39 protein-coding genes and 1 pseudogene (1 of these 40 running past the window's edge) are annotated in these 52472 nt (G+C 70.4%); 28 read left to right on the top strand and 12 right to left on the bottom strand.

Going from position 1 to position 52472, the window contains the following annotated elements:
* Window positions 1-387: 387 nt before the first annotated feature.
* The 9 genes and pseudogenes from AB0K35_RS16965 to AB0K35_RS16925 form a co-directional block, all read left to right on the top strand.
* Window positions 388-1092 (top strand): UdgX family uracil-DNA binding protein, encoded by a 705-nt coding sequence (locus tag AB0K35_RS16965; RefSeq protein WP_363886082.1) that lies wholly within the window; start codon window positions 388-390, stop codon window positions 1090-1092.
* A gap of 132 nt (window positions 1093-1224) precedes the next feature.
* Window positions 1225-1818, top strand: coding sequence for a hypothetical protein (locus AB0K35_RS16960; protein WP_363886079.1), 594 nt, complete (start codon window positions 1225-1227; stop codon window positions 1816-1818).
* Between the two features lie 166 nt (window positions 1819-1984).
* Window positions 1985-3376, top strand: a complete 1392-nt coding sequence (locus AB0K35_RS16955; RefSeq protein WP_363886076.1) for an MFS transporter — start codon at window positions 1985-1987, stop codon at window positions 3374-3376.
* A 5-nt stretch (window positions 3377-3381) separates the two neighbouring features.
* Entirely contained in the window at window positions 3382-3582 is a 201-nt protein-coding gene (locus AB0K35_RS16950; RefSeq protein ID WP_030489422.1) for a DUF3046 domain-containing protein, read from the top strand.
* 184 nt (window positions 3583-3766) lie between these two features.
* Entirely contained in the window at window positions 3767-4813 is a 1047-nt protein-coding gene (gene recA / locus AB0K35_RS16945; RefSeq protein ID WP_007456801.1) for a recombinase RecA, read from the top strand.
* Window positions 4814-4827: 14 nt separating this feature from the next.
* On the top strand, window positions 4828-5526 hold the full coding sequence (locus AB0K35_RS16940) for a regulatory protein RecX (RefSeq protein WP_238671801.1): 699 nt from the start codon (window positions 4828-4830) through the stop codon (window positions 5524-5526).
* Window positions 5527-5563: 37 nt separating this feature from the next.
* Window positions 5564-6268 (top strand): 3-keto-5-aminohexanoate cleavage protein, encoded by a 705-nt coding sequence (locus tag AB0K35_RS16935; RefSeq protein ID WP_363886073.1) that lies wholly within the window; start codon window positions 5564-5566, stop codon window positions 6266-6268.
* A gap of 554 nt (window positions 6269-6822) precedes the next feature.
* Window positions 6823-8589: a ribonuclease Y gene (gene rny, locus AB0K35_RS16930; protein WP_357362532.1), complete on the top strand. Its 1767-nt coding sequence runs from the start codon at window positions 6823-6825 to the stop codon at window positions 8587-8589.
* Between the two features lie 925 nt (window positions 8590-9514).
* A pseudogene (locus tag AB0K35_RS16925) lies at window positions 9515-9986 on the top strand (hypothetical protein); the annotation flags it as partial.
* Between the two features lie 494 nt (window positions 9987-10480).
* Here the strand turns inward: AB0K35_RS16925 and AB0K35_RS16920 are convergent.
* The 4 genes from AB0K35_RS16920 to AB0K35_RS16905 form a co-directional block, all read right to left on the bottom strand.
* Window positions 10481-11362 (bottom strand): amino acid ABC transporter permease, encoded by an 882-nt coding sequence (locus tag AB0K35_RS16920; protein ID WP_363886071.1) that lies wholly within the window; start codon window positions 11360-11362, stop codon window positions 10481-10483.
* Between the two features lie 34 nt (window positions 11363-11396).
* Window positions 11397-12053, bottom strand: coding sequence for an amino acid ABC transporter permease (locus tag AB0K35_RS16915; protein ID WP_363886069.1), 657 nt, complete (start codon window positions 12051-12053; stop codon window positions 11397-11399).
* Between the two features lie 79 nt (window positions 12054-12132).
* Complete coding sequence (locus tag AB0K35_RS16910) at window positions 12133-13068, bottom strand: glutamate ABC transporter substrate-binding protein (RefSeq protein WP_238671806.1); 936 nt, start codon at window positions 13066-13068, stop codon at window positions 12133-12135.
* Window positions 13069-13125: 57 nt separating this feature from the next.
* Window positions 13126-13881 (bottom strand): amino acid ABC transporter ATP-binding protein, encoded by a 756-nt coding sequence (locus tag AB0K35_RS16905; protein WP_238671807.1) that lies wholly within the window; start codon window positions 13879-13881, stop codon window positions 13126-13128.
* 195 nt (window positions 13882-14076) lie between these two features.
* Here AB0K35_RS16905 and selD point away from each other — a divergent pair, with 195 nt between their 5' ends.
* Window positions 14077-15066 (top strand): selenide, water dikinase SelD, encoded by a 990-nt coding sequence (selD, locus tag AB0K35_RS16900; RefSeq protein WP_112586665.1) that lies wholly within the window; start codon window positions 14077-14079, stop codon window positions 15064-15066.
* A gap of 230 nt (window positions 15067-15296) precedes the next feature.
* On the top strand, window positions 15297-15776 hold the full coding sequence (locus AB0K35_RS16895; protein ID WP_238671809.1) for a hypothetical protein: 480 nt from the start codon (window positions 15297-15299) through the stop codon (window positions 15774-15776).
* A 48-nt stretch (window positions 15777-15824) separates the two neighbouring features.
* Here the strand turns inward: AB0K35_RS16895 and AB0K35_RS16890 are convergent, their stop codons facing one another.
* Window positions 15825-16073, bottom strand: coding sequence for a DUF2277 family protein (locus AB0K35_RS16890; protein ID WP_112676127.1), 249 nt, complete (start codon window positions 16071-16073; stop codon window positions 15825-15827).
* 139 nt (window positions 16074-16212) lie between these two features.
* On the opposite strand from AB0K35_RS16890, the gene AB0K35_RS16885 reads away from it, so the two are divergent.
* From AB0K35_RS16885 to miaB, 8 genes are all read left to right on the top strand, one after another.
* Window positions 16213-16401 carry a hypothetical protein gene (locus AB0K35_RS16885; protein WP_238671810.1) on the top strand — a complete coding sequence of 63 codons (189 nt, stop codon included), beginning with the start codon at window positions 16213-16215 and terminating at the stop codon, window positions 16399-16401.
* A gap of 63 nt (window positions 16402-16464) precedes the next feature.
* The gene (locus tag AB0K35_RS16880) at window positions 16465-18741 is read left to right on the top strand and encodes an FxsB family cyclophane-forming radical SAM/SPASM peptide maturase (protein ID WP_363886064.1); all 2277 of its coding nucleotides are present in this window, start codon (window positions 16465-16467) and stop codon (window positions 18739-18741) included.
* Entirely contained in the window at window positions 18725-19549 is an 825-nt protein-coding gene (locus AB0K35_RS16875; protein WP_363886062.1) for an AAC(3) family N-acetyltransferase, read from the top strand. Before AB0K35_RS16880 ends, AB0K35_RS16875 begins: the two co-directional genes overlap by 17 nt.
* Window positions 19550-19860: 311 nt before the next feature.
* The gene (locus AB0K35_RS16870) at window positions 19861-20478 is read left to right on the top strand and encodes a TIR-like protein FxsC (RefSeq protein ID WP_363886060.1); all 618 of its coding nucleotides are present in this window, start codon (window positions 19861-19863) and stop codon (window positions 20476-20478) included.
* A complete protein-coding gene (locus AB0K35_RS16865; RefSeq protein ID WP_238671814.1) occupies window positions 20475-21719 on the top strand; it encodes a TIR-like protein FxsC in 1245 nt (414 codons plus the stop codon). The genes AB0K35_RS16870 and AB0K35_RS16865 overlap by 4 nt, the downstream gene beginning before the upstream one ends.
* Window positions 21709-25569: an FxSxx-COOH system tetratricopeptide repeat protein gene (gene fxsT, locus AB0K35_RS16860; protein WP_238671815.1), complete on the top strand. Its 3861-nt coding sequence runs from the start codon at window positions 21709-21711 to the stop codon at window positions 25567-25569. The genes AB0K35_RS16865 and fxsT (AB0K35_RS16860) overlap by 11 nt, the downstream gene beginning before the upstream one ends.
* A gap of 49 nt (window positions 25570-25618) precedes the next feature.
* Window positions 25619-29479: an FxSxx-COOH system tetratricopeptide repeat protein gene (gene fxsT / locus AB0K35_RS16855; protein WP_363886057.1), complete on the top strand. Its 3861-nt coding sequence runs from the start codon at window positions 25619-25621 to the stop codon at window positions 29477-29479.
* Window positions 29480-29643: 164 nt separating this feature from the next.
* Window positions 29644-31137 carry a tRNA (N6-isopentenyl adenosine(37)-C2)-methylthiotransferase MiaB gene (gene miaB / locus AB0K35_RS16850; RefSeq protein WP_308193577.1) on the top strand — a complete coding sequence of 498 codons (1494 nt, stop codon included), beginning with the start codon at window positions 29644-29646 and terminating at the stop codon, window positions 31135-31137.
* Between the two features lie 40 nt (window positions 31138-31177).
* Here the strand turns inward: miaB and AB0K35_RS16845 are convergent, their stop codons facing one another.
* The 3 genes from AB0K35_RS16845 to AB0K35_RS16835 all read right to left on the bottom strand — a co-directional run bounded on the left by AB0K35_RS16845 (window position 31178) and on the right by AB0K35_RS16835 (window position 36255).
* Window positions 31178-32527, bottom strand: coding sequence for a cellulose binding domain-containing protein (locus tag AB0K35_RS16845; protein WP_363886055.1), 1350 nt, complete (start codon window positions 32525-32527; stop codon window positions 31178-31180).
* Window positions 32528-32786: 259 nt separating this feature from the next.
* Window positions 32787-34382 (bottom strand): cellulase family glycosylhydrolase, encoded by a 1596-nt coding sequence (locus AB0K35_RS16840; RefSeq protein ID WP_238671974.1) that lies wholly within the window; start codon window positions 34380-34382, stop codon window positions 32787-32789.
* A gap of 664 nt (window positions 34383-35046) precedes the next feature.
* Entirely contained in the window at window positions 35047-36255 is a 1209-nt protein-coding gene (locus tag AB0K35_RS16835) for a DUF349 domain-containing protein (protein WP_238671818.1), read from the bottom strand.
* A 150-nt stretch (window positions 36256-36405) separates the two neighbouring features.
* Here AB0K35_RS16835 and AB0K35_RS16830 point away from each other — a divergent pair, with 150 nt between their 5' ends.
* From AB0K35_RS16830 to dapF, 3 genes are read left to right on the top strand one after another with little or no spacing between them, the layout of a single operon-like run.
* On the top strand, window positions 36406-37173 hold the full coding sequence (locus AB0K35_RS16830; protein WP_363886053.1) for a hypothetical protein: 768 nt from the start codon (window positions 36406-36408) through the stop codon (window positions 37171-37173).
* Entirely contained in the window at window positions 37170-38081 is a 912-nt protein-coding gene (miaA, locus tag AB0K35_RS16825) for a tRNA (adenosine(37)-N6)-dimethylallyltransferase MiaA (protein WP_363886051.1), read from the top strand. The genes AB0K35_RS16830 and miaA overlap by 4 nt, the downstream gene beginning before the upstream one ends.
* A gap of 7 nt (window positions 38082-38088) precedes the next feature.
* On the top strand, window positions 38089-38934 hold the full coding sequence (dapF, locus tag AB0K35_RS16820) for a diaminopimelate epimerase (RefSeq protein WP_363886048.1): 846 nt from the start codon (window positions 38089-38091) through the stop codon (window positions 38932-38934).
* A 141-nt stretch (window positions 38935-39075) separates the two neighbouring features.
* On the opposite strand, the gene AB0K35_RS16815 is transcribed toward dapF, so the two are convergent.
* A complete protein-coding gene (locus AB0K35_RS16815; protein ID WP_238671822.1) occupies window positions 39076-40542 on the bottom strand; it encodes an NAD-dependent malic enzyme in 1467 nt (488 codons plus the stop codon).
* Between the two features lie 183 nt (window positions 40543-40725).
* Between AB0K35_RS16815 and hflX the strand changes: the two genes are divergently transcribed.
* Window positions 40726-42180: a GTPase HflX gene (hflX, locus tag AB0K35_RS16810; RefSeq protein WP_238671823.1), complete on the top strand. Its 1455-nt coding sequence runs from the start codon at window positions 40726-40728 to the stop codon at window positions 42178-42180.
* A gap of 50 nt (window positions 42181-42230) precedes the next feature.
* Window positions 42231-44051, top strand: coding sequence for a hypothetical protein (locus AB0K35_RS16805; RefSeq protein ID WP_238671824.1), 1821 nt, complete (start codon window positions 42231-42233; stop codon window positions 44049-44051).
* 73 nt (window positions 44052-44124) lie between these two features.
* On the opposite strand, the gene lexA is transcribed toward AB0K35_RS16805, so the two are convergent.
* On the bottom strand, window positions 44125-44910 hold the full coding sequence (gene lexA / locus AB0K35_RS16800) for a transcriptional repressor LexA (RefSeq protein ID WP_121654997.1): 786 nt from the start codon (window positions 44908-44910) through the stop codon (window positions 44125-44127).
* Window positions 44911-45449: 539 nt separating this feature from the next.
* Between lexA and nrdR the strand changes: the two genes are divergently transcribed.
* On the top strand, window positions 45450-45950 hold the full coding sequence (gene nrdR, locus AB0K35_RS16795; protein WP_238671825.1) for a transcriptional regulator NrdR: 501 nt from the start codon (window positions 45450-45452) through the stop codon (window positions 45948-45950).
* A 34-nt stretch (window positions 45951-45984) separates the two neighbouring features.
* Window positions 45985-48882, top strand: coding sequence for a vitamin B12-dependent ribonucleotide reductase (locus tag AB0K35_RS16790; RefSeq protein WP_363886044.1), 2898 nt, complete (start codon window positions 45985-45987; stop codon window positions 48880-48882).
* A gap of 350 nt (window positions 48883-49232) precedes the next feature.
* Here AB0K35_RS16790 and AB0K35_RS16785 read toward each other — a convergent pair whose 3' ends face one another.
* Window positions 49233-50132, bottom strand: a complete 900-nt coding sequence (locus AB0K35_RS16785; RefSeq protein ID WP_363886042.1) for a bifunctional 5,10-methylenetetrahydrofolate dehydrogenase/5,10-methenyltetrahydrofolate cyclohydrolase — start codon at window positions 50130-50132, stop codon at window positions 49233-49235.
* Window positions 50133-50359: 227 nt separating this feature from the next.
* On the opposite strand from AB0K35_RS16785, the gene AB0K35_RS16780 reads away from it, so the two are divergent.
* Both AB0K35_RS16780 and AB0K35_RS16775 read left to right on the top strand, forming a co-directional pair.
* Window positions 50360-50929 carry a sigma-70 family RNA polymerase sigma factor gene (locus tag AB0K35_RS16780; protein WP_238671828.1) on the top strand — a complete coding sequence of 190 codons (570 nt, stop codon included), beginning with the start codon at window positions 50360-50362 and terminating at the stop codon, window positions 50927-50929.
* 18 nt (window positions 50930-50947) lie between these two features.
* Window positions 50948-51910 (top strand): CU044_5270 family protein, encoded by a 963-nt coding sequence (locus AB0K35_RS16775; RefSeq protein WP_238671829.1) that lies wholly within the window; start codon window positions 50948-50950, stop codon window positions 51908-51910.
* 49 nt (window positions 51911-51959) lie between these two features.
* Here AB0K35_RS16775 and AB0K35_RS16770 read toward each other — a convergent pair whose 3' ends face one another.
* Window positions 51960-52472, bottom strand: the final stretch of a protein-coding gene (locus tag AB0K35_RS16770) for an FAD-dependent monooxygenase (RefSeq protein WP_238671830.1). 600 nt of this gene lie beyond the right edge of the window; only the last 513 of its 1113 coding nucleotides appear in the window; its start codon lies off the right edge, out of view; it ends in the stop codon at window positions 51960-51962.

Below are 52472 nucleotides of genomic sequence, written 5' to 3'. Positions count from 1 at the left end.
GCGGGCCTGGCCGCCGGAGCTGCGCAGTTCCAACACACGACCGGACTGGCATCCCCCGCCCCCCGCCCCTCGCCCCCCGCGATCTTGCAGTTTGTGTTGGCCGAATGTCGGACCTGTGCATATTGGTCCGGGCAGAAAGTGCAAGATCGCGGGGATTCGGGGCGGCGGGGACGGGTATGCGGGCGCCCGGAGGTGGGGGACATGGCTTCTGGTGGGGCTCGTAAGGGGATCTGGATCGCGGTGGCGGTGGCGATCATCATCGTCATCATCGTGCTGATCGCGATCGCGTCCGGCGGCGACGGAGGCGGAAACGGGTACTGACGCGTCGTGGCCGGGGTGCCGGGGCGTATCCGGCGGCGAGCATCGAACGGGTATATAACAGTCGGCATGGCCGAGCAGACCGGGAGTGCTCCGGGCGCCCAGCGGTTCATCCCGCCCGACGCCGACACCATCGACGACCTGCGTACCGCCGCCGGCGCCTGCCGGGGCTGCGAGCTGTACCGGGACGCCTCGCAGACGGTCTTCGGCCGGGGTGACGAGAGCGCCCGCGTGGTGCTGGTCGGCGAGCAGCCCGGCGACATGGAGGACCAGAAGGGGCTGCCCTTCGTCGGCCCGGCCGGACGCCTGCTGCGCCGCGCGGTCGACGACGCCGGGCTGGACCCGGGTCACCTATACCTCACCAATGCCGTAAAACACTTCCGCTTTGAGCTGCGTGGCAAGCGGCGGATCCACCAGACCCCGGACCAGGTGCACATCACCGCCTGCCGTCCCTGGTTGGTCGCCGAGTTCGCCCGGCTGCGTCCGGAGATCGTGGTGGTGCTCGGCGCTACCGCCGCCAAGGCGCTGCTCGGCCCGTCCTTCCGGGTCACCCGGCAGCGGGGCGAGCTGCTGCCCTGGCCGGAGTCGGCCCAACACCCCGCGGACTTCGAGCAGGTGCCGGTGGACAACGCCGGAAAGCGGGCCGACGCGCCGCAGGCTCGGCTGCTGGCCACCATCCACCCGTCCGCCGTCCTGCGGGCCGACGACCAGGACAAGGCGTACGAGGGCCTGGTCGCCGACCTCACCGTCGTCACCCGCGCCCTGCCCGGCTGACCGGCGACCCGCGAGCGGCAGTGCGCGCCGCAGTGACCTGTTCAGATCTTGGACACTTTCCGTCAGCCGATGACGGAAACTGTCCAAGATTGACAGTGCGTCGCGGATCGCGTGCGTGGGTAACGGGGGTCGATGGACGTAGACAATGTGGAGCGTCGTGCGGATGCGCCGGCAGTGGCCGCCGGGCGTCGCGGGGGAGTGAGGCGGTTCTTCGAGCGGGCGACCGGTTTGCAGCTCATGGCCGTGTACTGGGTGCCGATGACGGTGCTCATCGGGCTGCCGCTGCGCTGGCTCTTCGACCGACAGGAGTCACTTGTCGAGGCCGTACTGGGCGCCGCTCTGAACACCGTCTGGATCGGCCCCTCGATCTATCTGGGGCAGCGCGCGGTGGGCGAGGCCCGGCAGGATCCCGAGGGGTACCCGTTGCGCCAGGCAGTGCGCACCGGCGCCGTGCCCGAGGACGACACGGTACGGGCCGACCTGCCCGGCTATCTCGCCGGGCAGCGGCGGGCCACCTGGGCGGCGCTGCTGTCCGTCCTGGGCATCTCCCTCGGGCTGATCCTGCTGGCTCTGCTCGCCGCCGACAACGAGGGCTTCGCGGTGATCTTCGGCGTGGTCGCCGCCGTCAGTGCGGCCGTCGCCGCGCTCACACTGACTCGGATCGGTCGGCTGGCATCCCTGCTGGACGCTCCCAACCCACCGGAAACACCAGGATCGCCTGGATAGAACGGCTCAGCCGCCCGCCGTGATCCCGCTGAACACGTCCTTGACGGTGGTCAACAGCGCCGCTCACCCGGCACATGGGTGTGGGCGACCCCGTTCCGGCGAAACCCACTGCCGCTGGTCGGTGCGGGTGCGCGAGGATGAGGCACCCCTTCCGACAGGAGCGCCGATGGCGACCGACCTGACCGCGCCGCGTACCGCAGCCCGACCCGACGTCGCGTCGATCCAGCGGCGTACCCTGCGGCTGCTCTTCACCACCCAGATCATCGGCGGGGTCGGTGTGACCATCGGCATCGCCGTGGGCGCGCTGCTCGCGGCCCGGATCGCCGGGACCGCGGTGGCCGGTGTCGCGCAGAGCGCCGGGGTGGTCGGCGCCGCGCTGCTCGCCGTCCCGGTCACCCGCATCATGGCGCGGCACGGCCGCCGGCCGGGTCTGGTGCTGGCGTACGCGGTAGGCGCCGTCGGTGGCCTGCTGGTGGTGCTGGCCGCTGCCACCCGCTGGGTGCCGCTGCTCTTCCTCGGCATGCTGCTCTTCGGCGGGGGCACCGCAGCGAATCTCCAGGCCCGTTACACGGCGGTGGATCTCGCCGAGCCGGCCCGCCGGGGGCGGCAGCTCTCCCTGATCGTCTGGGCCACCACCATCGGTGCGGTGGCCGCGCCGAACTTCGCCGCGCTGGCCGACCGGGTCACCACCGGCTGGGGGTTGCCCCCGCTGGCCGGCCCGTTCGCGTTCAGCGCGGCAGCGTTCGTGCTGGCTGCCGTCGTACTCCTCGGGTTGCTCCGGCCCGACCCGCTGCTCACGGCGCGGCGGCTCGCGGCGGCCGACGCACCGGCCGCCGATGTGCCGCCGGCCGCCGACGCGACGGCGACAGCGGTGGCGGCCGAGGCGCCGGCGGCAGGTGGCGGCGCGACCTCGGCCGCCGTGCCGGTCGCGCGCCGCGCGCCGCGCGGCGCCGGGATGCGTGCGGCCTGGTCGGTGGTACGCGGACAGCCCGCCGCCCGACTCGGCATCGCCGCCGTGGCGGTGGGTCACCTGGTGATGGTGGCGGTGATGGCGATGACTCCGGTCCGGCTCGGTGAGTCGCACGCCGACGCCGACGTGTTGCGGCTGGTCGGCATCGTGCTGAGCCTGCACATCGCCGGCATGTACGCGTTCTCCCCGGTGGTCGGGTGGCTCACCGACCGGTTCGGTCGACGGGCGGTGATCCTCGGTGGGGTCGGGCTGCTGCTGGCCGCCTGCGCTGTCGCCGGCACCGCCGGGCATCACACGCCTCGACTCTCGGTCGGTCTGGTTCTGCTCGGGTTGGGCTGGTCGGGGACGATGGTGGCCGGCTCGACCCTGCTGTCCGAGTCGGTGGCGGCGGAGGTGCGGCCGAGCGTCCAGGGGCTGTCCGACCTGATCATGGGGTTGGCCGGGGCCGGCGCCGCAGTGGTCAGCGGGTTTGTCATGCAGTTCGCCGGATATCCCGTGCTCACCCTGCTCGCGGCGGTCGCGGCGGTGCCCCTGGTGGCGCTAGCGTTGCGCCCGGTGCCGACCGGGGCACCGGACGAGGAGGGCTGATCACTGTGCGGCTGACCGATTTCTGGACGCGGCTGGACGAGGCGTTCGGGCCCGGCTATGCGGCCAGCATCGCCCGCGATCAGGTGCTGTCCCAGCTCGGCGGGCGGACCATCGAGCAGGCCCTGGCATCGGGGGAGCAGACGCACGTGGTGTGGCGGGCGGTGTGTGCCGCGTACCCCGACCGGGTGCCCGCTCGACTACGCTGAGCAGCCTTTTCGCCGGTTCCGCGTGTCGCTTGTCTAGTCGTACACCTGTTCGGCTATTGTCCACAGCGGGGTGCTCGTCCACAGCTCGCGGCCCGTCGGCTGGTTTTCTGTCGGACCTAGCGCCTAGCGTGTCCGCGTGACGCGAAGCTCAGCAAAGACGCCGGCGAAGGCAGGGGTGGCAACCATGGCAGCAGGGCCTGACCGGGAGAAGGCACTCGACCTTGCTCTCGCTCAGATTGACAAGCAATTCGGCAAGGGCTCGGTGATGCGGCTGGGTGACCGGCCGGTCGTCCAGACCGCAATCATTCCGACCGGCTCCATCGCGCTCGACGTGGCCCTCGGCATTGGCGGCCTGCCCCGTGGCCGGGTGGTCGAGATCTACGGCCCCGAGTCCAGCGGTAAGACCACCGTGGCACTGCACGCGGTGGCCAACGCCCAGCGCAACGGCGGCATCGCCGCCTTCATCGACGCCGAGCACGCGCTCGACCCGGAGTACGCGAAGGCCCTCGGCGTCGACACCGACGCGATGCTGGTCTCCCAGCCGGACACCGGCGAGCAGGCGCTGGAGATCGCGGACATGCTGATCCGCTCCGGCGCTCTGGACATCATCGTGATCGACTCGGTGGCGGCCCTGGTGCCACGCGCCGAGATCGAGGGCGAGATGGGCGACAGCCACGTGGGCCTCCAGGCCCGGCTGATGAGCCAGGCGCTTCGGAAGATCACCGGTGTGCTCAGCAACACCGGCACCACGGCGATCTTCATCAACCAGCTGCGGGAAAAGATCGGCGTCATGTTCGGCAGCCCGGAGACCACCACCGGTGGTCGGGCGCTGAAGTTCTACGCCTCGGTCCGGCTCGACGTGCGACGCATCGAGAGCCTCAAGGACGGCACCGACGTGGTCGGTAACCGCACCCGGGTCAAGGTCGTGAAGAACAAGGTCGCCGCGCCGTTCAAGCAGGCCGAGTTCGACATCATGTACGGCAAGGGCATCTCGCGTGAGGGCTCGCTGATCGACGTCGGCGTGGAGCAGGCGATCATCCGCAAGTCCGGAGCGTGGTACACGTACGACGGCGACCAGCTCGGCCAGGGCAAGGAGAAGGCCCGGGAGTTCCTGAAGGAAAACCCGGACGTGGCCGCCGAGATCGAGAAGAAGATCCTGGAGAAGCTCGGCGTCGGGGTCGGCGCGGGTGACGCCGCCGGTGGCCCGGAGCTGCCGCCGGTCGACTTCTGACCGGTCGCTGACCCATGGCAGGACGACGCGCTCGTACGGGGCGGGGCTGGGATGCCAGTCCGCCTCGTACGGGCGACGCCACCGATGCGCCCCGCCCTCGACGAGGCCGCCGGGGTCGGTCCGAGGAGGCCGACACCGTCGAGTCTCCGGCCCCTCCGCGCGACGAGTCCGAGTTGGCCCGCGAGATCTGCCTGCGCCAGCTTGCCGTCCGGCCCCGCACCCGGGCCGAGCTGGCCGGGGCGTTGGCCAAGCGGGGCATCTCCGAGGAGGTCTCGGCCGAGGTGCTCGACCGGTATGACGAGGTCGGCATCATCGACGACGCCGCGTTCGCCCGGGCCTGGGTGTCCAGTCGGCACGCCGGGCGCGGCCTCGCTCGCCGGGCGCTCGCCAACGAGCTGCGCCGCAAGGGCGTGGACGGCGAGGTGGCCACCGAGGCGTTGGATGAGCTGGACGAGGAGACCGAGGCGGACACCGCCCGTGGCCTGGTGGAGCGCAAGCTGCGCACGGCCCGGGGCGAGCCGGACGCGGTCTTCCGCCGGCTGGTGGGCATGCTGGCCCGCAAGGGCTACCCGCCTGGTGTGGCCATCCGGGCGGTGAAGGACGCGCTCGCCGCGCAGAGCGCCGAGGCGGCCGAGTTCGCCGAGCAGATCGACGCCGATGCGCTCGCCGACGCCGAGGGCGAGTTGGAGCGCGACAACCGTCTGGTCGAGTGAGCGGTCCGCTGCGACTCCCGATGGAGGTGCGGGCCCGATGTTGAAGGCATGTCTGAACGGTGGGCGCGGCCGGGAGGCCCATCCGGCAGTGCCGCTCACGGCGGCGGAGTTGGCCGCCGATGCGGCCCGCTGCGCGACGCTCGGCGTCGCGGCCGTGCACGTCCATCCCCGGGACGAGGCCGGCGCCGAGTCGCTGCGGCCGGCGGTGATCGCCGACGCGCTGACCGCGATCCGTGCCGCTCGGCCGGGGCTGCCGGTCGGGGTGAGCACCGGCGCCTGGATCACGCCGGATCCGGCTGCCCGCGTGGCCGCCGTCCGGGCCTGGCCGGTGCTGCCCGACTTCGCTTCGGTCAACGTGCACGAGCCCGGTGCCGAGGCGGTCGCGGCCGCCCTGCACGGGCGCGGTGTGCTCGTCGAGGCGGGGCTGTGGACGCTCGACGCGGTAGCGGCGTACCGGCGGTGGCGGGTGCCGGCCGGGCGGGTTCTGGTCGAGTGCATGGCCGAGGACGTGGCTGTCGCGTTGGCGGACGCCTCCCGGATTCTCGCCGCGCTGCCGGCGGGCGCGCCGTCGGTGCTGTTGCACGGCGAGGGTCCGGCGACCTGGCCGGTCCTCGCCGAGGCGGTACGCCGGGGTCTGGGCACCCGAATCGGGCTTGAGGACACTCTGTGTCTGCCGGACGGCTCACCCGCCGCGGACAACGCGGCGCTGGTCGCGGCGGCGGTGGCGGTCGGAGCCAGCTGACCTCTGGTGAGACGGATCAGTCACACCTTGCTCGGTCGTCGCAGTGGCTGACAGCCACCTGAACGGCGCTGAGCAGGCCCGACACGTCCAGGGGGCGGCACACCTCGCGGAGTTTGTCCCTTCCTGTCCGGCGTGATATCAGCACGCGGTGACGGTTCAACTTCTCTCCGTTCGGGGGGTTTGATCATGAGTCCTTGACCAGAGCACCCCCGGCGACCTAGCCTCGCCATACAGGCTCACATTGCCCGACCAGCGCAGGCTAAGCGCACAACATAGATCGCGTAACAGAACAGCATCACTTTGGCCGACTCCGCGGCCTTTGGCGGCAGATCCGGACTGGCCGGTCCGGAACGCTGCGACAACTGCACCCGGTCGCCGACGCTGCCCACGGGCACCGCCGGCGGAGAAAGCTACCCACGGCCAGCCGCTCCGGTCGGGCGTCCACAGCCGCAGGAGTGTGCCCCCGGCACGGTCGCTGCGGTCTCGACGTTAGGGGAGGCGGCCATGGCGGGGCGGCGGCACAGGTTCATCGGTAGACCCGACGGGGTCCCGGCATGAACGCGTTCGACGTCGTGCTCCTCGCGGCCGTCCTCGTCCTCGCGGTGGTGGTGATCGGGGCCGTGCTGGTCGGCATCCGGACACTGCGCCGGGTGGGCGCCGCGCCGGCTCCGGAGGATCCCGCCTTCATCGCCGAGAAGGACCGCCAGGAGCAGTCCCTCGCCGCCCTGCGGACCGCGGCCGACGAGGCGAACAGCACCATCGACGTGGCGAAGTCAGCGGCCGCAGCGGCCCGTACCGAGGCGGCGGCGGCGAAGGCCGAGGCGAAGGCAGCCCGCGCCGAGGCACGTCGGGTCCTCGACGACGCCCGGGCCGAGGCGGACACCGTTCTGGAACGCGCCCACAAGCAGGCCGAGGCGGACGCCGAACAGTTGCGGACGGCAGCCCGGCGCAGCGGCGAGCGGGAGGTCGCGGTGCTCGCCGCCACCACCCGGGAGCAGGCCGCCGAGGTGGAACGTCGGGCCGCTCGGATGGACGAGCGGGAGCGGATGCACACCGAGGAGGTGGAGCGGTTCGCCGAGCGGGAGCGGCAGCTCACCGCCGCGAAGGCCGCCCTCGCCGGCCGGGAGGCCGCGCTCGCCCAGCGGGAGGCCGAGCTGACCGAGTCGGAGGAGCTGCGCCGCCGGGAGCTGGAGCGGGTCGCCGGGCTCACCGCCGACTCCGCCCGACTGGAGCTGGTCGAGGCCATCGAGACGTCTGCCAAGCGGGAAGCGGCGCTGCTCGTGCGGGACATCGAGTCCGACGCGCGCAACACCGCCGAGCAGCGGGCCCGGCACATAGTGGTGGACGCGATCCAGCGGGTCGCCAGCGAACAGACCGCGGAGAGCGTGGTCAGCGTCCTGCACCTGCCCGGTGACGAGATGAAGGGGCGGATCATCGGCCGGGAGGGACGCAACATCCGCGCCTTCGAGTCGGTGACCGGCGTCAACCTGATCATCGACGACACCCCCGAGGCGGTGCTGCTCTCCTGCTTCGACCCGGTCCGTCGCGAGGTGGGCCGGGTGACCCTGGAGAAGCTGGTCCTGGACGGGCGCATCCACCCGCACCGGATCGAGGAGGTCTACGACCTGGCTCGGCAGGAGGTGGAGCAGCTCTGCCTCCGCGCCGCCGAGGACGCCCTGGTCGAGGTCGGGATCACCGAGATCCACCCGGAGCTGGTGACCCTGCTCGGCCGGCTGCGCTACCGCACCTCGTACGGGCAGAACGTGCTCAAGCACCTGGTCGAGACCGCCCACATCGCCGGCATCATGGCCGCCGAGCTGCGGTTGGACGTGCCCATCATCAAACGGTCGGCGTTCCTGCACGACATCGGCAAGGCGCTCACCCACGAGGTGGAGGGCAGCCACGCCATCATCGGCGCGGACCTGGCCCGCAAGTACGGCGAGCACGAGGACGTGGTGCACGCCATCGAGGCGCACCACAACGAGGTGCCCCCGCAGACCATCGAGGCCGTGCTCACCCAGGCTTCCGACGCCTGCTCGGGTGGGCGGCCGGGCGCGCGCCGGGAGAGCCTGGAGGCGTACGTCAAGCGGCTGGAGCGGATCGAGGAGATCGCCGCCGGCAAGCTCGGCGTGGACAAGGTCTTCGCCATGCAGGCCGGCCGCGAGATCCGGGTGATGGTCAAGCCGGACGACGTCGACGACATCGGGGCGGCAGTGCTGGCCCGCGACGTGGCCAAGCAGATCGAGGAGGAGCTGACCTACCCGGGTCAGATCCGGGTCACAGTGGTCCGCGAGTCCCGGGTCACCGAGATCGCCCGCTGACCGCTTCGCTGTGTCGACGACGGTTCACCGGGCGCATCTGAGACTGCGCGGTTTCTACGGCGCGTGGCGATTGTCGGATGTGGTGCAGGACGAGGATCTCCCGCACTTGCGGGGTGCGGCATGGGCGGCGGTGCAGCCTGAGCAGAATCGTGGAGGGGGAAACAGAATAGGTCGGTCTCCTGGTCGACGCATTGGGCCTTGGTTAAATGCTGTCGCACCTCAGGCCCCGGCCTCATCGATTTTCAAGACTCGTGAAACTCGCCTGACCTGCAAGGAGTCGGCTCGGCAAGCTTTTCACCGAGACAGTCACATCGTCGCTGCCCTTGACGGCAATAAATATTGCACATAGGGTTGCAGGATGAAAATTCACAAGAGCAATTTTCGGCGCCTCCGTCCGCTGCTCTCGGCAATTTTCGCGGCTACTGTTCTAATGATGGTCCCGGCTTCCCCCGCGCTGGCGGCCGGGGCGGCCGCCGACCCAGATTATCGCGTTCAAGCTTCCTCGAACTTCTCGGTGGAGGTTTCACCGCTCGATACCGGTAAATGCGCCGGCTGGGCCTGGATCGGCCAAACGTGGAACGGCTACATCGAGGCCTCTACTAGGGTCACATGTTCGGGTGAGCAACTTGGCTACACCAGTCGCGCCAGAATCGCGACCGCCCAGGTCGGCGGAATTGTGACAACGCATGAGACTGGATGCGGAAGAGGCAAGTCGTGCATTTCGAGTGTAAGCACTGCTGGCTCTAATGGTCGGAAGTACTGCAACCAGGCATTCGCTGCGACCCTCGGAATGACTACCAGGGAAGGTTTCGCGACTCCCTGTATCAACACGTAGTCATCACCTTTCTTGGAGTGGCCGACGTGGTTGGCGGTCCAGACGCGGCCGGATCTGTCGCGGTGCAATGAAAAGACGCAGAACCTCGCTATGAAGGTAGTCCTTCCCGGGATCACCGTCATCGAGGTTCTGCGTCGCTGCGAATTCATATACACCGCCATCCTGCCCGTACGCGAGGCGACCGTCTCGTTCCTGTCCGGCCTTCCGCACGTCGAAGGGCAGCGGCTGGCCACCCGCGCCGGGACCCGGTCGTTGGGCTGTTTCAAGCAGGCTGCCCTGGTGATCCGGTGGATGGTCGACGGCACCCGCATCTCGCAACTGGCCAAGGACAACACGATCAGCCGGCCGACCGGGTGCGCGTACCTGCTTGAGGGCCTCACCGTGCTCGCCGCCCAGGCGCCCGGTCTGCACTCGGTGTTGCTGGCCGCGAAGATGGCTGGCTACGCCCACGTCAGCATCGACGGCCACACTGATCGAGACCGATCGGCGCCGCGCCACCGGGCCGACGCCAGGGGTGGATCTGTGGCAGTCGGGCAAGCACGACAACCACGGGGGGAACGTGTAGAACAGCACTGCTCCGGACGGGTGGCCGTGTCCCTGGAGCATCGGCCGGATCACCGCCGCAGCCCTGGTCCTGCTCCACATCGACCACGGCCGCACGACGTGATCACACAACGCCACCAACCGTTACTCGGGAAGGCTCAGTGGCCGTGACAAGTCTTCGGATGCACGGGAAGTATTCATCGTGGACGTCGTAATGCGGGCCGCCCGGAAGATCCGGGTGTCCGACGTGGACGACATCGGGGCGGCCGTGCTCTCCCGCGACCTGACCAAGTAGATCGAATAGGAAGTGACCTCCCCGGGGTCCCGAGGTCCCGGGGTCCCGGGGTCCCGAGGTCCCGAGGTCCCGAGGTCCCGAGGTCCCGAGGTCCCGAGGTCACCGGGATCGCCAGCTGACCAGCCTGATCACCACGAATCAGCAATATCGGGGTGCCCCCAAGGACGGAGCACCCCGATATTGAGAACCTCGAGTCGATCACGCGTACGGTGGGCCGGTCAGATCATCCGGGCGGCGTCCTCGCCGGCGTTCTGGGCGGGCAGCACCTTCGCCGCCGTCCGCCGGCTGCGGCCCATCCGCTTCTGCAACCACCAGGCCAGGGCCGACAGCGCGCCGCAGATGGCGATGTAGATCGCCGCCACGATCAGGTACGTCGGCACGTACGGCAGCCCGAACGGCAACCGGCCGCCGATCTGCTTACCCACGAAGAGCAGCTCGGGGTACGTGATGATGAAGCCGAGCGCGGTGTCCTTGAGTAGCACGACGAGCTGACTGACAATCGCCGGGAGCATCGAGCGGACGGCCTGCGGCAGCAGGATCAGCCGCAGCACCTGGTTCTTCCGCATACCGATCGCGTACGCGCCCTCGGTCTGCCCGTACGGCACCGCGTTGATGCCGGCCCGGAAGATCTCCGCGAGCACCGAGCCGTTGTAGAGCATCAGCCCGATGACCAGCGCCCACAGCTTGTCGATCGACCAGCCGTACTGCAACGGAACGTAGTACCCGAAGAAGATCAGGATGAGCAGCGGGATCGCCCGGAACAGCTCGACCACGAAGGTCGCCGGGCTACGCAGGTACCACTTGTCGCTCAGTCGGGCACTGGCGAAGAACGCGCCGAAGATCAGCGCCAGGACTGCGGCGATGCCGGCCGCCTTGAGCGTTGCCCCCAGGCCCCCGAGCAGTTCGCGTTGCACCGAGGCGTACTGGAACTGCTCCCACTTGCGGGCCTCGAACTGACCGGTGTCGGCGAACTTGTAGCCGATGAAGGCGATGAGAGCGATGATGCCGACCGTGGAGGCGACGCCCAGGATCGCGTTACGCCGCTTGGCCCGAGGGCCGGGCAGGTCGTAGAGGATCGACGCCTGGCTCAACTCAGCCACCTTCCGTTCGCGACCGTGGGGTTCCCATGCTCGTTCATCGGGCGACCCTCCACTTGCGCTCCAGGAACCGCTGCAACGCCACCAGCGGCAGGATCAAGATCAGGAAGCCGATGGTGATCCAGAGCAGGACGGCGAACTGCGGCTCGCCTCGTTCGGCCATGTACGCGGGGATCGCGCCGGCCTCCAGCACCGAGAAGCCGGCGGCGATCGTGGTGTTCTTCAGCATCGCGATGAACACGCTCATCATCGGCGGGACCATCGCCCGCAGCGCCTGTGGCAGCACGATGAGGGTGAGCACCTGACCGAAGGTCATGCCCAGCGCGCGGGCCGCCTCGGCCTGCCCCGCGGCGACGGTGTTCACGCCGGAGCGGATCACCTCGCACACGAAGGCGGAGGTGTAGACGGTCAGCGCGACGGCAGCGCTGGAGAAGTACTCGATGTTGACGTCGAGCTTCGGCACCGCGAACACGAGGAACGCGAAGACCAGCGTCAGAGGGGTGTTGCGCACCAGGTTGACGTACGTGGCGCCGAACGCGCGCAGCGCTGGCACGGGGGAGACCCGCATCGCGCCGAGCAGCGTGCCGAGGACGAGGCTGCCGACCGCGGCGATCAGGAAAAGTTTGACGGTGTTGGTGAATCCGTCAACGAACAGTTGCCCGTTGTCCGTCAGTACGCGGAAGAACTCGCCCATGCCTCGCTCTCAGTCCTCGGACGGGCGCCGGACGGGGACGAGCCCCGCCCGGCGCCGCAACTCGTTTCGAGCCGGTCGGTCAGTACCGCTCGAGGGCGGGCGGGGTGCCCGCCGAGCCGGACAGGCCGAGCGTGCCGTCGTAGATCTTCTGCCAGGTGCCGTTGCTGAACGACGCCTCGATCTGGTTGTTGACGTAGTCGCGCAGCGCCTTGTCGTCCTTGGGCAGGCCGATGCCGTACTTCTCGGTGCTGAACGGCTGGCCGACCACCTTCAGCTCGGTCGGACTCTGCGCCGCGTAGCCCTTGAGGATGGCGTCGTCGGTGGTGACGGCGTCGACCTTCTTGTCGAGCAACTGCGAGACGCACTCGGAGTAGGTCTTGAACTCGACGATGTTGTCCGGCTCGGTCAGACCCTCGTCGCGGATCTTCTGGATCGGGGTCGAGCCGGTGGCCGAGCAGACCTTCTTGCCCTTGAGGGTGTCCTTGCCGGTGATCGACGACTCGTCCTTACGGACCAGCAGGTCCTGGCCGGCAACGAAGTACGGGCCAGCGAACGAGATGTCGTTCTTGCGCTTGTCGGTGATCGAGTAGGTGCCGACGTAGTAGTCGACCTCACCACCCTTGATCGCGGTCTCCCGGTTGGCCGACGCGATCTCCTTGTACTCGATCTTCGCCGGGTCGATGCCCAGCGTGCTCGCCACGTACTGGGCGATCTCGATGTCGAAGCCGCACCGCTTGCCCTGGGCGTCCTTGTAGCCGAGGTTCGGCTGGTCGAACTTGACGCCGATGGAGACCTTGCCGGCCGCCTTGATCTTCTCGAAGGTCGGGCTGCCAGCGACGGCGGCGTCCGTCTTCGGGGTGAAGGTCGCGCCGGAGCTCTTGCAGTTGTCCCCTTGGGCGGCACCGGAGGCACTGCCGCCCGCGCTCGGGGTCGGCTCACCCTCCTTGCCGCACGCGGCGGCCGACAGGGCGAGGGAGGCCATCATGGCGACCGCCGCCACGCTCTTCATACGCATACTCTTCTCCTTCTTCAACGGAGCCCACCGAGGTGCGGCACGCTCCACTACGGACGCCTAGTGCGTGAGGATCTTGGAGAGGAAGTCCTTCGCCCGATCGCTGCGTGGGTTGTCGAAGAACTCCGCCGGGGAGGCGTCCTCGACGAGCTTGCCGTCGGCCATGAAGATGACCCGGTTGGCCGCGTGCCGGGCGAAGCCCATCTCGTGGGTCACCACGACCATCGTCATGCCGTCGCTGGCCAGCGACGTCATCACGTCGAGCACCTCGCCGACCATCTCCGGGTCCAGCGCGCTGGTCGGCTCGTCGAAGAGCATCGCCTTGGGCTGCATGGCCAGCGCCCGGGCGATGGCCGCCCGCTGCTGCTGGCCGCCGGAGAGCTGGGCCGGGAACTTGTCCGCCTGGTTGGCGATGCCGACCCGGTCGAGCAGGGCCAGGCCGCGCTCGCGGGCGGCGGCCGGCTTCTCCTTGCGGACCTTGATCGGGCCGAGGGTGACGTTCTCCAGGATGGTCTTGTGCGCGAAGAGGTTGAAGGACTGGAACACCATGCCCACCTCGCTGCGCAGCTTCGCGAGGGGCTTGCCCTCGGCCGGCAGCGGCTGACCGTCGAAGGTGATGGTGCCCGAGTTGATCGGTTCCAGTCGGTTGATCGCGCGGCACAGCGTCGACTTGCCGGAGCCGGACGGGCCGATCACCACGACCACCTCGCCCCGACCCACCGACAGTGAGACGTCGTCCAGCACGTGCAGCGGCCCGAACCACTTGTTGACCGCGTCCAGCACGATGAGCGGTTCGCCCGTCGTCACGTCGTCCACCGTCCCCTGTCGTCTCCCGGATCGGGGTCGGTTGACCCCCGGTGCGGCCACTGTAGGCGGCCTGATGTGGCAGAACGCAACCCAGCGGGTCACGGAGCGGTAACACCGGTCACGATCGTTCGGGTGCGTCCGATTTTGGTCACCGGATGGGTCGTGACGGTGGTGATCGTGGCGCGTTGTCGCGATCATGGGTGGATGACCGAACCCGTACGGTTGACCAAGTACGCCCGCGGCGGTGGCTGCGCCTGCAAGATTCCCCCGGGCGAGCTGGAGATCATGGTTGCCGGTCTCGGCCCGGCGACCGGCACTGCCGAGTTGCTGGTCGGGCTGGACCACGGCGACGACGCGGCGGTGGTGCGCCTTGACGAGCGCACCGGCCTGGTCAGCACCGCCGACTTCTTCACCCCGGTGGTCGACGACGCCTATGACTGGGGTCGGATCGCCGCGGCCAACGCGCTCTCCGACGTGTACGCGATGGGCGGCACCCCGCTGGTGGCGCTCAACCTGCTCTGCTGGCCTCGGGACGTGCTGCCGCTGGAGCTGGCCCGTGAGGTGCTGCGCGGCGGCCAGGACGTGGCGCGGGAGGCCGGCTGTCACCTGGCCGGCGGGCACAGCGTGGACGACGACGGCCCGAAGTACGGTCTCGCGGTCACCGGCACGGTCCGGCCGGAGGAGCTGATCACTCTCGACGCCGGACGGGCCGGGGTGCCGTTGTCGCTGACCAAACCGCTCGGGGTGGGTGTGCTGAACACCCGGCACAAGGCGACCGGGGAGAGCTTCCCGGAGGCGGTGGCCACGATGAGCGCGCTCAATCGGGAGGCCGCCCACGCGGCGGTCGCCGCCGGCATTCGGTGCGGCACCGACGTGACCGGGTTCGGGCTGCTCGGGCACGCCTCGAAGCTGGCCCGGGCCAGCCAGGTCACTGTGGCCATCGACACCGCCCGGGTGCCCTATCTGGCCGGCGCCCGGGAGGCGCTGCGCGACGGGTTCGTCAGCGGTGGCAGCCGACGCAACCTGGAGTGGGTGACCCCGTGGACAGACTTCGGCGCGGCGGACGAGGCGGAGCGGCTGCTGCTGGCCGACGCGCAGACCTCCGGTGGCCTGCTGGTCGCCGGCGAGGTGCCCGGCGCTCCGGTGGTGGGCGAGCTGCTGCCCCGCGGGGAGCACCTGGTCGTCCTGCGCTGACCGGGGGCGGCCGACAGGCGGCGGGACACGCGGTGGCGGTGGTGGGGATGGCGCACGGTACCCGATAAACTGTCACCTTCCCGCTACTCCGAGCAATGCCGCTCAGGGAAATTTTGCCCGGAATGGTCACAGACCGGTAACTTGCGCCCGGCTGGGGTCAAATGCCCCCCACCATCGTGTGTAAGGCCCGATCCGGAGGCCGGTGGGGACGAACGCAGCGAGGAGGCGGAATGACCGAGCTGTGGAACTGGAGAATCGACGGGGCTCAACCCGTGGAGGTCTACCCGGCGCTGGCGGAGGCGCTTGGTCGGGTGGTGATGCCGCTGGCGGTGGCCGACCCGGCGCGGCTGCCGGCGTACGCGGTGGTGTGTGACGTCTGGCAGGCGCCGGGCGAATTCGCGACGGTGGTGGACTGCTACGGAGTGCCCGAGGAGCTTTCCGAGCACGCGAGCATCGCCGCACTGGCCCGATTGCTGGGCCGCAACTGCCTGTTGCGCGACGACACGCTCGACGCGGGCCGGCACCTGCTCGTCGCTCCGGACGGCACGGTCCGTCCGGTGCACTTCGACGTGCGGGACACCGAGGACGGTGAGGTGTTCAGCAGGCTGCGGCTCTGCTCGCTGGGTGACCCGGGTTGCCGGGGCTGGTCGCAGTGCCACCGCTCACGCTGGGCACCCGACACTGTCGCTCCGGCGCTCGCCGCGGCCTGACCCTCTCCAGGGTCAGGCCCGGCCGGGTGCCGTGCCGGTCAGCGACGATCAGCTGGCGGCGGTGGCCGACCGGTCGGTGGTGCCCGATCCGGCGCCCCGCACCACCAGTTGGTCGAGCAGGGTGCGCGTCGCCTCGGCCACTGCTGCCACTGCGGCGTCGAACGCGGCAGCGTTGTGCGCGGCGGGCGCCCGGAAACCAGAGATCTTCCGGACGTACTGCAACGCTGCCGCCTCGACGTCCGCGTCGGTCACCTGCGGGGTGAACGGCTCACGCAGTGTCTTGATGCTCCGGCACATGTGAGTTCCTCCTCGGTTGGTGCGCTACTTGACCAACGATGACATCGTTGGGGCTGTTGCCTATTCTGGTGGCGCGTCAGGGCCCTCGGGCCGTCCATCACACCTCCCGTGGCGTGTCCGCGGGACCCGGAGAATCATTGTGGACAACGCATCCACCCGCCCATCCCGTCCGGGCCTGGCCGACTTCACACGGAGCCTGGACACCCCGCTGGACCTGCTCGCCGTCACGCACGCTGATCTGGTCGAGGCGGTCCGGCGGCATGTCGTCGCGGATGAGCTGGTGCCCTCCGGCACGGTGCCCGTGGCCGCCTTCAACTCGGCCATCTGAATGGCGGGCTGTCGGTGCGGTCCCTCCGCAGCGGGCGGGTCATGCCGACGGATCAGCCAGTTCGTGCTGAAGGTTCACAGCCGGTGCGACCTCAGCTGCGACCACTGCTACGTCTACCAGCACGCCGACCAGACCTGGCGTGGTCGACCGGTGCGGATGCCGCTGGCCACGGTTCGGGCGGTCGCACAGCGGATCGCCGAGCATGCCCGCGAGCACGAGTTGCCGGTCGTGCACGTGGTGCTGCACGGAGGTGAGCCGTTGCTGCTGGGGGCCGCGGGATTACGGGAGGTGATGGCCGAACTGCGCGCGGCGATCACCCAGTGGACGCGACTCGACCTGCGCATGCAGACCAACGGCGTGCTGCTCGACGAGGAACTGTGCCGGTTGTTCGTCGAGTTCGACGTGCGGGTCGGTGTGTCCTTCGACGGCGACCGGGCCGCAAATGACCGCCACCGGGTCTTCGCCCACGGCGGGAGCAGCCACGACCACGTCCGGCGGGCGCTGGCCCTGCTCCGTCGGCCGGAGCACCGCGCCAGCTACGCCGGCATCCTCTGCACGATCGACGTCCGCAACGATCCCGACCTGGTGTACGAGGCGCTGCTGGCCGAGAGCCCGCCCCGCGTCGACCTGTTGCTGCCCCACGCCACCTGGGACCATCCGCCGGAGCGTCCAGGCCCCGAGCCCACCCCGTACGCGGACTGGCTGGGGCGGATTCACCGGCGGTGGGTGGACGACGGTCGGCCGATGTCGATCCGGATGTTCGAGGCGCTGCGCCCGGGTGGCAGCGGCACCGAGGCGTTCGGCCTCGCACCAGCCGATGTCCTGGTCGTCGAGGCGGACGGGACCTGGGAGCAGGTCGACTCACTGAAGACCGCGTACCACGGCGCGGCCGGCACCGGTTTCGACGTGTTCGACCACTCGGTGGACGAGGTCACGCGGCACCCCGGGGTCGCGGTACGGCAGGACGGCGTGGCCGGGCTCTGCGCGACCTGTCGGGCCTGCCGGGTGGTCGACAGGTGCGGCGGTGGCCTGTACGCGCACCGGTGGCGGACCGGCTCCGGCTTCGACAACCCCTCGGTGTACTGCGCCGACCTGCTGCGCCTGATCGACACGGTGGACGCCTACCCGCCGCCCACCCCAACGGTCCCGGCCGACGGGTCGACCACCTCGCCCGTCGACGAGTTGCTGGACGACCTGGCGACCGGGCACGGGTCTGCGTCGACGCTCGCGCTGCTCGCCGCCACCCAGCTCTCCATCACCCGGGCGCTGCTGGCGGCCTCCCGGGACGGATCCGGCAGCACGCCCGCCTGGGAACTGCTCGTGCACCTCGACCAGTCGGCGTCGGAGGCGGTCCGCGCGATCCTGGCGCACCCCTTCGTCCGGCCGGGGCTGGTGCGTCGCCTTCACTCGCCGGCCCCGCCCGGCCTCGGCGCGGCAGTCGACCCACTGCCGGCGCTGGCCATCGCCGCGGCGCTGCGGGCCGGCGTCCCGGCCGCGTTGCACGTCCCGGTACAGGCCGACACGATCACGTTTCCCGCGCTCGGCAGCCTGGTGCTGCCCGGTCTGGGGGAGAGCGCCGAGGTGACCGTCCGACCCGGCGAGTTCCGGGTCCGGGGTGGGTCGGTCGAGCAGACGGTGCTCCTCGATCCGATGGCGCCGCCGTCGACCGGATGGTTTCCGACCCGCGACGTGCCGGTGCCCGGTGGCCGGCTGCTCCTTGAGGACGGTGACCCGTACCGCGACTGCTACGGCCAGCCGGTCCAGTCCCGCATGGACGGTCCGGCGGCACGCGCGTTGGGCCGTACCCTGGCCGAGGCCTGGCGGGTCGTGCACCGGGACGTGCCGGCGCACGCGGCGGCGCTCGACGGCGGCCTGCGTGCCGTCGTTCCACTGGCGCCCGACCCGGCGCGACCCCTGCGAAGTGCCACCGCCCGGCACGCGTTCGGCGCTGTCGCCGTCACCCCCCACTCCGACCCGGAGACGATGGCGGTGCTGCTCGTGCACGAGTGGCAGCACGCGAAGCTGGGGGCGGTTCTCGACCTGTACGACCTTGTCGAACCGGGCCAGGGCGCCCAGATCCGGGTGCCGTGGCGCCCCGACCCGCGGCCACCGGAGGGCGTCCTGCAGGGCGTCTACGCCCACCTCGCCATCACCCAGGTCTGGCAGTCCCGGGCGGCCGCCGACCCTGGCGACGCGTCGGCGAACGCGGCCCAGTTCCTGGCGTGGACCCGGGACGGTGCGGACGCGCTGCTGGCCAGCCGGTCGCTCACCGCGGCCGGTGAGCGGTTCGTCGGCCAGCTGCGCCACGCACTGGAGGAAACCCGTGCAGGGTCCGGCTGAGCGCGAGCCGTCCACACTGGGCCGTCTCCGCCTCGCCGATGATCTGCGGGCATTGGGCGTCCGCCCTGGTGCGTGCCTGCTGGTGCACTGTGCCCTGCGCCGGGTAGGCCCGTTGACGCACGGCCCGGCGACCCTCGCCGGTGCCCTGCGGGACGTCCTCGGCCCGGCTGGCACGCTCCTGGTGCCCACCCAGACCGACGGCAACTCGACCACCTCCCGGGCCCACCTGGCGGCAACCGCCAGGATGGACCGTGCGCAGCGCGAGCGGTACGAGGCGGCGCTGCCGGGCTGGGACCGCCGGACCACCCCGTCGCAGCGGATGGGGGCGCTCGCCGAGTACGTCCGGTGTGCCCCCGGTGCCGTGCGTAGCGACCACCCCCAGACTTCGTTCGCCGCGCTCGGCCCGCAGGCCCGGCAGCTCACCGACAACCATGACCTCACCTGCCACCTGGGAGAACGCTCACCGATGGGCGAGCTCTACGCGGCGGACGGGCAGATCCTGCTGCTCGGCCTCGGCTACGAGGCGTGCACTGCCCTGCACCTGGCTGAGTACCGGCTTCCGGTGCCGCCGCCCCTGCGCGACTACCAGTGCTTCCGGCTTGTCGACGGGCGGCGGGTCCGCCTCGACTTCCGGGCTCTCGACCTGGACGACCGGGACTTCCCGGCGGTGGGTGCCACGCTCGACGAGACGCCGTTGGTGCGGCACGGTCGGGTGGGGCGGGCGAGCGCGCGCCTGCTGCCAGTGCGTGCCACCGTGGACTTCGCGATCGACTGGTTCAACGTGCACCGTCTTGCGGTGCGCCGGTGAACCAGGAGGGCGGCACCGCTGAGCGCCGCAGAGCCTGCCCTGGACCCTTACCTGGGCGCACAGCCGCCAATTGGTCGGATGTACGACACCAGCGGTCTCGTCCGATTCCTCGGACTCGGCAGAGACCCGTGCGGCGTGCTGCCGATACCCGCCACAGTGGCCTTCGTCGTAGAGTGACGAGGCGGCAACCGGCTCTGCCCTCGGCATTGACGAACGCCTTAGGCTGAAACTCCGGTCGCTTTCCGGACGGCGGAGGAACGACGGTGAGCGAAGCGGTAGTAGTCGCTGATACGCGAACCCCGCTGTTCTTCGTGAGCTATTCACGTCCGCAGATCCGGCGCGCCGGTAACACCCCCCAGGAATACCTCTCGCGGTTCTTCGACGACCTCTCCACCCATGTCAGCGAGCTGGTCGGCCTGCCGACCGGGGTCGACCCCGGATTCATGGACAGCTCACTGGGCGGCGGTGAGCGTTGGACCCCCGAGTTGTTGCGCGCCGCCGGGACCTGCCAGGTGTTCATTCCGTTGGTGTCCAGCTCGTTCATCAGCAGCACCTGGTGTGCCATGGAATGGCATGCCTTCGCGCGGCGTCAGATCGAACCACGCGTCCCGGGCAGCTCCGCGCACGAGACGGCGATCGTGCCCGTCAACTGGTCACCGACCACCGAGGCGTCGCTGCCGCCGAGCATTCGTGCCATCCAACGGTTCTCGCCGACCGCGTTACCTGATGACAACACCGTCGCGCGCCAGTACGAGCAGGAAGGGGTCTACGGCTTGCTGACCATGCAACGGGAGCAGGCGTACCGCGCGGTGGTGTGGCGTCTCGCCCAGCGGGTGGTGGCGATCCATCGGGCCTATCACGTCCACCCGCTGGTGCCCGCGGGCATCGATGAGCTGCGCACGCTCTTCACCGAGGAGGCAGCCGCATGACGCCGCTCACCGCCGAGGGGCGGGCGCCGACTCGCCAGACCTACTTCTTCCTGAGTTACGCGCATTCGGCGCCGCTGCTGGGTGCCCGCACCGACACCGACGTCTGGGTCGACCGGTTCTTTGCGGATCTGTCGGCGGAGGTGGGTCGGCTGGTGTCCCCGCGGCCGGGCGTGGAGATCGGTTTCATCGACCAGTCCATCCCACCGGGCGCCGACGTGAAGGCGGCCCTGGCGGACGCCATCGGCGCAGCCCAGGTGTTCGTGCCGCTCTACTCGCCGGGCTACTTCAGCAGATCATGGGCGCTGGGCGAGCAGGAGTCCTTCCTGACTCGGCTGCTCCGCGCGGCCGGGGAGTCGGCGTCCCAGGTCGTGCCGGCCGACCACGTGGTGCCGGTCCTCTGGATCCCGGTGCCCAGTTGGGAGGAGCATCCCGAACTCGACGCGGCGCTGGATCTGGGTCGGGACGTGCCCGAGTACGCCGAGAACGGCATGCGTGCGCTCTGCATGCTCGGCGCGTACCAGCAGCCGTACCAGATCCTGCTCGGGCGGCTGGCCCGGCGGATCGTGGAGCCCACCCAACGCGTCTGGCTGCGTCCGTCCCGGGCGCCGACGCTCGACGTGTCGCGGCGGATCGCGGCCAACCCGGACTTCGTGGTGACGGTGCTGGCACCCACCCGGGACCGGCCGCCCGAGGGTCGGGAGGCGTCCTGGTACGCGGAGCGCAGCCGGCTCTGGCGTCCCTTCGGGGCCCGGCAGGAGCTTCCGGTGGCCGAGTACGCCGCGAGCATCGCCGAGCGGCTCGGACTGTCGGTGCACACGAGTGACTTCGCCGACGCCGGGGACCTGCTCGAGATCCGCCCCGGCGCCCTTCTGATCGACCCGTGGTTCACCGAGCTTTCCGGCGGTGTACCCGCTCTGCGCGCCGCCGCGCGGGCACTGCCGCCGTGGGTGGTACCGCTCGTGGTGACCGACGCCGACGACCCGCGCGACGCGCACCGCGGCGCCGACCTGGCGCGGCTGGTCCTGGGCGTGCTGCAGGACGCGGGCGCGACGCGAGCGCGGTGGGTCGGGCGGACGGACGAGTTCGCGGGTCTGATGCCGACAGTGGTGACCGAGGCCCGGCGGCTCTACCTGAAGCACGGCGCGGTGTTCCCGGCACCGGGGCCTGTTACCCGGCCGCCCAGCCTTCGCAACCCGACCCCGTCATCGTTCGAAGCCCCGGAGATGCCCGATGAGCACTGAGCGCGACGGTCAGATAGTCACCTTCTACTCGTTCAAGGGCGGAACGGGCCGGACGATGGCGCTGGCCAACGTCGCGTGGATCCTCGCTGCCAACGGCAAGCGGGTGCTGGTCACCGACTGGGACCTGGAATCGCCAGGGCTGCACCGCTTCTTCCACCCCTTCCTGGACGTGTCGACGATCGGCGGCACGGCCGGGGTCGTCGACCTGATCCGGGACTACGAGTCGGAGACCATCCGCGAGGCGGTACGGCCGGAGGGCTGGGTGGAGCAGTTCGCCCGGGTCAACCGGTACGCCTTCTCCCTGGCCTGGGAGTTTCCCGGCGGCGGCGGGTTGAACTTCCTCTCCGCTGGCCGGCAGAACGACGATTACGCCGTTTCGGTGAACGGGCTGGACTGGGACACCTTCTACCACCGGTTGGGCGGTGCGCAGTTCTTCGAGGCCCTCCGCGAGGACATGAAGCGCGAGTACGACTACACCTTGATCGACAGCCGGACGGGGCTCAGCGACGTCGCCGACATCTGCACCCTGCACCTACCGGACACCCTTGTCGACTGCTTCACCCTCAGCGACCAGGGCATCGAGGGTGCCGCTCAGGTCGCCAGAACCGTCGCCGTGCACCCCTCGCGCCGCGGCATTCGGATCCTGCCGGTGCCGATGCGGGTCGACCAGGCGGAGAAGGAGAAAGCCGACGCCGGGCGTGCCCTCGCGATGCACCGCTTCGCCGGTCTGCCCACCGGGATGACGGAGGAGGATCGGCGCCGCTACTGGGCGGCGGTGGAGGTGCCGTACCGGCCCTTCTACGCGTACGAGGAGACGTTGGCGACCTTCGGCGACACGCCGGGCTCGCCCACATCGCTGCTGGCGGCGTTCGAGACGCTGACCGCGCAGTTGACCAACGGCGAGGTGCACGCGATGCCGCCGATGGACGAGTCGGTGCGCGAGCGGGAGAAGGCCCGCTTCCGGCGTCGCCACAAGCTCCCCGGCGACGACCTCATGCTCCGCTACGCACCGGAGGACGCGGTCTGGGCGGAGTGGATCGAGAAAGTGCTCAGCTCGGCGCAGATTCGCGTCGTCGACGGAACCCAGCCGATCGAGAGCGGCGCCCGCCCGCCGGCCCGTACGCTGACCATTCTCTCCCCTGCCTACGTGGCCCTGCCCCCCGCCGCGTTGCCTCCGCGGGACCCGACCGTCGACACCACTCCGCTCGCGGTCTACGTGAGCGATCTGCGGCCACTCGCGGAGTTCGCGGTGGCCTCCTCGACCCAACTGGCCAACATCACCGCGGCGACCGCCGCTGAGCGGCTACTGCGGCTGGTGGGGGGCCCGTTACCGCTCCGCCTCGAGGGCCAGGTGGACGGCGGCCTGCGTTTCCCGGCCGCCGAGCCGGCCGTCTTCGAGGCCCCGAACCGCAACGCGCGGTTCACCGGACGGGAGAATGAGCTGGCCCTCCTGCGCCGACGCCTGACCGGACCGGTTGCCGTGCCGGTCGCATTGCAGGGGATGGGTGGGGTCGGCAAGACCGAGCTGGCCCTGGAATACGCGCATCGGTTCAAGTCCGCCTACGACGCGGTGCTGTGGATTTCCGCTGGCGCTACGGAGTCGATCGGCGCCGACGTGGAGAAGTCGCTGGCGGCCTTCGCCGACCGGCTCGGCGTCGGTGGCAACCCGGACCAGGCGGACAACGCACGCGCGGTGCTGGAGGCGTTGGGGCGGGGTGAGCCCGGGCGGTGGCTGTTGGTGATCGACAACGCCGAGGAGATCGACCCGTTCAAGCGATTCCTGCCGCGCGGCGGGCACGTGTTGCTCACCTCGCGCAACCAGGGTTGGGGGGAGCGGGCCACGCTGATCCAGGTCGACGTCTTCGCCCGTAAGGAGAGCGTCGCCCACCTGCAACGTCGGGTGCCCACCCTCACCGAGCAGGAGGCGGACCGGATCGCCGACGCGCTCGGGGACCTGGCGGTGGCGGTGGCCACCGCCGGCGCCTACCTGGCGGACACCGGTACCTCGGTCGACGCGTACCTGGAGCAGATCGAGCGGCAAGGTCCCAGCGCCCTCTCCGTGGAGGCCACCTGGGATCTTTCGTTGGCGCGGCTGCGCGCCCAGTTCCCGGCGGCCTACCGGCTGTTGCAGCTCTGCTCGGTGCTGGCCCCCGAGATAGACCTGGGTCTGCTCTACAACGACGAGATGGTGAAGACGTTGGCGCCGTTCGATCCCGCCGTGTCGGAGCCCATGATGATCGGGCGGCTGGTCCAGCGGATCAACCGGTCGGCGCTCCTCACGATGAACATGTCCGAGCAACGGATCCTGGTGCACCGGTTGCTCCAGGCGGTGGTCCGGGGCGGAATGACCCCGGACGAGATCGCCGACACCCGACACCGGGCGCACCTGGTGCTGGGCAAGGCGTGGCCTGGCGGTGACGCCGACGATCCGCGTACCTGGGACAGGTTCCGCAGGCTCTGGCCGCACATCGAGGCCTCGGGCGCGATGGGCAGCAAGGACGAGTCGGTCCGGGAGCTGATGATCGACCGGGTGCGGTATCTCTGGCGTCAGGGAGAACTCGACGCGGCGAACGCGTTCGCCAAGGAGGTCGACGCGGTCTGGTCGAAGCGGCGGGATCGCCTCTACGGCACCGAGGAACTCGCCACGTTGCGTCGGCAGTTGCTGCACCTGCGCTTCAACCGTGCGAACGTGCTGCGGGCGCTCGCCCACTACGTCGAGGCCCACAAACTGGACCAGGAGACTCACGAAGCGCAACGGGCGCTGCTGGGTGACAGGCATTCGCACACCCTGATGACCGCCGGCAGCCTGGGTGCCGATCTGCGCGCCCTCGGCCGCTACACCGACGCGATCGAGCGTGATCAGGAAACCTACGACGCGTGGAGTGAGGAGTTCGGCGAATACCATCCACGCACGCTCTTCGCGGCCAACAACCTCGCACACTCCTATCGCCTGGTGGGCGACTTCCGCTCGGCGCGCCGTCGGGACGAGGCGGTGTTCCAGCTCCGCCGGCAGGTGCTCGGCCCGGAACATCCGTACACAGTGCACTCGGCCGCCCAGTTGGCACGCGACCTGCGGGAGGCCGGTGAGTACGCCAACTCGGCCAAGATGCTGCGCACGGTGCACGAACAACTCGCCAGCCTGAAGGAGATCGGCAGCGAGGCGGGGGACACGCTGAACGCTCAGGTCAGTCTCGCGGTGTCGCTGCGGAGCGCGGGCCAGTTGGCGGAGGCAGCCGCACTGCTCGACGCGGCGTACCCGGTGCTCGAGGAGAAGTTCGGGCGGGACAATCCCGAAACGTTGATCTGCCAGGCGGCGCTGGTCGCGAATCTGCTGGCACTCGGCGAGACCGAACGCGCGGTGGCCGAGGCGACGCAGGTGGCAAGGATCTACGAGCAGCGGCTAGGGGCCACCCATCCGCACACCCTCGGTGCGTTCAGCAACCTCGCCGTGGCGCAGCGGGCCGTGGGCCGGGTTGCCGAGGCTCGCGCGACTGCCGAACGGGCGGCCGTTGCCCTGCGCGAGGTGCTCGGCCCGGACCACCCGCACACCCTCGCCGCTGAGGAGAACCTCGGGATCTGCCTCGCCGAGGAGGGGGACCGGGACGCCGCGCTCGATCACCTCCGCGCAACCGCCGAGCGTTGGCTGGCCGCGTCCGGTTCCCGCCATCCGGACGCCCTGCGGTGCCAGGCGAACCTGGCGCTCGTCGTGCGCGAGAACGTGGGCGACCGGCCGCCGACGGCCGCCCCGGTCGTCTCGTTGGGCGAGGTCGTCGGGGCCGACCACCCGGGCGTGCGGGCGCTGCGGGACGGGCGCCTGGTCGCCCGGATCATCGACCCTCATCCGTTCTGAGCCCGTACGACACCAGGCCGGGCCCACCGCGTCCCCACGGAGCATGCCGATGAACAACGATCGCGAAGGCCAGGTCGTCACCTTCTACTCGTTCAAGGGGGGAACGGGTCGGACGATGGCGCTGGCCAACGTGGCCTGGATCCTGGCGGCCAGCGGCCGTCGGGTGCTCGTCGCCGACTGGGACCTCGAGTCCCCCGGTCTGCACCGCTTCTTCCATCCGTTCCTCGACGCCGAGGCGATCCAGGGCGCCAGCGGCGTGATCGACATGATCCGTGACTACGAGTGGGAGACCACCCGGGTCGACGAGCGGCCGGACCGCTGGATGGAGCAGTACGCCCGGCTCGGGCGGCACACGTTCCCGCTGCGCTGGAACTTCCCCGGCGACGGCGGTCTCGACTTCCTCTCCGCCGGCCGGCAGAACAGCGACTACGCCGTCTCGGTGAGCGGGCTGGATTGGGACAACTTCTACAACCGGCTGGGCGGGGCGCAGTTCTTCGAGGCGATGCGGGCGGACATGAAGCGCCAGTACGACTTCACCCTGATCGACAGCCGGACGGGGCTCAGCGACGTCGCCGACATCTGCACCCTGCACCTGCCCGACACCCTTGTCGACTGCTTCACCCTCAGCGACCAGGGCATCGACGGCGCGGCCCGGGTGGCGCACTCGGTCCGGGACCGGTACCGGCGGCGCGACATCCGGGTCCTGCCGGTGCCGATGCGGGTCGACCAGGCCGAGAAGGAGCGGGCGGAGGCGGGTCGCCTGCTGGCCATGCGGCGGTTCGCCGGGTTGCCGGCCGGCATGACCGAGGCGGAACGGCGGCGTTACTGGGCCGCGGTGGAGGTGCCGTACCGACCGTTCTACGCGTACGAGGAGAAGCTGGCGACGTTTTGTGATCCGCCCGGCTCGCCGACGTCACTGCTGGCCGCGTACGAGACGTTGACGGGGATTCTCACCGACGGCGCGGTGACCGCGCTGCCGCTGATGGACGAGTCGGTGCGGGAGCGGGGGGAGGCCCGTTTCCGCCGCCGCACCGAGGCGATCGACGACGAGATCATGCTGCGGTACGCACCGGAGGACGCCATCTGGGCCGAGTGGCTGGAGCGGGTGCTCAACTCGGCGGGGCTGCGGGTGGTGGAGCCCACGGCCAGCGTCGGCGTCCCCGCCCCGCGCACGCTGACGGTGGTCTCATCGGCCTACCTGGCGACGTCGTCCAATGCTCTGCCCGACCGGGACCGGAGCACCGGTGCCACCGCCCTGGCCGTGTACGTCGCCGACCTTCGTCCGCTGGCGGAATTCCAGTCGCAGAATTCCACCAACCTGGTCAACGTGAGCGCCGCGACCGCCGTGGAGCGGGTGTTGCGGCTGTTCGGCCGGCCGGTGCCGCCCTCGGCGGACGGCCCGGCGGGCGGGAGTGCCCGTTATCCCGGCACCGAGCCGTTGGTCTTCAACGCCCCCAACCGGAACGCGCGCTTCACCGGCCGGGAGGACGACCTGGCGCGGCTGCGCGCGCAGTTGCGCAGCGGCGGTACTGCGGTGGTGCTGCCGGTCGCTCTGCAGGGCATGGGTGGCGTCGGTAAGACGCAGGTGGCTCTGGAATACGTCCACCGGTTCAAGGCCGCGTACGACGTGGTCTGGTGGATCGTGGCGGACCCGCCGCAGTTCGTCGACACCGCCCTCGCCGACCTCGCCGCTCGTCTCGGCATCCTCGCCGGGCCGACCCTGCCCGACACGGTCCGGTCAATGCTCCAGGTGCTCGGGCGCGGTGAGCCGTACGAGCGGTGGCTCATCGTGTTCGACAACGCCGAAGAGCTCGACCAGATCGAGCCCTTCCTGCCGCAGGGCCCCGGGCACGTCCTGCTGACCTCCCGCAACCGCGCCTGGGGTGACCGGGCGAACTCGATCCAGGTGGACGTCTTCGACCGCACCGAGAGCGTGGCGCACCTCGCCCAGCGGGTGCCCACTATCAGCGCCGAGGAGGCGGACCGGGTGGCCGAGGCGCTCGGCGACCTGCCGATCGCGGTGGCCGCGGCGGGGGCCTGGCTCGCCGACACCGGCACGTCGGTCGCCGACTACCTGCGCCAGATCGAGCGGCACGGACCTAGCGCCCTGTCCGTGGAGGCAACCTGGGACCTGTCGTTGAACCGGTTGTCCGAGCGGGCGCCCGCCGCGTACCGGCTGTTGCAGCTCTGCTCGGTGCTGGCCCCGGAGATCGCCCTGGAACTCATCTACAGCGACGAGATGGCGGCTGCTCTCGTGCCGTTCGACCCATCGGTGTCGGAGCGGCTCGTGCGCGGCGCCCTGGTTCAGCAGATCAACCGCCTGGCACTGCTGAAACTGGACGTTCAGGGCGGTCGGGTCCAGGTGCACCGGCTGTTGCAGGCGGTGGTCCGCGACCGGATGACCGACGACGAGATCACCGCTGCCCAGCACCAGGTGCACCTGGTGCTGGCCGCGTCCCGGCCCCGTGGCGACGTGGACGACCCGACCACCTGGGCTCGGCTGCGCATGCTCTGGCCGCACCTGGAGGTTTCCGAGGCGCTGACCTGCCCGGACGAGTCGGTGTGTCAGCTGCTGATCGACCGGGTGTGTTATCTGTGGCAGCGCGGCGGTCTGGAGCAGGCCGACGCCTTGAGCCAGGAGGTGGACGAGACCTGGTCCGCTCGGCTCGGCGACACGCACGACGAGGGCGAGGCGTCGGTGCTGGGCCGCCAACTGCTGCACCTACGGTTCAACAGGGCGAACATCCTGCGCAGCCTGGGCCGGTTCAACGAGGCCCGGGACCTGGACGAGGCGGTGCTGGCCGAGCAGAGCCGGCTCCTGGGCCCGCTGCACCCGCACACCCTGATGACCGCCGGCAGCCTCGGCGGTGACATACGGGCGCTCGGCCGCTACGCCGAGGCCCTGGAACGGAACCGTTCCACCTACGCCTCCTGGCTCCAGGTGTTCGGCGAGGACCACCCACGGACGTTGACCGCGGCAAGCGACCTCGCCGTCTCGTACCGGCTGGTCGGCGACTACCGGTCGGCCCGTCGCTGGGACGACGAGGTGCATCAGCGGCGGCGGCTGGTGCTCGGCCCGACCCACCCGGGCACCCTCGTCTCCGCCATGCGCCTCGGCATCGACCTGCGGGAAGCTGGCGAATACGAGAGGTCGGCCACCCTGCTACGCACTGTGTACGACACGTACTGCGAGGTGCTCGGGCCGGATGACGGCCAGAGTCTCGTCGCCCAGATCAACCTGGCGGTGTCCCTGCACAGCTGCGGGCGGGGCAGCGAGGCCGCGCCAATGTTCGAGACGGCGTACCGCGAACTCGACGAACGCTTCGGCCCGGACAACCCCGGCACTGTGGCATGCCGGGCGAGCCGGGCGGCGAATCTGCTGGCCGTCGGCGATGCGGCTCAGGCGCTGACCGAGATGAACGCGGTGACCGAGGCGTACGAGTTGGGTCTGCGGCTCGGCCGGGAGCACCCGTGCACCCTGGCGACGTTGACCAACATCGCCGCGGCTCAGCACGCGCTCGGCCGCAGGTCGCAAGCCCGTGCGTCGGCTGCCCGGGCGGCCACTGAGTTGCGCAAGGTGCTCGGCCCCGACCACCCGCACACCCTCGCCGCCGAGGTGAACCACGCTGTGTGTCTCGCCGAGGAGGATGACCGGGTGTCGGCGTCGGACCTGCTGCGAGAGACCGCCGCGCGGCTGTCGGCGGTGCTCGGCGCGGACCACCCCGACACGCTGCGTTGCCTCGGTGATCTTGCCCTGGTGTCGAGGCACGTCGGCGGCGGCGCTCCCGTGGAGGACGTCGGGGCGGTGGCGGACCGGCTGGCCGAGGTCATCGGCCCGGAGCACCCCAGCGTGCAGGACCTGCGCGAAGAGCGGCTCATCGTTCGGATGATCGACCCGCACCTGTTCTGATCGAAGACGCCAGTCCGGGTCGGGCGCGCCAGCCGGGGCCGTCGACCCTCACCACGGGTCGCCAGGTCGCCGGGTCGACGCCGCAGGACCGGACAATGCCGGTCGGAGGTCCCCCCGGACCGGGCCGCTACCCTGGTAGCCCGAGGGGAAGGGGCACCAACAGGGTGGCTAGGACCTACAACGTCGTCACGTACGGCTGCCAGATGAACGTGCACGACTCCGAACGCATCTCCGGCCTGCTTGAGCAGGCGGGATACGAGCGTGCACAGGCTGGCGACGACACCCCGGACATCGTGGTCTTCAACACCTGCGCGGTGCGGGAAAACGCGGACAACCGGCTCTACGGCAACCTCGGTCGGCTGCGCCCGGTGAAGGACAAGCACCCCGGGATGCAGATCGCGGTCGGCGGCTGCCTCGCCCAGAAGGATCGGGGCGACATCGTCCGCAAGGCCCCCTGGGTGGACGTGGTCTTCGGCACCCACAACATCGGCGCGCTGCCGGTGCTGTTGGAGCGGGCCCGGCACAACGCCGCAGCCGAGGTGGAGATCCTGGAGTCCCTCGACGTCTTCCCGTCCACGCTGCCCACCCGCCGCGAGTCGACGTACGCCGGCTGGGTGTCGATCTCGGTGGGGTGCAACAACACCTGCACGTTCTGCATCGTGCCGGCGCTGCGCGGCAAGGAGAAGGACCGACGCCCCGGCGACATCCTCTCCGAGGTGCGCGCGCTCGTCGACGAGGGCGTGCTGGAGGTGACCCTGCTCGGGCAGAACGTCAACTCGTACGGCGTGGAGTTCGGCGACCGGTACGCGTTCGGCAAGCTGCTGCGGGCCTGCGGCGACATCGACGGGTTGGAGCGCGTCCGGTTCACCAGCCCGCACCCGAAGGACTTCACCGACGACGTGATCGCGGCGATGGCCGAGACGCCGAACGTCTGCCACTCGCTGCACATGCCGTTGCAGTCCGGCTCCGACGAGGTGCTGCGGGCGATGCGCCGGTCCTACCGCTCCGAGCGCTACCTGGGGATCATCGAGAAGGTCCGCGCGGCGATGCCGGACGCGGCGATCACCACTGACATCATCGTCGGCTTCCCCGGTGAGACCGAGGCCGACTTCCAGCGCACCCTGGACGTGGTCCGGGAGGCCCGGTTCTCCTCGGCCTTCACCTTCCAGTACTCGAAGCGGCCCGGCACCCCCGCCGCGACAATGGACGACCAGTTGCCCAAGCAGGTCGTGCAGGAGCGCTACGAGCGGTTGATCGCCTGCGTCGAGGAGATCACCTGGGCGGAGAACAAGCGCCTCGTCGGTGAGACCGTCGAGGTGCTGGTCGCTGTCGGCGAGGGCCGCAAGGACGAGCGGACCGGCCGGATGTCCGGTCGGGCCCGCGACGGTCGACTGGTGCACTTCGCGACCGAGACCGCCGACGGGGAGTCCCTCGCTGGGCAGATCCGGCCGGGGGACATCGTGCACACCACTGTCACGTACGCCGCGCCGCACCACCTGAACGCCGACGGACCGCCGGTGGCGCACCGTCGCACCCGGGCCGGTGACGCGGCCGAGGCGGGTCGCTCCCCGCGTACCCCTGGGGTGTTGCTCGGTCTGCCGACGATCGGCGCACCGCCGGTCGCGCCCGCTCCCGTCGCTGGCTGCGCCACCCACTGACCGCACGGGTGGGGCCCCTCGACGAGGGGCCCCTCCGTGGTCAGACGGTGATCTTGCCGGCGCCGGCGCCCGCCGTCACGATGGACTTGACGTTGCTCGCGGTGTCCAGCTGGTAGGAGTACGGGATGCTGGCCACGCTGCCGCCGGCCTGGCCGGTGGGTGAGTTGACGAAGTGGTTGTTGCGGGCGACCAGGCGGCCGGGCCCGGAATCCCCCTCACCGAGGTGGTACGGGTCGTCGACGTTCTCGAAGTAGTTGCCCTCGACGAGCACGCCGGCGTTCTCGGTGGACGCCACGCCGTAGCCGCCGTTGGCGCGGTAGTAGTTGTTGTAGACGTGCACCGGGTTGCCGAAGCGCACCCGGGGGTTGCGCTGGTTGCTGCCGTCGAACCAGTTGTGGTGGTAGCTCACCCGCAGGTGACCGACGTCCTGGCTGGCGTTGTCGTCGCTGTGACCGAGCAGCATGGTCTTGTCGTGGCTGAAGACCCGGTTCCACGAGACGGTGACGAAGTCCGAGCCGCGCTTGATGTCGACGGCGCCGTCGTACCCGTTGCTGAAGCTGTTGTGGTCGATCCAGATGTTGATGGCCGACTCCTGCACGTTGATCGCGTCGTCGTTCCAGTTGCGGAAGGTCAGGTTGCGGATGATCACGTTGCGGTCACCGCTGACGTTGAGCCCGCAGCCGACGATGGTCGCGCCGTAGTTGCCGAGGATGGTCTTGTTGGACCGGACCCGCAGCATGCCCGAGCAGGTGATCGTTCCGGACACCCGGATCACCGCGGCGCCGGTCGCGTTCAGCGCGCTGGTCAGCGCGGAGGCCGTGGTGACTGTGGTGGTGGCGGCGTTGCCGCCACCGGTGGTGCCGCCGTTCTGGGTGGCCCAGCCGACCAGTGTCGACGGCGGCTGCGTGCTGGGCGGGGGAGTGCTCGACGGTGGCGGGTCGGTCGGCGGCGGCGTGGTCGGTGCGGTGCTGCCGGTGCAGGCGACGTTGTTCAGGCTGAAGCTGCTCGGAGCCGGGTTGCTAGAGCTGTTCCAACTCGCGTTGAAGCCGAACGTGGCGCTGGCGTTTGTCGCCAGGTTGCCGTTGTAGTCGACGTTGGTGGCGGAGACCTGGCTGCCGCTCTGCGAGGCGGTGGCACCCCACGCCTGGCTGACCTGTTGACCGGCCCCGTAGGACCAGCGCAGCGTCCACCCGGAGACCGGGTCGCCGAGATTGGTGACGGTGACGTTGCCGGTGAATCCGCCCGGCCACTGGCTGGCGACCGAGTAGGCCACCTGGCAGCCGGCGGCCGCCTGGGCGGACACGGAGGTCAACAGCCCGGCGGTGACCAGTGTGGCGGTGGCTGCGGCCGTGGTGGCGATCAGCGTCATTCGACGCCGTCCTGTGCGCATGCTGCTTCCTTTCGGTGAGGCGGACGGAGGTGTCGCGACGCCCATGCCCGTGGGCGGCGAATCTCGGCCGGGACCAGTGGTCCTCGGGCCCGCCAGTGCAGGTTCGTGAAGGAAAGCGGCTCCCGCGCTCGCGCCCACCAACAAAGAGGCAAGCGCTTTCCCGATAAAAACATAGAAGACCCTGAATGTAAATGGCCGGGACGGCCGATGCGCTGCGCACCGGCCGTCCCGGTGGCTGCGTGCCGGCCGTCCCGGTGGATCAGCAGCCGGTGCCGCTGAGTTTCACAGTGCCCGGCGCGCTGGCCGTGCCGTTGGCGGTGAAGCCCACTGTGACCGACCCGCCCGCCGGCAGGGACGGGGCGTGACTCGGAGCCGCCGCCGTGACAGTCGTACCGGACTGCGTGACTGTGGCGTTCCAGCCACTGCCCAACGTCACCCCGGACGGCCAACTCCAGGTGACCGACCACGGGTTCACAGCGCCAGAGCCGGTGTTCTTCACCGTCAACTCGCCCTGGAAGCCGCCCTGCCAGGCGTTGACCTGCCGGTAGGTGGCCGTGCAGGCGCCCGCCGGCGGATCCGTCGGCGGGTCCGTCGGCCCACCGGTCGGCGGCCCGCTGGTGCCGCCACCGGACGGCGCGATCAGGTACGGCTGGAGGATCGCCTGCTTGGCGGTGTTGACATTGGTCCAGTCGTCAAGCGCGATACCGCCGGTGTCACCCGAGTTGGGGTTCCACGACCAGTAGGTGAAGGACATCCCGGTCACCCCGGTCCCGGTGTACGCCATCAGCTTCTCCAGCCACACCTTGTCCTTCGGGTCGACAAGGGTGCTGCCGAACTCGCCCATCATGATCGGGGCGATGTTCTGCTTGTAGAGGTAACCGAAGTACTTGTCCCAGATGGCCGGCATGTTCGCCGGGTAGTCCGGGGCGTCGAACCAGGTCTGCCGGTACACCGAGGTGGCGTACTCGTGCGGCGAGTAGACCAACCGGTTCGCCACGCTCAGCCGCACCGGGAACTGACCCGCCTTCGACAGGTTGCCGCCCCACCAACCGCAGTCCTCGTCGTTGCTGGTGTCGCCGTCCCAGACGTTGGAGAGGCCACCACTGGGGCAGCTCACCCCCTCCACGAAGATCAACCAGTTGGGCTGGACACCGAGGATGGCGTTCCCGGCCCGCTCGGCGGCGAGCCGCCAGTCCCGGGTGGTGTCGCCACAGCCCCAGCACGCACCGGTGGCCGCCGGGTTGGTTCCCTCCGCGTGCGGCTCGTTGTGCAGGTCGGCGCCGATCACCGTCGGGTTGCCCGCGTACCGTTGGGCGAGCATCTTCCAGTCGTTGATCCAGGTCGCCTCGGAAACCGTCGACGTGTACCAGAGCGGTGACTGCCCGGCCGCCGTCGGCCGGTGCCGGTCCAAAATGATCCGCATGCCCTTGCTGCCGGCATAGTTGATCACCTTGTCCAGGATCTGCAACGGCGACAGCCCGATCAGGTCCGGGTTGACGAAGTCGTTGATCCCACTCGCTGTCGCACCCGACTTCAGCGCGTCGTTCGAGTACGGCACCCGCAACGTGTTGTAACCCAACCGGGCCATCGTGTCGAGCTGTCCCCGCCACGGGTTGTTCGACCACAGCCCGTGGAAGGTCTTGTTGTCGGTCTCCATGCCGAACCAGTTGATGCCGGTCAACCGGACAGTCGCACCGGTGCTGTCAACGATCTGGTTGCCGCTGGTGTGCAGGTAACCCGTACCGGTACCGGCGGCGACGGCCGGGCTGGTGCTGACGGCAGCGGCGAGGAACACGCCAGCCGCGACGGTGACGAGCGCGGTGAGCGCGCCGCCGAGAGCTTTAGGACGGAACAATTCGAGCTCCACTTCGGAGGTCCGACGTCGTCCAGAAACGACGCCGGCGGGCGGCCGTCGGCACGTCACGGTCCCCAGGGGTACGCGGACAGCACACAACGGCCCATGTCACGCGGACGTGGTCACTCGCGGAAGCTCACCGGCGACCCTCGACGGCGGATGTTCCGCCTTCGTCGCCCTCGCGCCGGTGGCCCTACCTGGCTCCGTCGCTCATTCTGATCAGCCCACGTCAATGCGTCAACCTGACCCTCGCTGCGCCCCTGCCGTCCGGGTCCTGCCGCTCGCCCGCGCGCCTGGTGTGTGGTCCCCGCTCGCCCGCGTGCCTGGTGCGGTCCCCCGCGCGCCTGGTGTGCGGTCCCCGCTCGCGCTGCCCGCCTTGCGTCGCGTGCGCCCTCCATGATCGCGCTGGAACATTGATGTAGTGGTCTGTAGGCGTGCCGATGCCACTACATCCAGGATCGAGCATGACCTTGACGGGCGCGGGCGCGGGCCTGGACACGGGCGCGGACGCGGACGCGGTGGCGCGGGACGCGGTGGCGTGGGACGCGGTGGTGCGAGGCTGCGGGCTCGGCGGGGGCGCCTGGAGGCGGGCGCGGGGGGCTGAGGCCGGACACGCGGGAGCCCCCGGTCCCGCTGGGGACCGAGGGCTCCGGACGTGGTCAGCTCAGCCGGCCTGCTCGGCGAGTTGGAGGAACTGCCGCTTGGAGGCGAGGGCCTGCTCAGCCTCCTTGATCCGGCGTGCGTCCCCGGCGCTCTGCGCCCGGGCCAGCCGGTCCTCGGCCTCCGCCACCTGCGCCCGCATCTGGGCGAGCAGCGGGTTGTCCTCCTTGGTGGTGCGGCGCCACGCCGAGTCCATCACATCACGGACCTTGTCGTCGATGACGCGCAGTCGACGCTCCAGCCCGGCGGCCGCCTCGCGGGGCACCCGGCCGGCCTCGTGCCACTGGGCCTGGATCTCCCGCAGCTTGGCCTGGGCGCCCTTCGGGTCGGCGTCGATGTCCAACGCCTCGGCCTCGGCGAGCAGGGCCTGCTTGCGCTCAAGGTTGCCGCGCTGCTCGTTGTCCCGTGCGGAGAAGACCTCGCTGCGCCGGCTGAAGAAGGCGTCCTGCGCACCCCGGAATCGTTCCCAGAGCTTCTGCTCGGCCTCCTTGGAGGCGCGCGGCGCGGCCTTCCACTGGGTCATCAGGTCTTTGAGCTGGTTGGCGGTGGCGGCCCAGTCGGTGGAGTCCGAGAGCTTCTCCGCTTCGGCTACCAGCTCCTCCTTGGCGGTCTGGGCCTGCTTGCGCTGGGAGTCAAGGGAGGCGAAGTGGGCGCCGCGGCGGCGGGTGAAGCCGTCCCGGGCGGCGGCGAACCGCTTCCACAGCTCACCGTCGGCCTTCTTGTCGACCCCGCGGATGGTCTTCCACTCGTCGAGGATCTCCTTGAGCCGGTCCCCGGCGGTCTTCCACCCGGTGGATTCGGCGGCCAGCTTCTCGGCCTCCTCGACCAGCGCGGTCTTGCGGGCCAGGGCTTCGCCGCGAGCGGCGTCCCGGGCGGCGCGCGCTTCGCCGGCCTTCTCCTCGGCGAGGGTCGCCAGCTTGTCCAGGCGGGTGGCCAGCGCGTCGATGTCGCCGACGACGTTGGCCTCGGGCAGCGTGGCACGGATCCGCCGGATCGTGCTCAACGAGTGCCCGGCGTCCGCCGCACCCGACTTGAGTCGCGCCTCGGTCAGGTCCACCTCGGTCACCAGGTCGGCGAAGCGACGCGCGAAGTGCGCCAGGCCCTCCTCCGGTGCTCCCGCCTGCCAGGATCCGACCACCCGCTCTCCCTCGGTGGTCTTGACGTACACGGTGCCGTCCGCGTCCACCCGTCCGAAGGCAGTCCAGTCGCTCATGTGCCCATCCTCGTTCTCCCGGCGTCGAGGGATCGATCCCCCGTCGCCGCCACGGCGCAGCCAAGTTGCTTCCGGCATTGTCACAGGTCCGACCCGGTCCGCGTCGAGCGCCTATCGCCGACCGTGACCATACGGTGTCCTAGGGGCCGAATGACCGGATCGGCGCGGAGACGCACCGGGGATTCCCGCTACGGTGGACGGGTGCCACTGGTCGCCGCCGCCGTCTGCCCGCATCCGCCCCTGCTCGTGCCCGATGTGGCCGGCTCCGCAGCCCCGGAGCTGGACGATCTGCGGGCGGCCTGTGACACCGCCGTACGCCGGCTGTTGGCCACCGATCCGGACATTGTGGTGCTGTTGGGCACCGGCCCGGTGACCGGCCCGATCCGCACCCCGGCGACCGGTTCCCTCCAGCCCTGGGGTGTCGATCTGGACGTGCCGTTGGTGCCGGACCAACCGGACCGGGGCGCGGTGCTGCCGTTGAGCCTCACCATCGGCGCGTGGTTGCTGGCCCGTCATGACACCCGACCGCCGGTGACCGCCGTGCAGGTGGCCGCCGACGCCGGTCCAGCCGAGCTGGCCGCGCTCGCCGACGAGGTCGGCGCCGCCGGTGACCGGGTGGCGTCGCTGGTGCTCGGCGACGGGTCGGCCTGCCGGGGAGAGAAAGCACCCGGGTACGACGACGCGCGCGCTCTTCCGTACGACCAGAGGGTTGCCGCGGCGCTGGCCGACGCGGACCTGGACGCCCTGCTCGACCTCGACCCGGTGGTGTCGACGGAGCTGAAGGCCGCCGGTCGCGCCCCGTGGCAGGTGCTCGCCGCCGCGGCCCGCGCGGCTGGTGGTGGGTGGCGCGGCGAGTTGCTGCACGACTCCGTGCCCTACGGAGTGGCCTACTTCGTGGCGTCCTGGGAGCGGGCGTGACGGGCCTGGTAGTGGCTGTGGTCGGCCCGACAGCGGCCGGAAAGTCAGCGCTGAGCATCGCGTTGGCGCATGCCCTGGACGGGGAGGTGGTCAATGCCGACTCGATGCAGCTCTACCGGGGCATGGACATCGGCACCGCCAAGCTGACAGTCGCCGAGCGGGACGGGGTGCCGCATCACCTGCTGGACATCTGGGACGTCACCGAGCCGGCGAGCGTCGCGGAGTACCAGCGACTCGCCCGCACGGCCATCGACGACATCCTGTCCCGGGGGCGGGTGCCGCTGCTGGTCGGTGGCTCCGGCCTGTACGTGCGGGCGGTGCTGGAGCGCTTCGAGTTCCCCGGCACGGACGCGGCGCTGCGGGAGCGGCTGGAACGGGAGTTGGCCGAGGTTGGCCCGGCCCCGCTGTACGCGCGGCTGCGCGCCGCCGACCCGGTCGCCGCCGAGAGCATCCTGCCGGCCAACGGCCGGCGGATCGTCCGGGCCCTGGAGGTGATCGAGCTGACCGGCGCGCCGTTCGCCGCCTCGCTGCCGCAACCCACGCCGTACTACCCGTCGGTGCAGCTCGGCGTCGACCTGGACACCGGCCTGCTGGACGAGCGGATCGCGCTGCGGGTCGACCGGATGTGGGCCGACGGCCTGGTGCCGGAGACCCGTGAGCTGGTCGGGCGCGGGCTGCCCGAGGGGCGGACGGCGAGTCGGGCGCTCGGCTACCAGCAGGTGCTGCGCCTGCTCGCCGGTGAGCTGACCGAGGCGCAGGCGCACGACGAGACGGTCCGGGCTACCCGGCGCTTCGTCCGCCGGCAGCGGTCCTGGTTCCGCCGTGACCCGCGGATCCACTGGCTGGACTCGGCGGAACCAGACCTGATCGGGGCCGCCCTGCGTCTGGTGCCGGCGGCTGCGCGATGATGGGGCTGTGGAGTTCACCAAGGGCCACGGCACCGGCAACGACTTCGTCCTCCTTCCCGACCCGGACGGTCAGCTCGACCTGACCCCGGAGCTGGTCGCGGCGCTCTGCGACAGGCGTCGGGGCATCGGCGCGGACGGCGTACTGCGGGTGGTCCGCGCGGCCAAGCACCCGGACGGCGCGGGTCTGGCCGGCGAGGCCGAGTGGTTCATGGACTACTGGAACGCCGACGGCTCGTTCGCCGAGATGTGCGGCAACGGCGCCCGGGTCTTCGTGCGCTACCTGCTCGACACCGGGTTGGCCACGCCCGCCGGCGCGGCGCTGCCGGTGGCCACCCGGGCCGGCGTCGTGCGTGCGCTGGTCGAGGGCGACGCCGTGTCCGTCGAGATGCGCCGACCCCAGGTGTACGACAGTTCGACGGCCACCGTGGGCGGGTTGACAGTGACCGGTGCGGTGGTGGACGTCGGTAACCCGCACCTGGTCTGTGTCCTGCCGGCCGGTGTGGAGCTGTCGGCGCTGGACCTGACCGTCGCGCCCGGGTTCGACCCGACGGTTTTCCCGAGCGGGGTGAACGTGGAGTTCATCGTGGCGGGCGACCCGGTCGACGGCACCGACGAGCACTCAGTGATGCGGGTGTACGAGCGCGGCAGCGCCGAGACGCTGTCCTGCGGCACCGGCGCCTGCGCGGTGGGCGCGGTGGCCCTGCGCGACCTCGGCCGGGACACCGGAGTGGTAGCCGTCGACGTGCCCGGCGGACGCCTGACGGTGACCGTCACGGAAAACTCCTGCTGGCTCTCCGGCCCCGCCGTCCTGCTAGCAACCGGCGAGCTGGACCCAACCAAGCTCCGCCCCTGACGCCACCCCCACCCCACCCACCCCCCAGGTGCACCGCGTCGATCATGAAGTTATTGCCAGCCAGCTCGGCGTGTCACGGCAATAACTTCATGATCGACGGGGGAGAGGGCGGGGCCGGGGGGCCTGGGTGGGGGTGGGGGGTTACGGGGTGGCGCTGGCGTTTGCCGCTATCTCGGGGAGGTCGGCCGGGCCGGGGTCGGCGGCCGGGAGCGGGCTGGGGTTGTTCGCGGCGGCGCGCACGGCGGCGGCGACCGCCGGGGCGACCCGGGAGTCGAAGACACTCGGCACGATCACCGTCGGGTTGATCTTCTCTTCGCCGACCACGTCAGCGATGGCACGGGCGGCCGCGATGGCCATCTCCTCGGTGAACTCCTCGGCGTGCGCGTCCAGCATGCCGCGGAACACCCCAGGGAACGCGAGCACGTTGTTGATCTGGTTCGGCTGGTCGGAACGGCCGGTGGCGACAACTGCGGCGTGCTTGCGCGCCTCGCGCGGGTCGACCTCCGGGTCCGGGTTCGCGAGGGCGAAGACGATCGAGTCCTTCGCCATCTGTGCGATGTCGTCGCCGGTGAGCAGGTTCGGCGCGCTGACCCCGATGAACACGTCGGCGCCCCGGATCGCGCCGGGCAGGTCGCCGGAGTAGTTCTCCTTGTTGGTGTTCTCCGCCAGCCACTGCCACGCCGAGTTGAGCCCGGTGAGGCCGCGGTGCAGGGCGCCCTCCCGGTCGTACGCGATGATGTCGCCGACGCCCTGGCGCAGCAGCAGCTTCATGATCGCGGTGCCGGCCGCGCCGGCTCCGGAGACGACCACCCGGACGTCCTCGAGCCGCTTGCCGACCACCCGCAGCGCGTTGGTCAGCGCGGCCAGCACGCAGATCGCGGTGCCGTGCTGATCGTCGTGGAAGACCGGGATGTCCAGCGCCTCGCGCAGCCGGGCCTCGATCTCGAAGCAGCGCGGCGCGGCGATGTCCTCCAGGTTGATGCCGCCGTAGGCCGGCGCGATGGCCTTGACGATCTGCACGATCTCGTCGGTGTCCTGGGTGTCGAGCACCACCGGCCAGGCGTCCACCCCGCCGAAGCGCTTGAACAGCGCGGCCTTGCCCTCCATCACCGGCAGCGACGCGGCCGGGCCGAGGTTGCCCAGGCCGAGCACCGCCGAGCCGTCGCTGACCACAGCGACCGTGTTGCGCTTGATGGTCAGTCGCCGGGCGTCGGCCGGGTTCTCGGCGATCGCCATGCAGACCCGGGCCACCCCCGGGGTGTACGCGCGGGACAGTTCGTCGCGGTTGCGCAGCGCGACCTTCGAGGTCACCTCGATCTTGCCGCCCAGGTGCAGCAGGAACGTCCGGTCCGACACCTTGCGCACGTCCACGCCGTCCAGCGCGGTCAGCGCGTCGACCACCTGGTCGGCGTGGCCGGCGTCGGCGGTGTCGCAGGTCAGGTCGACGATCACGTGGGTCGGGTCCGAGTCCACCACGTCCAGCGCCGTGACGATCGCCCCGGCCTCGCCGACGGAGGTGGTGAGCCGGCCGATCGAGGAGGCGTCCGCGGTGACGGCGATCCGGATGGTGATCGAAAATCCGGCGCTGGGCAGTCGGGTGATGGCCACGGGATCCCTCCGTAACGGCTGTGCGGCCGATCGGCCGCCGCCCGCATTTCTACCGGGTTGTCGCGGCCGACCAGCATTCGCCCCCACTTTTGGCGACCTTCACCATGGGCATATAGCAGGTGCGTTCGGCGTTGCGTCATGTCAGGATTACGTTCTACTTATCAAAACGGACAGGAGAACCGCTTGCGAGACCAGGAGAGCTTTGTCCCCGTCGAGGACGAGCTCGACGACGTCACCACCGGCGAGATGGATCTGTCGGAGCGGCAGTCCCTCCGACGCGTCCCGGGCCTGTCAACCGAGCTCACCGACGTCACCGAGGTGGAATACCGCCAGCTGCGGCTGGAGCGGGTCGTCCTGGTGGGCGTCTGGACCGAAGGCACCGTCACCGACGCGGAGAATTCGCTGACCGAGCTCGCCGCGCTGGCCGAGACGGCCGGTTCGCAGGTGCTCGAAGGGCTCATCCAGCGTCGTACCCGACCTGACCCGGCCACGTACATCGGCCGTGGCAAGGTCGACGATCTGGGCGCTGTGGTGCTTTCCACCGGCGCCGACACGGTCATCTGTGACGGTGAGCTTTCCCCGTCGCAGCTGCGCAACCTGGAGCAGCGCACCAAGGTCAAGGTCGTCGACCGCACCGCGCTGATCCTCGACATCTTCGCCCAGCATGCCAAGAGCAAGGAAGGTAAGGCACAGGTCGAGCTGGCCCAGCTCCAATACCTGCTGCCCCGACTGCGCGGTTGGGGTGAGACGCTCTCCCGGCAGACCGGTGGTTCCGGCCGGGGCGGCGGCGCCGGCGGCGGTGTGGGTGTTCGTGGCCCCGGTGAAACCAAGCTGGAGACCGACCGGCGGCGCATCCGTCACCGCATCTCCCGGCTGCGTCGCGAGATCAAGAGCATGAAGACGGTACGCGTCACCAAGCGCGCCCGGCGTTCCCGCAACGCCGTGCCCGCGGTCGCCATCGCCGGCTACACCAACGCCGGCAAGTCCAGCTTGCTCAACCGTCTGACCGGCGCGGGCGTGCTGGTGGAGAACGCGCTGTTCGCCACGCTGGACCCGACGACCCGCAAGGCCACCACCTCGGACGGGCGGCTCTACACCCTCTCCGACACGGTCGGCTTCGTCCGACACCTTCCGCACCAGATCGTCGAGGCGTTCCGCTCGACGCTGGAGGAGGTCGCGGAGGCCGATCTGGTGGTGCACGTCGTGGACGGCACCCACCCGGATCCGGAGGAGCAGGTCCGGGCGGTCCACGCGGTGCTTGCCGAGGTCAGCGCGGACCGGCTCCCCGAGCTGTTGGTGGTCAACAAGACCGACGCGGCCGACGAGGACACTCTGCTGCGGCTCAAGCGGCTCTGGCCGGACGCGATCTTCGTGTCCGCGTACTCCGGTCGGGGCATGGACGAGCTGCGCGCGGCGATCGAGGAGCGGCTGCCGAGCCCGGCCGTGGAGGTCCGGGTCGTGCTGCCGTACGACCGGGGTGACCTGGTCGCTCGGGCGCACCGCACGGGAGAGGTGCTCAGCACGTCGCACCTGCCGGAGGGGACTCTGCTGCACGTCCGCGTCGGTGCGGAGCTGGCGGCGGAGCTGACGGCCTTCGACGTGGAGCGGCAGGGGCAGGCGGCCGGCAGCCGGTCCTGAGCGGCCACGGCGTCATCCACCGGAAACGCGCGGCATGCGACACTGGCCGAATGCGCCGCGTTGTTTCCTCGGTCACGGTTGCCCTCGGCCTGCTCGGGGCAACCGTGGCGCTCGCCGGAGTCGCCGCAGCGGCTCCCGCCCCTGGGGCGTCCGGGCCGCCCGCCGCGAACCCTGGCCAGAAGCGATGCACGATCACCGACGAGCGCCTACGGGAGCTCTCCGGGTTGGTAGCCACCAAGAGTGGCTACATCGTCATCAACGACGGCACCGACGTCGCGGCGCGCAAGCGGGTGTTCTTCCTCGACAGCAAGTGCAAGATCTCGAAGGAGCCGGTCCACTACTCGGGGCAGGGTCCGTTCGACACCGAGGATCTCGCCCTGTCCAAGGACGGCCGCACCCTCTGGATCGCCGACACCGGTGACAACCCCGACTCGAAGGAGCGCCGCAGCCGCGTCGCGCTCTGGTCGATGCCGGTCACCGGCTCCAAGCCGACGCTGCACCGGCTCTCCTACCCCGAGGCCAAGCCGCACGACGCTGAGGCGTTGCTCATCGGCGACGACGGGAAACCGCTGATCATCACCAAGGTGACCAGCGGCAAGGCGGAGATCTACACGCCGTCGGCGGCCCTCAAGAGCGGCGACACCGACCCGGTGCCGATGCGTAAGGCCGGCGAGCTCACGCTGCCGAAGACCCAGACGGAGAACACCCTCAACACGTTCGGCCGGATCGCCATCACCGGCGCGTCCCGGGCGCCGGACGGCTCCCGGGTGGTCCTGCGCACCTACGCGGACGCGTTCGAGTTCGACGTGACCGATGGCGACATCGTGGGCGCGCTCACCACCGGCAAGCCGCGGGTGACGCCGCTGGCCGACCCGTTCGGCGAGGCCATCAGCTACACCTCGGACGGAAAGTCGTTCGTCACCGTCTCCGACGCGGGCCGGTTCACCGAGGACGAGCCGCTCGACATCCTCGGCTACACCCCGTCCACGTCGACAGCCGTGCCACTGGCCGCCGAGGACGGCGCCAAGCCGGCCGCCTCGAAGTCCTGGACCGCTGGGCTGAGCCTCGACGACATCACGTACCTGGTCGGGGCGGTCGGGCTGATCGGCCTGCTGCTGGTCGCCGCCGGGATCTTCGGCATCGTTCGCGCGCGCCGCCGGCCGCCGACCGCTGACGCGTCCGACCTGTCGGATCCGGATGGTGAGCCGTTCGGCCCGCGCGGAAGCCGTGCCGTCGACGGCTTCCCGGCCGACGATGACCGCAGGGGTGGTGTCTACGGGGGCGCCGCGCCGGCCGGCGGCGCGGTCTACGGCGGCGGTGGGGGTCGTGGTGGCCCGGCCCCGGCGGGTGGTGCGGGTCGCGGTGGCCCGGCCCCGGCGGGTGGTGCGGGTCGCGGTGGCCCGGCCCCGGCGGGCGGTGCCGTGTACGGCGGTGCCCGCCGGCCGGCTCCGGCTGACGGTGGCTACGGTGCGCCGCGCCCAGACGGCGGCGGTGCTGGCGTTTACGGCGGCGGCGGTCGCCCCCCGGCCAGTGGTGGCGGTCGTCCCCCGGCCGATGGCGGCGGTCGTCCCCCGGCTGGCGGCGGTGGTCGTCCTCCGGCTGGCGGCGGCGGTCGTCCCCCGGCTGGCGGCGGTGGCCGTCCTCCGGCCGGTGGCGGTGGTCGTCCGCAGGGCGGCGGTGGCCGTCCTGGCGGTGGTGTGTACGGCGGCGACGGCGGTCAGCCTGGTCGGGCGGAGCCTCCCCGGCGCGGCGGGCAGGAGCCCGACTACCGGGGCCAGCGGCCCAGCCGGCGACGTGACGACGACTCGCCCGTCGACCCGTACGGGCAGTATCCCGGGGGCGGTCGCGGTCCCCGAGGCGACCGTTACTGATCGGACGCTGAGCCGCTCATTTGCCCTGACGAGCGGTGCGGGTGAGCGCCGTTGGCACCCACCCGCCGATCGGTCAGATCCGGCGTAGCACCGCCACGACCCGGCCCATGATGGTGGCGTCGTCGCCGGGAATCGGGTCGAAGGCCGGGTTCTGCGGCATCAGCCAGACGTGCCCGTCGCGCCGCCGGTAGGTCTTCACTGTCGCCTCGCCGTCGAGCATGGCGGCCACGATCTCGCCGGAGTCGGCGGTCGGCTGCTGCCGGACGACCACCCAGTCGCCGTCGCAGATCGCCGCGTCGAGCATCGAATCGCCCTTGACCTGGAGCATGAAGACCTCGCCCTCACCCACCAGCTCGCGGGGGAGCGGGAAGATGTCCTCCACGGCCTGCTCGGCGAGGATCGGCCCACCGGCGGCGATCCGACCGAGCATCGGCACGTACGCCGGGGTCGGCCGCTGTGCCCTTGACAGCTCGTCGTCGATCGCCTCGCTGGGGGCGCGCACGTCCACCGCGCGCGGCCGGTTCGGGTCGCGGCGCAGGAAGCCCTTCTTCTCCAACTCCTTGAGCTGGTAGGCGACGCTGGACGGCGACACCAGGCCGACCGCCTCGCCGATCTCGCGGACGCTCGGCGGGTAGCCGTGGCGCTCCACCCAGGTGCGGATGAACTCCAGGATGCGCCGTTGGCGGGCGGTCAGGTCGACTGTCGCCGGGTCGGGGAAGGTGCTGACCACCGGGGTGACCGGGCGCACGGCGGGCTGACCCGTCCGGCTGCGCGCGGCGCTGCGGCGTCGGGTGGCTGGCGGGCCCGCCTCGGTGATCTGCTGCGGGCTCTTCGGCCGGCTGGCCCGGTCCTCGGTCACGTCCGTCCTCCCTGGTCGGCGCTGGGTGCCTCGTCGGCTCGTGGTGCGTGCGGTGGTGCCACGTTGTTCATGACCGTATAGGTGAGATCAGTCATTTTCAAACATCTGTACGACCTCTCACCGGCGTGTCGGGGTGAAAAAGCGCTCGGGTCGTACGGATGTTCTGATAAATGGTACGTCAGGTAGCACTGGTGTTCGATCCTGGACCATTTTCCGGCCGTGTCCGGCTGGTTGGCCGGTAACCCGGGCGGCATCGTGACGTTGGGTCTTCGGGCGCTGTGCGGTGCGTGGGTGACCGGATGGTCCGTGACGCGCCGGACACGCCGGCCAACTTGACCCGGCTTCCGCAGCGACATACGGTCGACCCCTAGATGTAGTAGTGACACGGGCGTAAGTTGCCTACAGGTTGGGTCTGACTACCGACCGCACTCCCGTAACGTCGATCACGGCGGCGTCATCCGAGGATGGCACCGTCGCGGTGAGTCGTGTCCGAGGGTGTCCGGAGTGCTCGCAGTTGATCATTATTAGGAGGTTGGCGAATGCGGTGTCCGTACTGCCGGCACGCTGACTCCCGGGTGGTCGACTCGCGGGAGGCCGACGACGGCCAGCTCATCCGACGGCGGCGGTCCTGCCCGGAGTGCGGCAAACGGTTCACCACCGTCGAGGAGGCGGTCCTCGCGGTCGTCAAGCGCAGCGGGGTGACCGAGCCGTTCAGTCGCACGAAGATCATCGGCGGGGTGCGTAAGGCGTGCCAGGGCCGGCCGGTGGACGACGACTCACTCGCGCTGCTCGCGCAGCGGGTGGAGGAGACCGTCCGGGCCAAGGGGGCCGCCGAGATCCCCAGCCACGACGTGGGCCTGGCGATCCTGGGTCCGCTACGCGACCTGGACGAGATCGCCTACCTGCGGTTCGCCAGCGTCTACCGCTCGTTCGACTCGCTCGCCGACTTCGAGCGCGAGATCGAGACGTTGCGGGCCGCGGCGCAAGCGCGGGAGCAGGGCCGGGCCGGTGCGGTTGAGGCCGCCGGCCGTACCAGCTGAATCTTCACAGTTTTTCAAGAGATTGGGACGCGCGGTGGGTGACCGCGCAGACGAGGGGGGCGACGGCGTGACAACTAGCCGTTCACGAAGCAAGGCAGGCGCGGGGCTGAAGATCGAGCGGGTGTGGACGACCGAGGGGGTCCACCCGTACGACGAGGTCTCCTGGGAGCGCCGTGACGTCGTGATGACGAACTGGCGGGACGGCTCGATCAACTTCGAGCAGCGTGGGGTGGAGTTCCCGGAGTCGTGGAGCGTCAACGCGGCCAACATCGTGACCACCAAGTACTTCCGGGGTGCGGTGGGGACCCCGGAGCGGGAGTGGTCGCTCAAGCAGCTGATCGACCGGGTGGTCACCACCTACCGCACCGCGGGTGAGGAGTACGGCTACTTCGCCGACCCGGCCGACGCCGAGGTCTTCGCGCACGAGCTGACCTGGATGCTGCTCAACCAGGTGTTCAGCTTCAACTCGCCGGTCTGGTTCAACGTCGGCACGCCGTCGCCGCAGCAGGTCAGCGCCTGCTTCATCCTGGCCGTCGACGACTCGATGGACTCGATCCTCGACTGGTACAAGGAGGAGGGGCTGATCTTCAAGGGCGGCTCGGGCTCCGGGGTCAACCTGTCGCGCATCCGCTCGTCCCGTGAGCTGCTCTCCTCCGGTGGCAACGCCTCCGGCCCGGTCAGCTTCATGCGCGGCGCGGACGCCTCCGCCGGCACCATCAAGTCCGGCGGTGCGACCCGCCGGGCGGCCAAGATGGTCATCATCGACGTCGACCACCCGGACATCCAGGAGTTCGTGGTCACGAAGGCGCGCGAGGAGGACAAGATCCGCGCGCTGCGTGACGCCGGGTTCGACATGGACCTCGGCGGCTCCGACATCGTCAGCGTGCAGTACCAGAACGCCAACAACTCGGTTCGGGTCTCCGACGAGTTCATGTCGGCGGTGGAGAACGGCAAGGGCTTCGACCTGCGCGGCCGGCTGGACGGCTCGGTGATCGAGACCGTCGACGCCAAGAACCTGTTCCGCTCCATCTCGCAGGCCGCCTGGGAGTGCGCCGACCCCGGTCTGCAGTACGACGACACGATCAACGACTGGCACACCTGCCCGGAGACCGGGCGGATCACCGCGTCGAACCCGTGCTCGGAGTACCTGCACCTGGACAACTCCTCGTGCAACCTGGCCTCGCTCAACCTGATGAAGTTCCTCCGCGCCGACGGTGGCTTCGAGGTGGAGAAGTTCGTCAAGTCCGTCGAGTTCGTCATCACCGCGATGGACATCTCGATCTGCTTCGCCGACTTCCCGACCGAGAAGATCGGTGAGACGTCCCGCGCCTACCGGCAGCTCGGCATCGGCTACGCCAACCTCGGTGCCCTGCTGATGGCCACCGGCCTGCCGTACGACTCGGACCAGGGCCGCTCGGTCGCCGCGGCGATCACCTCGCTGATGACCGGCACCGCCTACCGCCGCTCGGCCGAGCTGGCCGGCGTCGTCGGCCCGTACGACGGCTACGCCCGCAACGCGGAGCCGCACAAGCGGGTCATGCGCAAGCACGCCGCGGCCAACGACGAGATCAAGCCGACCAGCCCGGTGGCCACCGCTATCGTCCGCGAGGCGACCAAGCAGTGGACCCAGGGCAACAAGATCGGTGACAAGTTCGGTTGGCGCAACGCGCAGGCCAGCGTCCTCGCTCCGACCGGCACCATCGGCTTCATGATGGACTGCGACACGACCGGCGTGGAGCCGGACCTGGCGCTGGTCAAGTTCAAGAAGCTGGTCGGCGGCGGCTCGATGCAGATCGTCAACCAGACGGTGCCGCGCGCCCTGCGCAGCCTCGGCTACCCCGAGGAGCAGGTCGAGGCGATCGTCGAGCACATCGCCGACCACGGCCACGTGGTGGACGCCCCCGGCCTCAAGCCGGAGCACTACCCGGTCTTCGACTGCGCCATGGGCGAGCGGTCGATCGCCCCGATGGGTCACGTGCGGATGATGGCGGCCATCCAGCCGTTCGTCTCCGGCGCCATCTCCAAGACGGTCAACATGCCGGAGGCGGCCACCGTCGAGGACATCGAGAAGATCTACTTCGAGGGCTGGAAGCTCGGCCTCAAGGCGCTGGCGATCTACCGGGACAACTGCAAGGTCGGCCAGCCGCTCTCGGTGGGCAAGTCCAACAAGGCCACCGAGCCGGCCGCCGTCGAGGCCGCGCCGACCGCAGTCGAGAAGGTCATCGAGTACCGGCCGGTGCGCAAGCGCCTGCCGAAGAAGCGCCCGTCCGAGACGGTCAGCTTCTCCGTCGGTGGCGCCGAGGGTTACCTGACCGCGTCGTCCTACCCGGACGACGGCCTCGGTGAGGTCTTCCTGAAGATGTCCAAGCAGGGCTCCACCCTGGCCGGCGTGATGGACGCCTTCTCGGTGGCCATCAGCATCGGCCTCCAGTACGGCGTGCCGCTGGAGACGTTCGTCAGCAAGTTCACCAACATGCGCTTCGAGCCGGCCGGCATGACCGACGACCCGGACGTGCGGATGGCGGCCTCGGTGATGGACTACATTTTCCGTCGCCTGGCGCTGGACTTCCTGCCCTACGAGCGCCGCGCCGAGCTGGGCATCTTCACCGCCTCGGAGCGGGCCGCGCAACTGCGGGCTGAGGCCGACGCGGAGGCCGCCGGCGTCACCGGCGCCGAGCTCACCGCGATGGCGTCGTCCGCACCGGTGGAGACCCCGGCCAAGCCGGAGGCTGTCGCCCAGCCGGCCCAGGAGATGGCCGACGTGGCCGCCGCCAAGCCGGCTCCGAGCGTGGGTTCCAGCACCGAACTGCTGGAGGCCGTGATCGGCAAGGCCGCCGACGCACCGCTCTGCTTCACCTGCGGTACGAAGATGCGCCCCGCCGGTAGCTGCTACGTCTGCGAGGGCTGCGGCTCCACCAGCGGCTGCAGCTGACGTACGCGTATCACCGAACCACCCGCGAGCGCGGCAGGGATCACCTGCCGCGCTCGCGGCGTTCCGCTCGTGGCAGGGTCGATGGACCTGCCCGCTCACCGCATGATCAACTCGACTTCCGTGAAACCGGCGTATCAATCTCGCCCGGATACCGCGGCTTCATGCAACCCGAGTCGATCATGCAGAAGAACTCCGGGGATGACCTCTGGCTGGTGCCGCTCGACTTGCGCCAGATCGGGTGATCAGAGGTATCCATGATCACTCTCTCAGGTGAAGCCGCCTCGATCACTTGATGCTGAGTAGCTGTGGACAACCGGGCTACTCAGCATCAAGTGATCTCGGCGGCCGGGTTACTGGCTGGCGCGCTCGGCGGCGCGTACGGCGTTGCGGAACAGCATCGCGACTGTGGTCGGGCCGACCCCGCCGACCCGGGGCGTGATGGCGCCGGCGACCTCGGCGCACGCTTCGTCCACGTCCGGCAGGAGGCGCCGGCCTTCGTAGCGGACGCCGGCGCCGATGACGACGGCGCCGGGCTTGACGTGCTCAGGCTGCACGATCCGGGGTACGCCGGCGGCGGCGACGAGGATGTCGGCGCGGCGGGTGTAGCGGGCCCAGTCGGGCACCCCGGTGTGGACGACGGTGACGGCGGCGTTGGCGGTCGGGCGCTTCTGGGCGAGCAGCATGGCCAGGGGGCGGCCCAGGGTGGCGCCCCGGCCGAGGATGACTACCTCACGACCGGCGACGGGGATCTCGTAGTACGCCAGGAGGGCTTCGATGCCGGCGGGGGTGCACGGCAGCGGGCCGGGCAGGCCGACGGCGAGACGTCCCATGTTCAGCGGGTGCATGCCGTCGACGTCCTTGTCCGGGTCGATGGTCTGCAACGCCGCGTCGTAGTCCAGGTGCCCCGGAACTGGGTACTGCACGAGCAGCCCGTGTACGGCCGGATCGTTGTTGAACCGGGCAATGGCCTGGTGCAGTTCGGCCTGGGTGACTGTGGCAGGCAGGTGCGCGTGCGGCGAGTCGAACCCGAGCGCGGCGGCCTGGCGCTGCTTGATGGCGATGTAACCGGCGCTGGCGTCGTCGTCGCCGACAAGGATGGTGGCGAGGCTCGGTGTGATCCCGCGGCTGCGCAGCTGGGCGGCAGCGGCGGCGGTCTCGGCCAGGACGGCTTCGGCGACCGGTGCGCCCGGCAGGAGCCGGGCCGTGCCGGACGGGGTGTGGTGCTCGGCGGATGCGCTGGTTGTGGTCATGACGGTCCCTCGACGCAGGCGCCCAGGCGGTCGACGCCCGCGAGAGGCTCCCCGATGGTTTGACCATCCCCGTGCCGCCAGTCGCCGGTGATCCGATGATGCCGCATCAGCAGGGCGATTGCCCAGTTGGGCCAGCAGCGCCGGCAGACTCGCGCCGGGATGGTTCGGTAACACTCGTGCTCCGCCTTACGAAGAAGGGGTGTGAGGGCTACGAGGGAGGACGGCCTGTGAATGAGCCGAGCCGAGCCGATGACGACATTTCCGGCATCGGAGCCGATCCGGTGGCCTTCGAGGTCTTCTACCGGCGGCACCTGGAGGCGGTGGGCCGGTTCGTGGCGCGGCGGGTCGACGACCCGCACCTCGCCGCCGACCTCACCGCCGACGTGTTCCTGGCGGTGATCGAGTCGGCGGCCGGCTACCGGCCGGACCGGGGGAGTCAGATCGGCTGGCTGTACGGGGTGGCCCGCAACGTCATCGGCGACGAGCGGCGTCGGGCGGCTCAACGGCTGCGGGTGACCGGCCGACTGGCCGGGCGACGGGACCTGAGCCCCGACGACATCGCCCGCATTGAGGAGCGGATCGACGCCGAGTCGGCGGCCCGCCGCACCCACAGGGCGCTGCGCGAGCTACCCGAGGGCACCAGAACGCTCGTCGAACTCGTCGCCGTGGACGGCCTCACCGTCGCGGAGGCGGCGGCAGTGCTCGGGGTGTCACCTGTCGCCGCTCGGGTCCGCCTTCATCGTGCCCGCCGCGTCGTGCGCGCCGTGCTCGCCCGCCCGGTCACCACCCTCGCCTGATGAGACGGAGATGACGCCATGAACAAGACCGAACCGTCGCCGCAGGGTTTCGAGGAGCAGCTCCTGCGGGATCTGACCGCACACGTGGCCCAACGGGCCGAGGCGGCGTCGGAGGCCCGTCCCGCCGGACGCCGCGCCCGGTTCCTCCACGGTTGGCGCCTGGCCGGAGCGTTCGGGCTGGCGGTGACGCTGACCGCCGGTGCGCTGGTGGTGCAGACGATCAGGGTGGGCGACCAGCCGCCGACTGCCAGCGCGTCGGAGATCTTCCATCTGGCGGCCGAAGCAGCCCGGCAGCAGCCGGAGCTCACCGCCCGACCCGATCAGTACGTCTTCACGGAAAACCTGGCGACGATCCGGGACCTGCCGGCCAGCGGGCCTTACCAGACCATTCGGAACCAGCTGTGGCAGTCGGCCGGTGGAGTCGCGTACACGCAGGGACGCTACCGACCGGAGAGCGACCCGAACGGGTGGGGCGAGCTGCGGGAGCTCCGGATCAACGATGCCACCGATCCCACGAAGGATCTCGACGCGTTCCAGCCGCCGGCATACCACGGCGACCTGCCCACCGACCCGGACGAGCTGCTTCGATACCTTCGGGAAAACCCGGTCGACCTGCACCTCCCCGAAGGAGCCGATGAGGAGGCCGTCTACGGGGACGAGAGCATGGCGTACACCACCGCGCGGTTGATGCTCCAGGGCTACGTGCCACCCCGATCGCTGGCGGCGCTGTTCGAACTGTTGGCACGGGAGCCCGGGGCGGTCGTCATATCGGGCGACGTGGTGGACGCTGCCGGTCGGCATGGGGTGGCGATCCGGATGCCCGGTGTGATCGGTGGCAACGAGGACCTGCTCTTCGACCGCGACACCCACGTCTTCCTCGGCCGCCGTGGGTCGGTGGTGCGCGACGGCAAGGAGTCCCTGCACACGGCTGTCGCGCTACTCCGCATCGCAATCGTCGACCGGCCGGGCCAGCTGCCCTGAGCGGCGCTGGCACCGCCCCGGACGTGGCCGGCCGGTCACGTCGGACCGGTCAGGGCTGGGCGAACAGCGGGCCGTAGTTCGAGCGGAACATCTGCTCGCCGAGGCGGCGCATCACCAGGTCGCGCAGCGCGGGCGGCAGCCCGGTGGCCTTGTCGCGGCGGTGGGTCTGGCTGAGCACCCAGTCGGTACGCGGGCGGCGTCGCGCCTCGTACCCGCGCAGGGCCTCGGCGATGGACCCGGCAGCGGCCAACGAGGATGCGAGCACGACGGCGTCCTCCAGGGCCATCGCCGCGCCCTGGGCCATGTTCGGCGAGGTGGCGTGGGCGGCGTCGCCGATCAGCAGCACCGGGCCCCGGGACCAGGAGTCGAGCACGACCTCCTGGTTCGGCCCGGCGTGCAGGGTGCTGTCGTCGTAGTCGAGGGCCTTGAGCATGGTGGCCACCGGCTCGGTGAACGTCGCGGCAAGCTCGTCGCGCCAGCCGGGCCGGTCGGCCACCGGGCCGTCGTTGTAGTAGCAGTACGTGTGCTCAGCGCTGATGGGGATGGTCAGGAACTGCCGACC

It is taken from the genome of Micromonospora sp. NPDC053740, assembly GCF_040677775.1.
GTDB lineage: Bacteria > Actinomycetota > Actinomycetes > Mycobacteriales > Micromonosporaceae > Micromonospora > Micromonospora alfalfae.
This window is presented reverse-complemented; position numbering and strand designations above follow the sequence as displayed.

Coding starts and splice junctions, on each gene's coding strand:
- AB0K35_RS16965 (WP_363886082.1), top strand. CDS start 388: ATGGCCGAGCAGACCGGGAGTGCTCCGGGCGCCCAGCGGTTCATCCCG.
- AB0K35_RS16960 (WP_363886079.1), top strand. CDS start 1,225: ATGGACGTAGACAATGTGGAGCGTCGTGCGGATGCGCCGGCAGTGGCC.
- AB0K35_RS16955 (WP_363886076.1), top strand. CDS start 1,985: ATGGCGACCGACCTGACCGCGCCGCGTACCGCAGCCCGACCCGACGTC.
- recA (WP_007456801.1), top strand. CDS start 3,767: ATGGCAGCAGGGCCTGACCGGGAGAAGGCACTCGACCTTGCTCTCGCT.
- AB0K35_RS16940 (WP_238671801.1), top strand. CDS start 4,828: ATGGCAGGACGACGCGCTCGTACGGGGCGGGGCTGGGATGCCAGTCCG.
- AB0K35_RS16935 (WP_363886073.1), top strand. CDS start 5,564: ATGTTGAAGGCATGTCTGAACGGTGGGCGCGGCCGGGAGGCCCATCCG.
- rny (WP_357362532.1), top strand. CDS start 6,823: ATGAACGCGTTCGACGTCGTGCTCCTCGCGGCCGTCCTCGTCCTCGCG.
- AB0K35_RS16915 (WP_363886069.1), bottom strand. CDS start 12,053: ATGGGCGAGTTCTTCCGCGTACTGACGGACAACGGGCAACTGTTCGTT.
- AB0K35_RS16910 (WP_238671806.1), bottom strand. CDS start 13,068: ATGCGTATGAAGAGCGTGGCGGCGGTCGCCATGATGGCCTCCCTCGCC.
- selD (WP_112586665.1), top strand. CDS start 14,077: ATGACCGAACCCGTACGGTTGACCAAGTACGCCCGCGGCGGTGGCTGC.
- AB0K35_RS16895 (WP_238671809.1), top strand. CDS start 15,297: ATGACCGAGCTGTGGAACTGGAGAATCGACGGGGCTCAACCCGTGGAG.
- AB0K35_RS16890 (WP_112676127.1), bottom strand. CDS start 16,073: ATGTGCCGGAGCATCAAGACACTGCGTGAGCCGTTCACCCCGCAGGTG.
- AB0K35_RS16865 (WP_238671814.1), top strand. CDS start 20,475: ATGACGCCGCTCACCGCCGAGGGGCGGGCGCCGACTCGCCAGACCTAC.
- fxsT (WP_238671815.1), top strand. CDS start 21,709: ATGAGCACTGAGCGCGACGGTCAGATAGTCACCTTCTACTCGTTCAAG.
- fxsT (WP_363886057.1), top strand. CDS start 25,619: ATGAACAACGATCGCGAAGGCCAGGTCGTCACCTTCTACTCGTTCAAG.
- AB0K35_RS16845 (WP_363886055.1), bottom strand. CDS start 32,527: ATGCGCACAGGACGGCGTCGAATGACGCTGATCGCCACCACGGCCGCA.
- AB0K35_RS16835 (WP_238671818.1), bottom strand. CDS start 36,255: ATGAGCGACTGGACTGCCTTCGGACGGGTGGACGCGGACGGCACCGTG.
- AB0K35_RS16830 (WP_363886053.1), top strand. CDS start 36,406: ATGACCGGATCGGCGCGGAGACGCACCGGGGATTCCCGCTACGGTGGA.
- AB0K35_RS16805 (WP_238671824.1), top strand. CDS start 42,231: ATGCGCCGCGTTGTTTCCTCGGTCACGGTTGCCCTCGGCCTGCTCGGG.
- nrdR (WP_238671825.1), top strand. CDS start 45,450: ATGCGGTGTCCGTACTGCCGGCACGCTGACTCCCGGGTGGTCGACTCG.
- AB0K35_RS16785 (WP_363886042.1), bottom strand. CDS start 50,132: ATGACCACAACCAGCGCATCCGCCGAGCACCACACCCCGTCCGGCACG.
- AB0K35_RS16775 (WP_238671829.1), top strand. CDS start 50,948: ATGAACAAGACCGAACCGTCGCCGCAGGGTTTCGAGGAGCAGCTCCTG.